General features: G+C 68.4%; 59 protein-coding genes, 2 tRNA genes and 1 pseudogene (2 of these 62 running past the window's edge). 26 read left to right on the forward strand and 36 right to left on the reverse strand.

Features of this window, described 5'->3' with window-relative positions; genetic code table 11:
* The 5 genes from ITJ43_RS08150 to ITJ43_RS08170 form a co-directional block, all read right to left on the reverse strand.
* A protein-coding gene (locus tag ITJ43_RS08150) for an ADP-dependent glucokinase/phosphofructokinase (protein WP_194583356.1) crosses the window boundary here: on the reverse strand, positions 1–35 show its start. 1,165 nt of this gene lie to the left of the window's left edge; 35 of the gene's 1,200 nt are visible here — the first part of the coding sequence; its start codon is at positions 33–35; its stop codon lies beyond the left edge, outside the window.
* 28 nt (positions 36–63) lie between these two features.
* Complete coding sequence (locus tag ITJ43_RS08155) at positions 64–930, reverse strand: ketose-bisphosphate aldolase (protein WP_194583357.1); 867 nt, start codon at positions 928–930, stop codon at positions 64–66.
* A 35-nt stretch (positions 931–965) separates the two neighbouring features.
* Entirely contained in the window at positions 966–1,805 is an 840-nt protein-coding gene (locus ITJ43_RS08160; RefSeq protein WP_228495613.1) for a carbohydrate ABC transporter permease, read from the reverse strand.
* An 8-nt stretch (positions 1,806–1,813) separates the two neighbouring features.
* Complete coding sequence (locus tag ITJ43_RS08165) at positions 1,814–2,743, reverse strand: carbohydrate ABC transporter permease (protein ID WP_194583359.1); 930 nt, start codon at positions 2,741–2,743, stop codon at positions 1,814–1,816.
* An 83-nt stretch (positions 2,744–2,826) separates the two neighbouring features.
* A complete protein-coding gene (locus ITJ43_RS08170; RefSeq protein WP_194583360.1) occupies positions 2,827–4,128 on the reverse strand; it encodes an ABC transporter substrate-binding protein in 1,302 nt (433 codons plus the stop codon).
* 178 nt (positions 4,129–4,306) lie between these two features.
* Here ITJ43_RS08170 and ITJ43_RS08175 point away from each other — a divergent pair, with 178 nt between their 5' ends.
* Positions 4,307–5,110 carry a DeoR/GlpR family DNA-binding transcription regulator gene (locus tag ITJ43_RS08175; protein WP_194583361.1) on the forward strand — a complete coding sequence of 268 codons (804 nt, stop codon included), beginning with the start codon at positions 4,307–4,309 and terminating at the stop codon, positions 5,108–5,110.
* A 52-nt stretch (positions 5,111–5,162) separates the two neighbouring features.
* A complete protein-coding gene (locus ITJ43_RS08180; RefSeq protein WP_194583362.1) occupies positions 5,163–5,516 on the forward strand; it encodes a hypothetical protein in 354 nt (117 codons plus the stop codon).
* Here the strand turns inward: ITJ43_RS08180 and ITJ43_RS08185 are convergent.
* The 3 genes from ITJ43_RS08185 to ITJ43_RS08195 all read right to left on the reverse strand — a co-directional run bounded on the left by ITJ43_RS08185 (position 5,489) and on the right by ITJ43_RS08195 (position 6,565).
* A complete protein-coding gene (locus tag ITJ43_RS08185; RefSeq protein ID WP_194583363.1) occupies positions 5,489–5,827 on the reverse strand; it encodes a hypothetical protein in 339 nt (112 codons plus the stop codon). The two genes, ITJ43_RS08180 and ITJ43_RS08185, sit on opposite strands and share 28 nt — an antisense overlap.
* A gap of 89 nt (positions 5,828–5,916) precedes the next feature.
* Positions 5,917–6,243: an ATP-dependent DNA ligase gene (locus ITJ43_RS08190; RefSeq protein ID WP_194583364.1), complete on the reverse strand. Its 327-nt coding sequence runs from the start codon at positions 6,241–6,243 to the stop codon at positions 5,917–5,919.
* A gap of 46 nt (positions 6,244–6,289) precedes the next feature.
* Positions 6,290–6,565, reverse strand: a complete 276-nt coding sequence (locus tag ITJ43_RS08195; protein WP_194583365.1) for a hypothetical protein — start codon at positions 6,563–6,565, stop codon at positions 6,290–6,292.
* A 148-nt stretch (positions 6,566–6,713) separates the two neighbouring features.
* Here ITJ43_RS08195 and ITJ43_RS08200 point away from each other — a divergent pair, with 148 nt between their 5' ends.
* On the forward strand, positions 6,714–6,869 hold the full coding sequence (locus ITJ43_RS08200) for a hypothetical protein (RefSeq protein ID WP_194583366.1): 156 nt from the start codon (positions 6,714–6,716) through the stop codon (positions 6,867–6,869).
* A gap of 35 nt (positions 6,870–6,904) precedes the next feature.
* On the opposite strand, the gene ITJ43_RS08205 is transcribed toward ITJ43_RS08200, so the two are convergent.
* Positions 6,905–8,029, reverse strand: coding sequence for a fatty acid desaturase family protein (locus tag ITJ43_RS08205; RefSeq protein WP_416361067.1), 1,125 nt, complete (start codon positions 8,027–8,029; stop codon positions 6,905–6,907).
* Between the two features lie 167 nt (positions 8,030–8,196).
* On the opposite strand from ITJ43_RS08205, the gene ITJ43_RS08210 reads away from it, so the two are divergent.
* A complete protein-coding gene (locus ITJ43_RS08210; RefSeq protein WP_194583367.1) occupies positions 8,197–9,114 on the forward strand; it encodes an ROK family protein in 918 nt (305 codons plus the stop codon).
* 67 nt (positions 9,115–9,181) lie between these two features.
* Positions 9,182–9,973: an alpha/beta fold hydrolase gene (locus ITJ43_RS08215; protein WP_194583368.1), complete on the forward strand. Its 792-nt coding sequence runs from the start codon at positions 9,182–9,184 to the stop codon at positions 9,971–9,973.
* 27 nt (positions 9,974–10,000) lie between these two features.
* On the opposite strand, the gene ITJ43_RS08220 is transcribed toward ITJ43_RS08215, so the two are convergent.
* The gene (locus ITJ43_RS08220) at positions 10,001–11,128 is read right to left on the reverse strand and encodes a Gfo/Idh/MocA family protein (RefSeq protein ID WP_194583369.1); all 1,128 of its coding nucleotides are present in this window, start codon (positions 11,126–11,128) and stop codon (positions 10,001–10,003) included.
* Entirely contained in the window at positions 11,125–11,949 is an 825-nt protein-coding gene (locus ITJ43_RS08225; RefSeq protein ID WP_194583370.1) for a sugar phosphate isomerase/epimerase family protein, read from the reverse strand. Before ITJ43_RS08225 ends, ITJ43_RS08220 begins: the two co-directional genes overlap by 4 nt.
* Before the next feature lie 134 nt (positions 11,950–12,083).
* On the opposite strand from ITJ43_RS08225, the gene ITJ43_RS08230 reads away from it, so the two are divergent.
* A complete protein-coding gene (locus ITJ43_RS08230; protein WP_194583371.1) occupies positions 12,084–12,689 on the forward strand; it encodes a TetR/AcrR family transcriptional regulator in 606 nt (201 codons plus the stop codon).
* A gap of 22 nt (positions 12,690–12,711) precedes the next feature.
* A complete protein-coding gene (locus ITJ43_RS08235) occupies positions 12,712–13,569 on the forward strand; it encodes a PhzF family phenazine biosynthesis protein (protein WP_194583372.1) in 858 nt (285 codons plus the stop codon).
* 28 nt (positions 13,570–13,597) lie between these two features.
* Here ITJ43_RS08235 and ITJ43_RS08240 read toward each other — a convergent pair whose 3' ends face one another.
* On the reverse strand, positions 13,598–13,870 hold the full coding sequence (locus ITJ43_RS08240; RefSeq protein WP_194583373.1) for a hypothetical protein: 273 nt from the start codon (positions 13,868–13,870) through the stop codon (positions 13,598–13,600).
* Positions 13,871–13,944: 74 nt separating this feature from the next.
* Positions 13,945–14,424 carry a GNAT family N-acetyltransferase gene (locus tag ITJ43_RS08245; protein WP_194583374.1) on the reverse strand — a complete coding sequence of 160 codons (480 nt, stop codon included), beginning with the start codon at positions 14,422–14,424 and terminating at the stop codon, positions 13,945–13,947.
* Between the two features lie 87 nt (positions 14,425–14,511).
* On the opposite strand from ITJ43_RS08245, the gene ITJ43_RS08250 reads away from it, so the two are divergent.
* The gene (locus tag ITJ43_RS08250) at positions 14,512–14,850 is read left to right on the forward strand and encodes a hypothetical protein (RefSeq protein ID WP_194583375.1); all 339 of its coding nucleotides are present in this window, start codon (positions 14,512–14,514) and stop codon (positions 14,848–14,850) included.
* A gap of 14 nt (positions 14,851–14,864) precedes the next feature.
* On the opposite strand, the gene ITJ43_RS08255 is transcribed toward ITJ43_RS08250, so the two are convergent.
* Both ITJ43_RS08255 and ITJ43_RS15075 read right to left on the reverse strand, forming a co-directional pair.
* Entirely contained in the window at positions 14,865–15,074 is a 210-nt protein-coding gene (locus ITJ43_RS08255; protein WP_194583376.1) for a hypothetical protein, read from the reverse strand.
* A complete protein-coding gene (locus ITJ43_RS15075; protein ID WP_228495614.1) occupies positions 15,061–15,369 on the reverse strand; it encodes a hypothetical protein in 309 nt (102 codons plus the stop codon). The genes ITJ43_RS08255 and ITJ43_RS15075 overlap by 14 nt, the downstream gene beginning before the upstream one ends.
* 91 nt (positions 15,370–15,460) lie before the next feature.
* Between ITJ43_RS15075 and ITJ43_RS08265 the strand changes: the two genes are divergently transcribed.
* The 3 genes from ITJ43_RS08265 to ITJ43_RS08275 are packed head-to-tail and all read left to right on the forward strand — an operon-like array spanning position 15,461 to position 19,465.
* Positions 15,461–16,531 carry a tyrosine-type recombinase/integrase gene (locus ITJ43_RS08265; protein ID WP_229119376.1) on the forward strand — a complete coding sequence of 357 codons (1,071 nt, stop codon included), beginning with the start codon at positions 15,461–15,463 and terminating at the stop codon, positions 16,529–16,531.
* The gene (locus tag ITJ43_RS08270) at positions 16,528–16,884 is read left to right on the forward strand and encodes a helix-turn-helix domain-containing protein (RefSeq protein WP_010155374.1); all 357 of its coding nucleotides are present in this window, start codon (positions 16,528–16,530) and stop codon (positions 16,882–16,884) included. The genes ITJ43_RS08265 and ITJ43_RS08270 overlap by 4 nt, the downstream gene beginning before the upstream one ends.
* Positions 16,877–19,465, forward strand: coding sequence for a hypothetical protein (locus tag ITJ43_RS08275; RefSeq protein ID WP_194583377.1), 2,589 nt, complete (start codon positions 16,877–16,879; stop codon positions 19,463–19,465). Before ITJ43_RS08270 ends, ITJ43_RS08275 begins: the two co-directional genes overlap by 8 nt.
* Before the next feature lie 225 nt (positions 19,466–19,690).
* Here the strand turns inward: ITJ43_RS08275 and ITJ43_RS08280 are convergent, their stop codons facing one another.
* The 5 genes from ITJ43_RS08280 to merA are packed head-to-tail and all read right to left on the reverse strand — an operon-like array spanning position 19,691 to position 23,554.
* A complete protein-coding gene (locus tag ITJ43_RS08280; RefSeq protein ID WP_006947554.1) occupies positions 19,691–20,611 on the reverse strand; it encodes a cytochrome c biogenesis CcdA family protein in 921 nt (306 codons plus the stop codon).
* A 3-nt stretch (positions 20,612–20,614) separates the two neighbouring features.
* Complete coding sequence (locus ITJ43_RS08285; RefSeq protein ID WP_006947551.1) at positions 20,615–21,133, reverse strand: TlpA family protein disulfide reductase; 519 nt, start codon at positions 21,131–21,133, stop codon at positions 20,615–20,617.
* On the reverse strand, positions 21,130–21,429 hold the full coding sequence (locus ITJ43_RS08290) for a hypothetical protein (RefSeq protein WP_006947549.1): 300 nt from the start codon (positions 21,427–21,429) through the stop codon (positions 21,130–21,132). Before ITJ43_RS08290 ends, ITJ43_RS08285 begins: the two co-directional genes overlap by 4 nt.
* A 29-nt stretch (positions 21,430–21,458) precedes the next feature.
* Positions 21,459–22,109, reverse strand: coding sequence for an organomercurial lyase MerB (gene merB, locus ITJ43_RS08295; RefSeq protein WP_010155369.1), 651 nt, complete (start codon positions 22,107–22,109; stop codon positions 21,459–21,461).
* Positions 22,110–22,129: 20 nt separating this feature from the next.
* Positions 22,130–23,554, reverse strand: a complete 1,425-nt coding sequence (merA, locus tag ITJ43_RS08300) for a mercury(II) reductase (protein WP_006947556.1) — start codon at positions 23,552–23,554, stop codon at positions 22,130–22,132.
* A 104-nt stretch (positions 23,555–23,658) separates the two neighbouring features.
* Between merA and ITJ43_RS08305 the strand changes: the two genes are divergently transcribed.
* Complete coding sequence (locus ITJ43_RS08305) at positions 23,659–24,048, forward strand: heavy metal-responsive transcriptional regulator (RefSeq protein ID WP_010155367.1); 390 nt, start codon at positions 23,659–23,661, stop codon at positions 24,046–24,048.
* Between the two features lie 100 nt (positions 24,049–24,148).
* Here the strand turns inward: ITJ43_RS08305 and ITJ43_RS08310 are convergent.
* Positions 24,149–24,313: pseudogene (locus ITJ43_RS08310) on the reverse strand (ATP-dependent DNA ligase); the annotation flags it as partial.
* A gap of 234 nt (positions 24,314–24,547) precedes the next feature.
* Between ITJ43_RS08310 and ITJ43_RS08315 the strand changes: the two are divergent.
* The gene (locus ITJ43_RS08315) at positions 24,548–24,706 is read left to right on the forward strand and encodes a hypothetical protein (RefSeq protein ID WP_194583378.1); all 159 of its coding nucleotides are present in this window, start codon (positions 24,548–24,550) and stop codon (positions 24,704–24,706) included.
* 74 nt (positions 24,707–24,780) lie between these two features.
* On the opposite strand, the gene ITJ43_RS15310 is transcribed toward ITJ43_RS08315, so the two are convergent.
* Positions 24,781–25,257 (reverse strand): hypothetical protein, encoded by a 477-nt coding sequence (locus ITJ43_RS15310; RefSeq protein ID WP_323741165.1) that lies wholly within the window; start codon positions 25,255–25,257, stop codon positions 24,781–24,783.
* On the opposite strand from ITJ43_RS15310, the gene ITJ43_RS08325 reads away from it, so the two are divergent.
* Positions 25,247–26,431, forward strand: a complete 1,185-nt coding sequence (locus ITJ43_RS08325) for an MFS transporter (RefSeq protein WP_323741166.1) — start codon at positions 25,247–25,249, stop codon at positions 26,429–26,431. The two genes, ITJ43_RS15310 and ITJ43_RS08325, sit on opposite strands and share 11 nt — an antisense overlap.
* Here the strand turns inward: ITJ43_RS08325 and ITJ43_RS15080 are convergent.
* Positions 26,379–27,590 (reverse strand): cation:proton antiporter, encoded by a 1,212-nt coding sequence (locus ITJ43_RS15080; RefSeq protein WP_228495615.1) that lies wholly within the window; start codon positions 27,588–27,590, stop codon positions 26,379–26,381. The genes ITJ43_RS08325 and ITJ43_RS15080 overlap by 53 nt on opposite strands.
* A 36-nt stretch (positions 27,591–27,626) precedes the next feature.
* Here ITJ43_RS15080 and ITJ43_RS08335 point away from each other — a divergent pair, with 36 nt between their 5' ends.
* A complete protein-coding gene (locus tag ITJ43_RS08335) occupies positions 27,627–28,157 on the forward strand; it encodes a hypothetical protein (protein ID WP_194583380.1) in 531 nt (176 codons plus the stop codon).
* On the opposite strand, the gene ITJ43_RS08340 is transcribed toward ITJ43_RS08335, so the two are convergent.
* The 6 genes from ITJ43_RS08340 to serS form a co-directional block, all read right to left on the reverse strand.
* Positions 28,144–28,980, reverse strand: coding sequence for an alpha/beta fold hydrolase (locus tag ITJ43_RS08340; RefSeq protein ID WP_194583381.1), 837 nt, complete (start codon positions 28,978–28,980; stop codon positions 28,144–28,146). The two genes, ITJ43_RS08335 and ITJ43_RS08340, sit on opposite strands and share 14 nt — an antisense overlap.
* Before the next feature lie 104 nt (positions 28,981–29,084).
* Positions 29,085–29,176: transfer RNA gene (locus ITJ43_RS08345), tRNA-Ser, on the reverse strand.
* Between the two features lie 101 nt (positions 29,177–29,277).
* A complete protein-coding gene (locus tag ITJ43_RS08350) occupies positions 29,278–30,579 on the reverse strand; it encodes an LCP family protein (protein WP_194583382.1) in 1,302 nt (433 codons plus the stop codon).
* A gap of 35 nt (positions 30,580–30,614) precedes the next feature.
* Positions 30,615–30,699 (reverse strand) — tRNA-Ser (locus ITJ43_RS08355).
* 116 nt (positions 30,700–30,815) lie between these two features.
* A complete protein-coding gene (locus ITJ43_RS08360) occupies positions 30,816–31,745 on the reverse strand; it encodes an HAD family hydrolase (RefSeq protein WP_194583383.1) in 930 nt (309 codons plus the stop codon).
* Positions 31,742–33,022 carry a serine--tRNA ligase gene (gene serS, locus ITJ43_RS08365; RefSeq protein ID WP_194583384.1) on the reverse strand — a complete coding sequence of 427 codons (1,281 nt, stop codon included), beginning with the start codon at positions 33,020–33,022 and terminating at the stop codon, positions 31,742–31,744. The genes ITJ43_RS08360 and serS overlap by 4 nt, the downstream gene beginning before the upstream one ends.
* Before the next feature lie 74 nt (positions 33,023–33,096).
* On the opposite strand from serS, the gene ITJ43_RS08370 reads away from it, so the two are divergent.
* The 4 genes from ITJ43_RS08370 to ITJ43_RS08385 all read left to right on the forward strand — a co-directional run bounded on the left by ITJ43_RS08370 (position 33,097) and on the right by ITJ43_RS08385 (position 37,208).
* Complete coding sequence (locus tag ITJ43_RS08370) at positions 33,097–34,116, forward strand: diacylglycerol/lipid kinase family protein (RefSeq protein ID WP_194583385.1); 1,020 nt, start codon at positions 33,097–33,099, stop codon at positions 34,114–34,116.
* Between the two features lie 218 nt (positions 34,117–34,334).
* Positions 34,335–34,694 (forward strand): carboxymuconolactone decarboxylase family protein, encoded by a 360-nt coding sequence (locus tag ITJ43_RS08375; RefSeq protein WP_323741167.1) that lies wholly within the window; start codon positions 34,335–34,337, stop codon positions 34,692–34,694.
* A gap of 71 nt (positions 34,695–34,765) precedes the next feature.
* On the forward strand, positions 34,766–36,112 hold the full coding sequence (locus ITJ43_RS08380; protein ID WP_194583387.1) for a cryptochrome/photolyase family protein: 1,347 nt from the start codon (positions 34,766–34,768) through the stop codon (positions 36,110–36,112).
* Positions 36,113–36,161: 49 nt separating this feature from the next.
* Positions 36,162–37,208, forward strand: a complete 1,047-nt coding sequence (locus tag ITJ43_RS08385) for an LLM class flavin-dependent oxidoreductase (protein WP_416361068.1) — start codon at positions 36,162–36,164, stop codon at positions 37,206–37,208.
* 30 nt (positions 37,209–37,238) lie between these two features.
* On the opposite strand, the gene pheA is transcribed toward ITJ43_RS08385, so the two are convergent.
* The gene (gene pheA, locus ITJ43_RS08390) at positions 37,239–38,222 is read right to left on the reverse strand and encodes a prephenate dehydratase (protein ID WP_323741168.1); all 984 of its coding nucleotides are present in this window, start codon (positions 38,220–38,222) and stop codon (positions 37,239–37,241) included.
* A gap of 23 nt (positions 38,223–38,245) precedes the next feature.
* Here pheA and ITJ43_RS08395 point away from each other — a divergent pair, with 23 nt between their 5' ends.
* The 6 genes from ITJ43_RS08395 to ITJ43_RS08420 all read left to right on the forward strand — a co-directional run bounded on the left by ITJ43_RS08395 (position 38,246) and on the right by ITJ43_RS08420 (position 43,709).
* Positions 38,246–38,878 carry a hypothetical protein gene (locus tag ITJ43_RS08395; protein ID WP_323741169.1) on the forward strand — a complete coding sequence of 211 codons (633 nt, stop codon included), beginning with the start codon at positions 38,246–38,248 and terminating at the stop codon, positions 38,876–38,878.
* A 45-nt stretch (positions 38,879–38,923) separates the two neighbouring features.
* On the forward strand, positions 38,924–40,567 hold the full coding sequence (gene pgm, locus ITJ43_RS08400; protein WP_194583390.1) for a phosphoglucomutase (alpha-D-glucose-1,6-bisphosphate-dependent): 1,644 nt from the start codon (positions 38,924–38,926) through the stop codon (positions 40,565–40,567).
* 115 nt (positions 40,568–40,682) lie between these two features.
* Positions 40,683–41,000: a hypothetical protein gene (locus ITJ43_RS08405; RefSeq protein ID WP_194583391.1), complete on the forward strand. Its 318-nt coding sequence runs from the start codon at positions 40,683–40,685 to the stop codon at positions 40,998–41,000.
* Positions 40,997–42,649, forward strand: a complete 1,653-nt coding sequence (locus tag ITJ43_RS08410) for a hypothetical protein (RefSeq protein ID WP_194583392.1) — start codon at positions 40,997–40,999, stop codon at positions 42,647–42,649. The genes ITJ43_RS08405 and ITJ43_RS08410 overlap by 4 nt, the downstream gene beginning before the upstream one ends.
* 98 nt (positions 42,650–42,747) lie before the next feature.
* Entirely contained in the window at positions 42,748–43,089 is a 342-nt protein-coding gene (locus ITJ43_RS08415) for a hypothetical protein (RefSeq protein WP_194583393.1), read from the forward strand.
* A complete protein-coding gene (locus ITJ43_RS08420) occupies positions 43,089–43,709 on the forward strand; it encodes a hypothetical protein (RefSeq protein WP_194583394.1) in 621 nt (206 codons plus the stop codon). The genes ITJ43_RS08415 and ITJ43_RS08420 overlap by 1 nt, the downstream gene beginning before the upstream one ends.
* 63 nt (positions 43,710–43,772) lie before the next feature.
* On the opposite strand, the gene ITJ43_RS08425 is transcribed toward ITJ43_RS08420, so the two are convergent.
* Positions 43,773–47,564: a glycoside hydrolase gene (locus ITJ43_RS08425; protein ID WP_194583395.1), complete on the reverse strand. Its 3,792-nt coding sequence runs from the start codon at positions 47,562–47,564 to the stop codon at positions 43,773–43,775.
* 103 nt (positions 47,565–47,667) lie between these two features.
* The gene (locus ITJ43_RS08430; protein ID WP_194583396.1) at positions 47,668–48,768 is read right to left on the reverse strand and encodes a glycerate kinase; all 1,101 of its coding nucleotides are present in this window, start codon (positions 48,766–48,768) and stop codon (positions 47,668–47,670) included.
* 41 nt (positions 48,769–48,809) lie between these two features.
* Here ITJ43_RS08430 and galE point away from each other — a divergent pair, with 41 nt between their 5' ends.
* Complete coding sequence (gene galE / locus ITJ43_RS08435) at positions 48,810–49,787, forward strand: UDP-glucose 4-epimerase GalE (protein ID WP_194583397.1); 978 nt, start codon at positions 48,810–48,812, stop codon at positions 49,785–49,787.
* 71 nt (positions 49,788–49,858) lie between these two features.
* Here galE and ITJ43_RS08440 read toward each other — a convergent pair whose 3' ends face one another.
* From ITJ43_RS08440 to ITJ43_RS08455, 4 genes are all read right to left on the reverse strand, one after another.
* Positions 49,859–51,367: an alpha-N-arabinofuranosidase gene (locus ITJ43_RS08440; protein ID WP_194583398.1), complete on the reverse strand. Its 1,509-nt coding sequence runs from the start codon at positions 51,365–51,367 to the stop codon at positions 49,859–49,861.
* 41 nt (positions 51,368–51,408) lie between these two features.
* Positions 51,409–53,190 carry a glycoside hydrolase family 35 protein gene (locus tag ITJ43_RS08445; protein WP_194583399.1) on the reverse strand — a complete coding sequence of 594 codons (1,782 nt, stop codon included), beginning with the start codon at positions 53,188–53,190 and terminating at the stop codon, positions 51,409–51,411.
* Positions 53,191–53,274: 84 nt separating this feature from the next.
* Positions 53,275–54,621, reverse strand: a complete 1,347-nt coding sequence (locus tag ITJ43_RS08450; RefSeq protein ID WP_194583400.1) for an ABC transporter substrate-binding protein — start codon at positions 54,619–54,621, stop codon at positions 53,275–53,277.
* Positions 54,622–54,691: 70 nt separating this feature from the next.
* Positions 54,692–55,408: the 3' portion of a carbohydrate ABC transporter permease gene (locus ITJ43_RS08455; RefSeq protein WP_228495689.1), read on the reverse strand. 171 nt of this gene lie beyond the right edge of the window; the window shows 717 of its 888 coding nt (coding positions 172–888); the start codon falls outside the window, past its right edge; the stop codon is at positions 54,692–54,694.

Raw genomic sequence — 55,408 nt, forward strand, 5'->3', positions numbered from 1 at the left:
GTGCCGCCGAGTCCGAGGACGAGTCGACCACTCATGATGCCGATGATCTCCTGCCGTGCGCGATCAGTACAGCGCGGCTTTGCCGGCGGCGCCGAAAAGGTCGATCTTCTCGGCGGCCGTCACTTTCAGCGCGGCGATCGGCTCCGGCTGGATCGCGTTGGGCTCGCGCAGACGCTCATCGGTGCCGAGGATCTCACGCATGCGGTTGTGGTAGCTCACCTTGATGTCGCTGGAGATGTTGATCTTGTTGATGCCCAGCGAGACGGCGCGCGCGAGCTCCGCGTCGGGGTTGCTGGATCCGCCGTGCAGCACGAGCGGGATCTGCACGGCCGCCTTGATCTGCTCGAGCAGGTCGTGGCGCAGTTCGGGGTTCTTGTCCGACGGGTACAGCCCGTGCGAGGTGCCGATCGCGATCGCGAGGCTGTCGACGCCGGTCTCGGCCACGAAGCGCACGGCGTCATCGACGTTCGTGTAGATGATCTCAGCCGCGCCGGACTCTCCGTAGCTGTCGTTGGCGCCGATCGTGCCGAGTTCTCCCTCCACCTGGATGCCGACGGCGTGGGCCGCTTCAACGACCTTGCGGGTGAGGGCGACGTTCTCCTCGAAAGGCAGCAACGACGCGTCGATCATGACGGATGTGAAGCCTGCCTGGATCGCCGTGATGATCTGGTCGTAGGTGCCGCCGTGGTCCCAGTGGATCGCGACGGGCACGCTCGATCGGTGCGCACGCTCACGGATCGCCACGATGAGGTCGGTCGTCACATGCGAGACCTCGTCGGGGTGGATCGCGATGATGACGGGCGCGTTCTTCTCCTCGCTGATATCCATCACGCCGAGGAACATCGCCCAGTCGCTGATGTTGAAGGCGGGAATGGCGAAGTTGTTCTCATTGGCGACGTCGAGGATGGACTTGCCGGTGTACAGCACCACGGTGGATTCTCCTGTTTTCGGTGGGATGGGGTCGGTCAGCTCTTCACCGAGCCGGCCGTCAGGCCGCTGATGAAGTAGCGCTGGAAGAAGAGGAAGAGGATCAGTACGGGGATCGAGCCGAGCACGCTCATCGCCATGATCTGGTTCCACTCGTACGAGTGCTGGCCCATGAGCAGCTGGATGCCGATGGGCACGGTCCGCATGTCGATCGTGCGAGTCAGGGTCAGGGCGAACAGGTACTCGTTCCACGCGATCATGAACGTGTAGATGCCCACCGACACGATGCCGGGCACCGAGATGGGCACGAGCACGCGCCACAGCGCGGTCATCGACCCGGCGCCGTCCACGCGCACGGCTTCGTCGAGCTCGCGCGGCAGGGTGTTGAAGTAGCCGGTCATCATGATGATCGCGTAGGGCAACGTGAAGACCATGTAGGTGAGGATCAGCCCCGGGTAGGTGTTGTAGAGCCCGAGGCCCACCACCAGGCCGAAGTACGGGATCAGCAGGGTGATCGGAGGAACCGCCTGCACGCTCACGATGATCACGTTGAGCACCCGCTTGCCGCGGAACTCGAACCGGCTGAAGGCGTACGCGGCCTGGATGGCCACGAAGAGGGTCAACACCGTCACCGCGCCGGCGACGACGTAGCTGTTGATGAAGAAGCGCACCGTCTCGGGGTTCGTGAAGATCGCGATGTACGCGTCCAACGAGAACGAGTCGGTGATCAGCCGGGGAGGAAGTTCGAAGATCTCGGTGTTCGACTTGAACGAGTTGGACAGCATCCACAGCACGGGTCCGCCGGCGAAGACGGCGCCGAGGAGGAGGCCGAGGTAGACGCCGGCACGAGCGGTGCGCCGACGGGTCTGCACGGACATGGCCATCTTCAGTCCCTCGCCTTCTGGTGCCGCACATAGAACACGGCGAGGACCATCGACATCAGCAGGACGAGCACGGCGGCGGTCGCCGCCAGCGAGAAGTCGTACTTCGCGAAGGCCAACTTGTAGGTGTAGGTGCTGAGCACCTCGGTCACATCGATCGGGCCGCCCCCGGTGGTCATCCAGATGAGGGCGAACTGCTGCGAGGTCCAGATCAGATCGAGCAGCAACAGGCTCACGATGATGGGGCGCAGCTGGGGCAGGGTAACGTTCCAGAACCGCTGCACGCTGCTGGCGCCATCGACCGTGGCCGCTTCGTACAGGTCGCTGGGGATGCCCTGCAGCCCCGCGAGCAGGCTCACCATGAAGAACGGATACCCGGCCCAGATGTTGATGAAGGTGACGGTGCCGAGCGCCAGCTGCGGCGACGCGAGCCACTCGATGTTGGACTGGAGCAGGAAGTTGATGACGCCGTTGGGGGCCAGCAGCATGCGCCAGAGAACGGCGATGACGGCGACGGTGAACAGCCACGGGAGCACGTAGAGACCGCGGAAGACGGCGCGAGAGAAGCCGCCGATGAGCGGGCTGTTCAGCATGAGGGCGAAGCCGAGGCCGAGCACGAGGTGCGCCGCGACGCTGACGACGGTGAACACGACGGTGTTGGAGGTCGCCTTCCAGAAGGTCGCATCACCCAGCACCGTGAGGTAGTTCTGCAGGCCGACGAACTGGCTGTTCTTACTGAGGATGACATTGCTCTGCAGCGAGTACCCGATCACCATCACGATCGGGATGATCATCAGGACCAGAAGCAGAAGCAGCGTCGGGGAGAGGAAGGCGTAGGACTCCGTCGTGCGGCGCAGCTGGCGCCGGCGGCGCGAGTGGGCGACACCGGTGACGAGCACCTCTGTATCGATCGAGACGGGTGTTTTGAGGGTCATGAGACCGCGCGGCTCCTAGGTGGTGGTGCGGGTGCCGCACCGCACGCTCGCGCGATGCGGCACCCGGGCCGGGGGACAGATGATCAGAACGCCGCTTGCCAGGACTTCTGCGCGTTCGTCAGCGCATCGTTCATGGACTGCTGCCCGTCGAGGGCCGTCTGCAGCTGCTGGCCGAGCTGGCGCATGAGGTCTTCCGCGGTGGGCAGACCCGTGAACTCGTTCGCGGGGTAGCCGGCCTTGTAGATGTCGAAGGCCTTCTTGAACAGCTCGTCGCTACCGGAGAAGTCCGGGGTCGACTGGGTGTTGCCGGGGAATGCCTTCGCCAGCGTGGACAGCGTGGAGTTCGTGTCCTTGCTCATGAGGAACGACACCAGCTTGAAGGCGGCATCCTTGTGCGCCGAGTTCTCCGCGACGCCGATACCCCACGACGCGTACGGGATACCCCGCTGGCCCGAGTACCCGTCGGCCGCCGGAATGGCCGAGATGGAGAACTTGAGGTTCGGGTTCGACTGACGGATCAGGTTGATGTGCGCGAGCGAGTCGATCATCATGCCGACGCGACCGTTGGTGAACTCTTCGACCTTGTCCTGCTCCTTCATCGTGAACGAGCCCGAGGCGATGACGCCGTCCTTCCAGAGGTCGTTGATGTAGTCCATCGCGGACGAGACGTCCTTGTTGGTGAGATCGGGCTTGCCGTCCTTCAGCATCGAGCCTCCAGAGGCCCACACCCACGACATCACGTCGTTCTGCACACCGTTGGGCGCTTCCAGCGACAGCGGAAGAACCCATCCCGAGACGTCGCCGCCGAGCGCCTTGATCTTCTTCGCCGCGTCGGCGAACTCGGTGCGCGTCGATGGCGGCGCGGTGACTCCGGCCTTGGCAAGCAGGTCGTCGTTCGTGAACATCGGGTACACGAAGTTGACCACGGGGATCATGTACGTGCTGCCGTCGACCTTGATCTGGCTGGCAAGCTGGCTGTCGTCGTAGTTGTTCTGCGTCATCAGATCGGTGAGGTTCGCGATCACGCCCTTGGAGGCGAAGTCGTTGACCCACGCGCCGTCGAGGCCGACGACGTCGGGCATCGTGCCCGACGCGGCGCCGGCGAACAGCTGCTCCTTCGTCGAGGCGTACGGGCCGCTGACCAGCTTGACCTTGATTCCGGGGTTCTCCGACTCGAACTTGTCCATGAGCGCGCGGAACTGACCGTCCGGCAGCTCCGGCTCCCACCACTGTGCGAACTCGATCGTGACGTCGCCGCCCGCGCCGCCGCTTCCGGACGGCGATGCACTGCTCGAGCAGCCGGACATCGCCAACAGTGTCGTCGCGGCGACGGCAGCGCCGACGACGGTGAGGGCCTTGCTGCGACCCCGCCCCACTCTGGACATCATTTCTCCTCTATGAGTTGTGCGCCCTCCGCAACACTGCGGATTCGTGCGTCTTTCAGCACCATTATGCCGTCTTTTGCCACTTAGTCAATCGTCAACACCGAATTCGTGCGCTCTTGTGCGTTGTTTTGCTGATTCGACAGGGCAAAACCGCATCGCCTGTGCTAGTCATGAATGCATGGACAAAGCACCCTCTCGAGGTCGTCGGCTTCCTGCCGGGCGTAAGGCCGATCTCGCGACCTACGTCGCCGAGCAGGGACAGGTGACGGTCGCGGAGCTGTCGGAGCACTTCGACGTCTCCATCGACACCGTGCGGCGCGACCTCGACCAGCTGCACCGCGAGGGCGCGCTCATCCGCACCCACGGCGGGGCCGTGAGCGCCACGGACGGAGCGCTCCGCGATCGCGGACTCGACGTCCGCCTGCGCGTACAAGTGGAGGAGAAGGAGAAGATCGCACGCTTGGCCGCCGAGATGGTCGATGACGGCGCCGTGATCATGCTGAACGCCGGCACCACCACTCTCGCCGTGGCCCGCGCGCTGCGCAGCCATCGCGATCTGACCATCGCGACCAACAACCTGCGCATCCCCGCCGAGGTCGCTCCGTCGGCATTCCGAGACCTCTATGTCTTCGGCGGCGCAGTGCGTACCATCACGCAGGCGACCACGGGGCCGGTGGCCTTCACGATGGCCGCCGGAGGACGAGAGCTCGACATCCGATGCGATCTCGCACTGGTGGCTGTCGGCGCCGTCGACGAGTCCGGGTATTCGACGAGCAACCTCGGCGACGCGACGATGATGGCGGAGATGATCGAGCGCGCCGATCGCACCGCTGTGCTCGCCGACTCGTCCAAGCTCGGACGACGGCTGTTCGCGCAGGTGGCTCCGCTGGACGGCGCCGACTACCTGATCACCGATGCAGCGCCGGCCTCCGCCTTGGCGACCGCACTGTCGCAAGCGGGGGTCAGCCTCGTCACACCGTGACTTCTCCGACGGCGGAGATGACGCCGACGCTGCGGCGACCTACAATCGCACCGTGGGCACCATCTACTACGGAGGGTCGGCGACGCCGATCCACATCGAAGACCGCGTGCTGGCGCACCTCAAGGTGGTCGTGGCAACCAAGTTGCGCCGCGGTGAGAGCTTCACGGTGTCCTGGCAGCACCTGGAGAGCGAGCCCGGGGGACGCAGCACCATCTGGCTGCACCCGTCGATCGCCCTGCGGTTCGTGTTCGACGACCCCGAACCCACCGAACTGAACCGGGCGTGGATCGAGCAGCTCGCACAATCGGCGAGCTCGTCGGGCGGCGTCCTCCTGACCGAAGAGCAGATCGAACCGGCCGACGCCGACGACCCCGCGCCTCAGACGGTCTCGGTCACCGCCGACTGAACCGTCCCCGCGACGCCCGCCCGCGGCGGCGGGAAGTGCGCAATCGAAACAGGTCTGCGCGCGCGCGACGTCTCCTCCGCGCGTACCAGCGCTTCACCGCGGCGCACGCACTCCTGAAGTGTCTTCTGATGGGACCGTCGCCGCGGACCCCGCATCCAAATCGCCTCGAATCCGGCATTGCCGCGTTCGATGTAGGCCACGACGTACTCTGCGTCGTGATCATCGACACGACGATCGCACAGTCGCCACGCATCGTCATCGATGGGCAGGAGTTCGAGGCGGTCGTCGATCTGCGCCTTGTGCGTCATCATCGTCACCACCTTCACCCCCAGTCTTCGGGGCGGGCTCCCCCGAAGCGAGGGGATTGACAGTGCGGTGACGACATGCGTCGCTCAGCGGATCAGCCGGTCAGGACCTCGCCGACGTGCGGGCCATCCGGCTCGGGGATGACCTGCAGTCCGGCCGTCGAGTTCGCGGCGTGCGTGAGCGCCTCCAGCCACGCCCGATTCAGCGCCGGCTGGCGGCTGCCGTGGTACGTGTAGACGAGCGAGGCGTGCGGATGCAGCCAGATAGCGGTGCGGCCGTCGCCGAGGCTGGTGTCGTTGCGCCAGCTGAAGGTGAAGGTCTCGCCGCGACGCAGTTTCTGACTGATGACGACCTGAAGATGCGCCAGCAACCGATCGTCGAACTCCGCCTTGACACTGCCGTCGTAACTGAACCTGCCCACCGCTCTAACCTACTGCGCCTGACGCCGGGCGGCATCCGTCGGCGGGTCAGCCCAGGGCCGCGGTACGGTGAGCGATCTCGGCGCACGCGGCATCCGCGCCCGGGACGTCGGAGGCGAGCGCTGTGGTGGCCTCGAGCGTCGCCAGCGCGATGCCGGCACCGAGCAGCATGCGACACACGGTCGGCGCCCCATCATGGATGCTGGGAAACTCCACGATCTCGGTGGAGCCGGCGTCCCGCAGTCCCTTCGCGTACATCAGCACCGCGTCCGCCAGCGCATCGGTGGTGAGGATGCGATGGCCCTCGATCAGGATGTCTTTCATGGCTCGGCCTCGCCAGCAGCTCGTCGAGATGGACGTGTGGGAGTCCACAGTCAACCTGACAGCACGCCTCCCGGCGAGGGGGTTGACAGCCCATCGGGGCGCTGTCAAGCCCTCGCTAAGGGTGGCAGGACGCGAGCAGACTCAGGACATGGCACTTGCACTCATCCTCCTGATCGTCGCTGTCGTCCTCATCCTCCTCGGCGTTTTCGTCGAGGCGGCGAAGTTCCTGCTGTGGATCGGACTGGTCATCCTGCTCATCGCGATCATCGCGTGGCTCATGCGTGTCGTGAAGCGCAACGCCTGATCTGACCGACCACCGAGCGGATTGCCGCCGCGCTCTCAGGCGCGGCGGTAGTCCGCGACCATCGGGCAGTCGAACGGGTCGCGCTCGGCCAGTCCCACCCGGTTGAGGTAGTCGATCACGATCGCGTATGAGCGCAAGACGGTGGTCTCGGTGTACGGGATCCCCGCGCCCTTGCAATAGTCACGTACGACCGCGCGGGCCTGCGACAGGTGCGGACGGGCCATGCTGGGGAAGAGATGATGCTCGACCTGGTGGTTGAGTCCGCCGAACATCCAGGTCGCCCACCAGCCACCCGTGATGTTTCGTGACGTGCGCACCTGCTTCGTGAAGAAGTCCAGGCGTGCGTTCGCGTCGATCACCGGCATCCCCTTGTGGTTGGGAGCGAACGATGCGCCCATATAGACGCCGAAGACGGCGAGCTGGATGCCGATGAAGGCGAACGCCATGCCGAGCGGAAGCAGCAGGAAGACGGGCACGATGACGACCGCGAGGCGGAGGGCGATGAGGGCGAGTTCGAGTCCGCGCTTCTTCACCGGCTGCTTCGACAGCAGGTGACGGATGCCCTGCGCGTGGAGGTTGAGTCCCTCGAGGGTGAGCAGCGGGAAGAAGAACCAGCCCTGACGGCGTGTGATGAACCGTCGGACTCCGCGGGCTTCGGCGGCATCCTCGACGAGGAACGAGATGGTGTCGACCTCGATGTCGGGGTCTTTACCGACACGGTTCGGGTTGGCGTGGTGGCGGGAGTGCTTCGAGTCCCACCACGAGTAGCTGATGCCCACGACACCGGCGGCGAGGAAGCGCGCGAGGCGATCGTTGGCGGGTCCAGAGCTGAGGATCTGGCGGTGGGCCGCTTCGTGTGCGAGGAACGCGACCTGGGTGAAGACGATACCGAGGGCGGCGGCGATCAGCAGCTGGAACCAGCTCTGACCGAGCAGAATGAATCCGGCGACGCAGCCGGCGAGGCAGAGCGCGAGCGCGGCACCGACCACCGAATAGAACACGGGCGCTCCGCGGAGCAGGCCGAGCTCTTTGACCACTTGCGACACCTGCGTATAGGCCTTCGCCACAGGCGGGAACGTGTCGGCCGTGGCGTAGGTCTGCCGGATCGGGCCCATCTGCGATGGGCGGACCTCGGTGCGAGCGGGTGCGGTAGTGGTCAAGAGACAGCTCCGGACGATCGGGGGCGATCGCGAGAACGCGATTTCCGTTGAGCGAAGCCAAAGGCGGATGCCGATCGCTGTCACCGACACTACGCTTGCGTCTATACGTCGCCCGGAATACTCCGCGGCACTGCCCGACGTGTTCGAATCCCTCAAGGACGCGGTTTATGACTCTCGCACTCGCGATCGACCTCGGTGGCACGAAGATCGAAGCGGCCCTGATCGATGCCACCGGCGTGATCGTCGACGGGTCTCGTCACCGCACACCGACCGGCGAGGCCGCCGCTGCCGAGGTGACCGTGCTCGAGCGGGCTCTTGCCGAGGTGATTGAGCAATGCCGTGCCCACCCCCGCTGGCCCGAGGTCACGGCGGCCGGTATCGGCGCTGCGGGGCCGATCGATGTCGCCGCCGGCACGATCGCGCCGATCAATCTGCCCGCCGCTCGGGGGTTCGACATCGTCGCCGCGGTCCGCTCCGCCAGTGGGCTGAGCGATGTGACGTTGCGCCTGGACGGCACCTGTATCGCCCTGGCGGAGTCGTGGCTCGGTGCGGCGCGCGGCGTCCGCAACGCCATCGTCTTCGTCGTCTCGACGGGCGTCGGCGGTGGCATCGTGTCGGACGGCCGCCTCGTGACGGGCGGATCGGGAAACGCCGGGCACCTCGGGCAGATGCTGGTCGCCGACATCGACGGGGATGCCGCGGCATCCACCCTCGAGCAGCGCGCCTCGGGTCCGCACACGGTGAGGTGGGCGCAGGCACAGGGGTGGCCGGGAGCGACGGGCGAGGAGCTCGCCGCGGCCTACCGCGACGGGGACGCTCTGGCGGCCGCGGCCGTCGCGCGCTCGGCACACGCCGTCGGCGTGGGGCTGGCCAGTGCCGCGACGCTGCTCGACCTCGAGCTGGCGGTGGTCGGCGGTGGTTTCTCCTTCGTCGCCGACGACTATCCGGAGCGGATCGAGGAGGTCGTTCGCGCGGTGGCTATCAACGGCTACGCGGCCCGCCTGCGCGTGGTGCGGGCCGGTCTCGGCGGTGACGCTCCGCTGATCGGCGCGGCCGCCCTGGTGCACCGCTCCGAGGTGCTCTGAACGCACCGCCGACCGGGCGATCGCGGCGGCCCTTGACGGTGTCGGTGGTCGGTGCTTGCATCGGGCCATGCGCCACGTGAACTCCGCCGACGGCACGGCGATAGCCCTCGACGAGAAGGGCACGGGCACGGCGGTCATCGTCGTCAATGGCGCCCTGTCGACCGCGAGGGACGGCGCCGCCTTCGCCGACGATCTGGCCGCGGCCGGCTTCCGCGCGGTGACCTACGACAGACGAGCCCGCGGCGACAGCGGCGACACTCCTCCGTCCTCCCCGGCGCGCGAGGTGGACGATCTGGTGGCGGTGATCGAGGCCGCGGGTGGCGACGCGGTCGTGGTCGGCCATTCGTCGGGCGCCGTGTTGGCGCTGCATACCGCGGCATCCGATCTCGCTGCGCGGGGCGTGCAGATCCGACACCTGTTCCTTTCCGAGCCGCCGTTCCACTTCGGCACCGACGACGTTCCGGTCGACCTGGCCGATCGCCTGCAGGCGCTGATCGATGCTGGCCATGGAGAGGATGCCGTCGTGCTCTTTCAGCGCGAGGCGATCGGCTTGCCGGAGGAGATGATCGCGCAGTTCCGCACGACACCGGCGTTCGCGCAGATCGTCCCGCTGGCACAGTCGACCGTCTACGACACCACGCTGACGAGCGCGCTCTCCACACCGACCGACGCCATGCTGAGCGTCCAGATTCCTGTCACGATCCTCTGCGGCGCGCAGACGTTTGCGTTCCTGAGCGCGGCCGCCGAGCGACTGGCAGCGGCGATGCCGCAGGCGGAGCTCATCGTGATGCCCGAATCGGTGGGCCACCGCCTCGACGGCGCAGCGGCCACCCGCATCGTGACAGAGCGATGCGGGTGACCGCTGACCCGTACCCCGGGGGCGGAGTCAGACGAGGGTCTGTGCGAACGGATCGAACCCGTCGGGCAGCAGCGGTACCTCGGCGACGGTGCTCTCGAGCGTGAGGGTCTCGCCGGTGCCGGCCGACTCCTGCGCCGACAGCATGATGTCGAGCACGTGGTAGCCCAGCTCGCCCGTCGCGACGTGGGGACGACCGTCCGCGATCGCCCGTGCCATGTCGAGCACGCCGAGACCACGGCCGACGACCGTGCCCTGCTCGGGCACCTCGACCCACTCCTGCTCGAACCGCATCCCGTCACGGATCACACCCAGCGGCTTGACGTACGCGATGCGCCCGGTGAAAGCGTTCGGATCGGGGAGGACGATCGTGCCCTCGGAGCCGTGGATCTCGACCACACCGTGCCGCTCGAGTGCGGAGTCGAAGCTCAGCAAGTGAGTACCGTGCTGGCCGCCCGCGAACGAGGTGAGCACCTGCACCGTGGAAGGCACCTCGACGGGGAACGACTCCCCCGCCCGGGGACCGGTGTGAATCTGGCGCGTCGTCTGCCACCGCGATCCGCGCGCCGTGACTCCCGCGACGGGACCCAGCAGGCTCACCAGCGCGGAGAAGTAGTACGGCCCCATGTCCAGCAGCGGACCGGCACCCTGCGCGAACAGGAACGCGGGCTCGGGATGCCAGAGGTCGGGCCCCTGCGTCTGGAACGAGGTCTGTACGAACAGCGGCGTGCCGATGACGCCGTCGCGGATGGCCCGCTTGGCGCTCTGGAAGCCCGGTCCGAGGATGGTGTCGGGGGCAGAGCCGATGCGCACGCCCGCGGCGTCGGCCTGCGCGAGAAGTTCGCGTGTGCTCTCACGGTCGAGACCCAGCGGCTTCTCGGTCCACACGTGCTTGCCGGCCGCGACGGCGGCCTTCGACACCTCTACGTGGACCGCGGGGATCGTCAGATTGACGACGAGATCGACGTCAGGATCGGCGAGAACATCCTCGCCGGTGCCCCAGTGCGCCACTCCGTGCTCTTCGGCCTTCGCCTTGGCGCGCTCGGGCAGCAGGTCACCGACCGCGACGACCTCGATGTCGGGGAACGAGGTGAGGTTCTCGAGGTAGGTCTGGCTGATGACTCCGGTGCCGATGACACCGACGCGCAGCGCGCTCATGCGACGAACCCGCCGTCGCGGAGGAACGCGTAGCTGGCGGCGACGTCTTCGAACACATCACCCGGCGCCTTGTCGTACTCGATGACGGCGTAGCGCAGCGCCGTGGCGGCCCGCAGTGCCTCGGCCAGCGGTACATCCGCGGTGCCGGCGTGGCGCTGATCGAGGCTGTCCGAGCCGAAGGCGTCTGCCCCGGGCGCCCAGGGGTTGGATGCCGGTACCACGCCGTCCTTGACGTGGACGGCGACGAGGCGGTCACCGAGCGACGAGACGAGAGCAGGGACATCCTGGCCGCCGGTGAGCGCCCAGAAGAGGTCGAGTTCAAGCTGCACGCGCTCGTCGGTCAGCGCGACGAAACGCTCGTAGGCGCTCGCCCCGTCGAAATCGGCCACGAACTCCTGCGCGTGGTTGTGGTAGCCGACGCTGAGCCCGAACTCCGCGGCCTTCTCGGCCGCACGGTTGAGACGCTCGGCGATGTCGGCGACGCCGTCGGCGGTGCGCCAACGCTCGGGCGCCACGAACGGGTCGATGACGGTGGTCATGCCGATCTCGGCGGCGGCCGCGAAGACGACCTCGGGCGCGGGCGTCGGGATCTCGCCGTCGGGTGTCCACAGCGTGTCGGACAGGAGCGGCGCGTGGCCGGTGGGTGATGCCAGGCCGCTCGCGTCGAGCGCGGCACGGATCTGAGCGGGGCGCGACACGAAGTCGAACGCCTCCACGTTGCGCAGGCCGATCGCGGCGAGCTTGTCGAGCGATCCACCCATATCGGCGGAGAACTCCTTGGCCAGCGTGTACAGCTGGACGGATGCGTCAGGCAGTGTCATGAAGAGCGTCCTTCGAACGTCGTTGTCTCGTGCGAATCAGCGTCGCCAGCGGGTGCCCGCGCGGCGCTGAGCCGACGGTACCACAAAACCTCCACATGGAGGTTTCAATTCCGACCATCGGCTAGGTTGGTGCCGTGAGTACCCACGACGACCCCGTCATCGGGCGACGCGGCCTGCAGCCGAAAGGTGTCGCGCGTCGCCAGGAGATCCTCGATCGCGCCATCGAAGTCTTCCGCGAGCGCGGCGCGGACGGCACCTCGCTGCGTCGGATCGCCGAGGCGATCGGCGTCTCGCACGCAGCGCTGCTGCACTACTTCGATTCGCGCGAGCAGTTGCTCGTGGCGGTGTACGCGCACGCCGAGGAGCGACGAAACGCGACCGCGGACCCGTCGAGACCGCACGGTGTGGAGACCATGATCGACTCGGCGATCGCCAACGTCGATGTCCCTGGACTCGTGCAGCTCTACACGACGTTGCTCGCCGCATCGCTGGAGGCGGGCAACGACGTGGGACGGGAGTTCTTCTCGACGCGCTTCGAGCGGGTGCGCGAGCAGTTGACGACGTCCTTCCGAAACCAGCAGCAGGCGGGAGATATCCGTCGAGACGTGCCGGCGGAAGATCTCGCTGCGCTGCTGATCGCGGCATCCGACGGCCTCCAGATCCAGTGGCTGCTCGAGCCTTCCCTCAGCCTCAGTGACACGCTGCGCACCTTCGGGCGGTTGCTCACGCCGCCGGGCTGACGCCGAGGCCTAGCCTGGGACGATGACCGGTTCCGAGATCCTTCGCTACGCCGCCTTCACCTCCGACCCCGCGGGCGGCAACCCGGCGGGCGTGGTGCTCGACGCACGCGCACTCGATGAGACCGCCATGCAGCGTATCGCCGCCGAGATCGACTTCGCCGAAACCGCCTTCGTCACGGGGCGAAGGAGCGACGGCGCCCGGCTGATCCGATACTTCTCCCCCATCGCCGAGGTGCCCTTCTGCGGCCACGCGACGATCGCCACCGCCGTCGCTCTCGCCGCGCGCGAGGATGGCGATGGCGATGGCGACGCGATCGTCTTCGCCACGCCCGTCGGCGACATCCGCATCGAGGTGGAGTCCGGTGCCGACGGCATCCGCGCCGCCTTCACGAGCGTCGCACCGTCGGTGAGCACGATGACGCCGGCAGACCGCGACGCCGTCCTCGACCTGCTGTCACTGACGAGGGCCGACCTCGATCCCGAGCTCCCCCCGCGCATCGCCGACGCCGGCAACCCCCACCCCGTGATCGTTCTCGCCGACCGCGGCACTTTTGACAGGTTCACCTTCGACGCCGATCGGGTGCGCGCGCTGATGGACGATCGTGGATGGCCCGCGACGATCACGATCGTGCACCGCATCGCCGCCGACCGCTTCGTCGCCCGCAACCTCTTTCCCGTGGGCCGCATCACCGAGGACCCGGCGACAGGGTCGGCCGCGGCCGCTCTGGGTGCGTACCTGCGGGAGCGAGGTGCAGTCGCGACACCGAACCGGATCACCATCGAACAGGGCGCCGCCGTGGGCAGGCCCGGGCTTCTCACCGTCGACATACCTGCCGAGGGCGGCATCCGCGTGTCGGGCGGTGCCGCGGAGATGCTCTGAGCGTGGAGAGTTTCGACCCGCCGCTCGCTCAATGACCCGACCAGACCTCGCGATCGGCGTTGACGACGGCGTGGGCGGCGTCCTCGAGCACGAGGCTCTGGCGCACTTCGATGGCGAGCGCATAGTGGGGGCCGACCAGCGCCACGAACACGCTCCCGACCACGTCGATGTAGCCGATGGTGCGCCCGTCGGCGAGAACGCGATAGCGCTCGATGTCATCGATGACGAGGTGATAGGAGGCACCGGAGGAGTGGTACTCGGGCCTTCCGCCGCGATGGGACGGTGTCATCTCCAACGTCATGGTGCGCCTCCTCACCCCAGCATGCATCCTCGGCACCGGATGACCGGGGGGCTTGACGGGCGGGGGCCACCGTCCTAAGCGCGCTCGAGGAGGTTCTTCTGCAAGAACACCTGTGCGGTGCCGTCACCGTGCGGGATCGTCTCACTCCGGCGGTACCCCCGCCGCTCGTACAACGAGATGTTCTGCGTGCTGAGCGAGCCCGTGAACAGTTCGGCACGGCGGCATCCGACGTCCGTCCCGCGGTGCTCGACGGCCCGGAGGAGCGCCGATCCGATGCCCTCGCCCTGCTGATCGGGGGCGATCGCGAGGCGGCCGATCAGCAGCAGATCACCGTCGGCGACGGCGCGAACGGCGCCCACCACGCGGCAACCGTCGATCGCGACGCAGCCCAGGTTGTCACGGAGCTCGAATGCGATCTCCTCGAGCGTCTGGGTGAGCGGTGCCATATCCGGATCGCCGTAGATGAGGGCCTCGGTGACGAACGCCGCCCGTTGCACCGTCAGCACTTCGCCGGCATCCGCGGCGCGGATCGGGCGGATGATGATGTCGGTCATGATGTCCTTCCTGGACGAGGATGAGGGGTGCTGCGGCCAGAGTCAATCCCCCTGGCGTCCGCCGGATTCCCGGCTACGTTCGCGAATATGAAACGCGTGATCTTCGCTGACCGGGTGCTCCTCATGGGAGACGCCGCCGCCGACTCCCTGCTCGAGTACGCGCGAGTGCTGACCCACGCGCACGGGGTGGACGCCGTGACCCTGCGCTGCCTCGGCGCCGACGGTGACACAGTCGAAGCGTCGTTCCTCCTCAACGGACATACGTCACTGCTGGTCGAGTCGACGAACTCGAACATCCAGCCCCCCGACAACGCCGAGGCCGTGGCAGAGATCCGCGACCGCATCCACGCCCTTCTGCGGCCGGTCAGCGCAGGCGAAGAGATCTCGCCGTGGTCGTCAGGCTCGGACGAACCCGACGACCTCTGAGCGCCGCGGGCGCCTCACTCGTCGTCGGCGGGAATAGGCACGAGGGCGATGGGCACTCCCCCGCAGACCCACAGGTAGGCGTCGCGGCGCGCGCCCTCCCCGTCGTTCACGCGTACCCAGCCTCCGGATGCCGCGGCACGCTCGATCTCGCGCTGAATCTCCTCGAGCGACCGACCGCCCACGCTGTAGAGGTTCCCGCCGTAGTGCAGGTCAATCCGCTTCATGATCGCCTCGCAGTGCCTCGACGAGCGTCGAGTCTTCGGGCGGCTCGGCGACGGGATACAACCCCGACGGCGAATTCGCCGTGTAGATGAGCGCCTCGACCCAGGCCCGGTTGATGGCCGGACGGCGGCTGCCGTAGAACTTGTAGACCAGCGAGACCCGCGGATGCAGCCTTCCCCGCGGTATTGCATCAGATGCGAGATCCGAACGGGCGTCTGCGTCAGAAAGGCTATCGGTCGTTTCGATAGCCCCGCGATTTTCCGCGCGACGAGGTCTGACGGGCTGATAGATTCGCATCTAATGCACGATTAGCGCGTTATGTGGATGGATTGGGTGGTTGATGGGACGAGTTCCACACGGTGCGTCGTCACTGTATCTTGCGGGCGGGGTGTCGTTCCTCAACGCTCATGAGGCCGTGTTTGAGGCGATGATCGAGGGCTGGCGGATGCAGCAGATCGGTGGCCGACATCTCAAGGAGGATTCGGTGTCGCGCGCTTTGGGCGTGGTCCGGAGGTTCGAGTCGTACGCGGGCAAGAAGCCGTGGGAGTGGTCCGCGGGCGACTTTGACGAGTGGATGGCGCTGCTGGTGTCGCAACGGAAGGTCGAAGCGTCGACGATCCGGTCGTACCAGGGGGCGGTGCGCGCGTTCTGCGATTACATCTGCTCGCCGCACTACGGCTGGGTTGACGAGTGCATGGAGCGTTTCGGGACGCACCCGGTTCAGGTCTGCCATGAATGGAACACGCTCGCGCACCTGCAGGATTACGAGGGCAAGCCGGGGCGACGCCCGTTGACGCGGTCGGAGCTGCAGCGCTTGCTGGATCATGCTGACGCCGAGGTGACGCGGTTGCTGGACGAGCGCCGCAAGGGTGCTCTGCCTGCGTTCCGGGACGCGACGCTGTTCAAGGTCGTCTACGCATGGGGGATGCGGGCGAGCGAGGCGGTTGGGCTTGATGTGACCGACTTCTACAGGAATTCGAAGGCTCCACAGTTCGGGGAGTTCGGTGTGATGCAGATCCGGCACGGGAAGTCGTCGCGGGGCGGGCCGCCGAAACGGCGGGCGGTCGTGTCGTTGTTCGGCTGGGCGGTTGAGGCTCTTCAGGAGTATGTCGAGCAGGTGCGTCCGTTGATGGTCCGGGACGGGTCGCCGGCGCTCTGGGTCTCGGAACGCGGGACGAGGCTGCGCACGCGGGAGCTGGCGTCGAGGTTCGCCGTCTACCGGACGGCGCTGGGGCTGGATGAGGTGTTGACGCCGCACGCGCTGCGTCATTCCTACGTGACCCACCTGATCGAGTCCGGGGTCGATCCCGCGTTCGTGCAACGTCAGGTCGGGCACCTGCACCAGTCGACGACGGCGATCTATACGGGCGTGAGCGCGGACTACATGAACACGATGATGAGTCAGGCGATCGAGAAGACGCGGCACAGGCCGCGCGATGAGGAAGAGAGCGGGCGATGAGACTGATCGGGTTTGAGTGGCGGCTTCGGGAGGTGATGGCGGCGGCGGGAATGTTCTCCACGACGAAGCTGGTCCCGCTGCTGGAAGAGCGGGGCGTCTACTTGTCGACGAGCCAGGTATATCGGCTCGCCGCGGAGAAGCCGGAGCGGATGAACATGCAGGCGCTGGTCGCGCTGCTGGACATCTTCGATTGCACGTTCGAGGAGCTCGCGCCGCGGGTGGTCCTCGGCAGCGCGGTCGCAGCGACCGGGACGACCGATCCTGGGCCGGAGCGGGGCGATTCGGCGACGAACCGACTCCGGGAGTCGGGCCTGAAGCCGCGTAGGGCGCAGATTCTCCCGCCGGATGCTTGACCCGGTCTTCGCCGCGCTGACCACGCAGATCGCCGCCGTCGAGCAGGCTCTTCCGCGTGAGCGGATCGCCGAGATCGTGAACGGCTCGTTCCGGCAGCTGCCGGTTGCCCGCCGGACGCTCGACCTGGTCACGCAGGCACCCGGGCTGCTCACCGCGGCGGATCCGCAGACCACGCCGGCTCTGGCAAGTCTGTTGCTTCGCCTCCACGAGGCTGGAGCGCGGACTGTCCGACCGCCGCGTTGCGCACACTGCGGCGGGCTGCGGAAGCTGCTGCAGCGCACGCCGACCGGGCGGATCTGCGCTCCATGCGGTCGCCGTCTCGCTTCCAGGAGCGGACTCTGTGATCGTTGCGGGCACACCCGCCGCGTGCAGACAGGGCCCGGTGAGAGCGCGTACTGCAAACGATGCTGGGTCGACATGAAACCCGAAGCGGCCGAGCGCATCGTCGAGCAAGTCCGCCGCCATCGCCGTGTCGCGACCGCGACCATCCTTCGAGCGGTGGAGCAGATGGCGGCGGACGGGAGGGACCGCCGAGTGCGGCTGATGCTCGAGCTGCAGGCCCACGGCGCGGAGTGGTTCTCCGACCCGGCCGCGGGCTCTGTGCTGTTCGGCACGTTCTACGACCTTCTCCACGCGGACGGCGCGCGTCTGCCCGAACGACGCTGCGGAGGCTGCGGCACCACGCGCACGCTCACCGAACGCGTCGAGGGACGAGTGAGCTGCCGACGCTGCTACCGGATCGCGCACCATGCCCCCTGCGATGGCTGCGACGACGTCACCAACCTGGAGCGGGTGCTCTCCGACGGGCGGCGACTCTGCCAACGCTGCACGAACAAGCTCCCCGACGAGAACGCCGTCTGCGTGAGCTGCGGCAACCATCGACTGATCGCCTACCGCAGCCCGGAGGGCCCGCTGTGTTCAACGTGTCGGAGCTCCTCCCGGCTGGACACCTGCACGGACTGCGGGGAGCTTGCGCCCTGTTTGTTCCACGGCAGCGAGAAAGCGATCTGCAAACCCTGCTCCGACAAGGCCAGCGTCGACACCTGCACGATCTGCGGGAACGAGCGGCAATGCCGCTGGCCGGGAACCGCGCGCGCCGCCTGCGAGCAGTGCTCCAACCCTCGCCAGCCCTGCGTGAGCTGCGGGGAGGTCCGGCTGCGCCACAAGCGCACCGAAGACGGCTCCGGCTATCTCTGCTGGGCCTGCGTTCCGCCGATCATCGAGACCTGCACAAGCTGCGGAGACGCTCGGATAGTGAACGGCCGGATCGAGGGCCGGCCGTTCTGCCCGCTCTGCTATCCCCGCCAACCGGAGTCGTTCCGCCCCTGCACCAGCTGCGGGACCATCACACGGCTGATCGCGAAGCTCTGCCCCCGTTGCCGAGCCGATCAGATGATCCGGGAGATGGTGCCCGACGAGCTCGCCGCCTCCGATGCACGCATCGCGCATCTGCGAGAGCGGTGGTTCCAGGGTGCTCCGTCGAAGATCGTCTACGCCTTCGAACGCGGCACCGTCGCCTGCACGCTGATCACCCGAGTGCTCACCGCCCCATCCCTGCGCACTCACGCCTACCTCGACCAGGCCGGCTCGGAGTATCAGACCCGAGCGGTTCGGTCCGTGCTCATCGACCACGGGCTGCTCCCACCGCGGGACGAGCTGCTCGCCCGGTTCGAGCTCTGGCTCGACAGCGCACTTGCCGAGATCCCCGACCCGGGTGAACAGCGCACCGTCACCCAATACGCGCGATGGCGACACCTGCGCGCACTGCGCCGCAACACGATGCCGTCCCGATCAGGCCAGCTGTCCTGGCGGCGGCTCGAGATCGCGGGGATCATCGAACTGCTGGAATGGATCCATACCCGCGGAGGTTCTCTCGTGTCCCTCACCCAGGCGGATGTCGATGAATGGCTCACCGGCGGCCGACGCCCGTTCCTGCACCACTTCCTGACCTGGACCGCATGGGCCGGCGCATCCCGACCGCTCACCGCTCCACGCCCGCCATCAGGAGCCTTGAGCCCGCAAGCCATGAGCGACGAGGAACGCTGGCGGCTGCTCGCCGATGTCACCTCCGACCCGTCCATCAACCCGCACACGAAGCTCGCCGCGGGGCTGATGCTCATGTTCGGCGTCCGGGCGGCGAAGATCGTCCAGTTGCGCGCGGAAGACGTCACCGTCACGGACCAGGCCGTGGTCGTCCGCCTCGGCCAGGAACCTCTCGTGCTCCCCGCCGAGCTCGCGCCGGCGGCCGCGGGAGCCGCCAGCAACCGCACCGCGCCTCGCATGTTCGTGGAGAGCATCGAACAGGAGTGGGTCTATCCCGGAACCCGGGCCGGGCATCACATGGCCCCCGACACGCTGAATACCCGGCTCCGCGCTGCCGGCATCCCGCCGCGACTTGCCCGCACCGGCGCGCTGATAGCGCTCGCGCAGGAACTCCCACCCGTCGTTCTCAGCCGGCTGACTGGCCTGGACATCTCCTCCGCGATCGCCTGGTCCAACGCGATCGGCGCGAACAGCACCGCCTACGCCGCCGCGGTCGTCGAGCGCGTCGGCATGCCCCTCCCAGTCGTCCTGCACTGAAATCTGACGATGACGTTTCCAGGGATGTCACGTCGTGAGAATCGGGCGGCACCGATTCTGCTCGGCGGTCAACTCGTCCTGATCGTGGCCGCGCTCTCCTTCGACATAGGCCACGAACAACACCCACGCCGTGTCCGATGATCGGCGTCGGGTGGGAGGGCGTCTGGTGTCCGAGTTCGTCGTTCCGGTCAACCACGTCGTATGACCTTGACGTGCAGGAGCCGCTCAATGCCGCTCGGTCGGCACGCTCGGCCGGTCCCCGGGAGAGTGCGTCGACTGAGGGTCGCAGCAGTCCTCCTCGGTCCTCCGTCCGGAGTTCCGACGGCGTTGATGAAGGAATCCGCTTAGTAGCACGATGAGCACCACGGTGGTAGACAGGCCGGCGATGACGCCGGTGTTGCTTTGGAGCCAGTTCGATATCGTCGCCGAGACAGCGGCGACGTCGGTGCGCCCTGCGGAAGGGGCATCGCCGACGACAACTGGAAACCAGTACCAAGCCAGGTAGACGCCGGTGAGGATCAGGACGGCGGCGGTGACCTTGGGAACGAATCGTGTCAGTGCGGCGATCCGCCTGGACAGCACAGAACCGGCTACGGCGGCGACCACGGCGACAAGCAGCAGGACGGTGGCGGAGCCGGCGGCATAGATGGCGAAGACGAGGAGCAGCCCGACGAAACTGGCTGTCGCCTGGGCCTGGGCGATGACCGCGAGGAGTACGCCGAAGGTGCACGACAGCGAGGCCGCGGCGTAGCCGACGCCGAAGACGACCATGCGCACGGCGCTGGGCAGCCGCTCGATTGCGCGGCCGGGTATGCCGGGAAGCCGGAGGGACATAGAGCGTCCGGCTAGCATCGCCCCGCCGAGCAGCACCAACAGGATCCCGACGGCGAGGCCGAGGGCTGGGGCGGCCTGGATCAGGCCCCGTGCGCCGGCGCTTACCGCGACGCCAGCCAAGGCGAGCGTGCCCGCAAACCCGATCGTCAGCGCGAGGCCAGCCCGTAGGGCGCGCAGCAGGCGCACCGGGGCTGAGGAAGAGGCGGCGTCGCCCAGCGCATGGGTGATCCAGGCCGGGAGCAGCGCGAAGCCGCAGGGATTGACGGGGGCGATCATCCCGGCGGCGAAGGCAAGGGCGAGGAGTCCGCCCATCGCTCAGGCCCCGGCCTTGTGGAGCGCGGAGACGATCGTATCGGCGTCGGGGTCGGTGGCGCGGAAGGTCACCTGTCCGTCACTGTCGACGATGATCAGTGTAGACAGCGCGGCGACCCCGAAGCGCTGGGACAGCGCCGCGCCCTCGTCGATGGCGGCGGGGACATGCACGGCGTCGACGTACTCCATGAACCTCTGAATGGTCTCGGTAGGTTCGCGCGGATCCATGTCGACGGCGAGGAACTGGGCATCGATGCCGGCCTCCTCGGCCGCGGCTGCCGCCTGACCGAGGGATCGGACTCCGCCGACGCATTCGCCGCAGCCGACGGAGAAGAAGAACACCGCGGTGGGCTTCCCGGCGGCGGGCAGGCTGATCCGCTGAGCGTCGATGCTGGTCACCGTCGCGGCGGTGGCAGTCTCGGCAGAGACGGGATCCTTATCAACGGTGCCGCAGGCGGTCAGGATGAGCGAGCCTGCGAGCAGGAGGGTGGCGAGCGAACGACGGGCGCGGGAGCTGATCATTGGTTCTGTTCGCCCTTCGGGTCGGTGCGGTGAGCGGATTCGGTGGGCGGGCAGCAGTCAGGTTCGACACGGCCGCGGCGGGTTCGGCGGCGGACGACGACGAGCAGCACGATCGCGAGGAGCGCAATGCCCACGCCGATCACCCACGGGTTGCCGAGAAGGAGCCCGCCGATGCCAGTAAGCATTCCGCCGGCGATGAGCACGGGCAGCGCGCAGCAGATCGTCATGAGGAGCACGGCACCGGCTCCCAGGAGTAGGCCACCGCCTCGCGTTCGGTCGTCGTGTTTGGAGGTCATAGCGTTCTCGAATCCTTCTGTGTCGCGGGTCAACAGCAGCGGGGACAGTCGTCGGCCACCGGGGTGTCGTCCTGAAGCAGGTCGAGCAGGCTCGTTGTGAGCTCGTTGCCGATCCGGTAGGCCTCGGCCACCGACACCACCTCGGCACCGGGATGCTCAGAGAGCCACCCGGTGGCGTCGTCGACGGAGGCGAAATAGTGCACCTGGTTGCAGAAGGCCGAGCGGATCGAGGTGATCTGCTCCAGGTTCACCAGCGACACCACGGCGCTCGGGGGTGTGACGCCGGTGACACCGGCAACCGGATCGATGGTGACGCGGATCGTCTCTCCGCTGGCCGGGGAGACGGACTCCACGCGCGCTGGGCGATCGAGGAGGGCCGGGAAGATGAGGGTGTCCAGGGCGCACCAGGTGTAGAGCTCCTCACCGTCGACGGTGAACCGGTGCGGTGTAGGGCGCAGCGTGAGGCCCTGGCCGACGATTCGGCCCTGGTCGTCGTACTCGGTGTCCTGCATCGCGGCCAGTCCGAGCCGTACCTCGTCGATCGTGCGGCCCGCAGCCACGGACAGCTGTTGGACGGTGACGGGGTCACCGTCGGCGAGCAGCCGCAGCAGCGGGATGAGCAGGCCGGTCTCTCCCAGTCGGCTGAGCCGCTCGGGCAGTTGCATGCTGAGGTCAGACATCGTGGGTTCCTCCAGTTCGTTCACGCGCAGCACGACAGGAGCGACGGGTCGGTGGTGAAGGCCTTGGCGGCGATCCGGATGCCCTCGGCCATGGTCAGGTAGGGGGCCCAGGCGTCGGCGACCTCGGCGACCGTCTTGCCGAGCACGTGGACCCCGGCGGCGGCGAGCTCGCCGGCGTCCTTGGCGACGGCGGTGATGCCGAGGATCTTCCCGGTGTCGGCGTCCACGACGATCTTGACGAAGCCGCGGGTGTCGCGGTTGACCAGTGCGCGGGGCACGTGGTGCAGGGGCAGGACGCGGCAGTCGCAGCGGATCCCGGCGGCGACGACGTCCTTCTCGGTCATCCCGACCGCGCCGATCGCCGGGCCGGTGAACGTCACCCTCGGCAGTCGGGCGTAGTCCACGGCCCGATCGGCGTCGGCGAACGCGTTCTCGGCGACGAGGGTGCCGTGGTGGGCGGCGACGTAGACGAACTCGGGGTGGCCGGTCACGTCGCCCGCGGCCCAGATCCGCGGGTGGGAGGACTGCATCCGGTCGGAGACGACCACCTCGCCGAGGTCCCCGGTCTTGACCCCGACCCTGTCGAGGCCGAGCCCATCGGTGGCCGGTCGTCGTCCGAGGGCGACGAGCACCTGGTCGGCGCGGAACTCCTCCCGGCCGCCGGCGACGTCCGCGGTGACGACGGCCTGCCCGGTCGCGGCGTCGCGGGACACCCGCGTCGGCAGCGCGCGGCGGACCACCCGGATGCCCTCGTCGGCGAACACCTCCTGCAGCGTCCTGGACACCTCCGGCTCCTCCTTCGACGCGAGCCGGGACCGGACCAGCACGGTGACCTGGGAGCCGAGCCGGGCGAACAGCTGCGCCTGCTCCAGGGCGACGTAGCCGCCGCCGAGCACGAGCAGGGACTCAGGGAGTTCGGTCAGCTCCATCGCCGTGGTCGAGGTCAGGTACCCGGTCTGGTCCAGGCCGTCGATCGGCGGGGCCCACGGCCGAGAGCCGGTCGCGACCAGGTAGTGCCCGGCCTCGATCGTCTCGGTGCTCCCGTCGTCCCCGGCGACCTGGAGGACCGGTGCGTCGGGGGTGCCGGCGAACGCGGCGTCGCCGCGGCGGACGGCCCAACCGTAGGAGTCGGCGACGTCGGCGTACTTCTCGCCCCGCAGCGACTCGACCAGCGCCTGCTTCCCGGCGATCAGGGCGGGCATGTCCACTGGCCCCGCCGTCGTCGCGATCCCCGGGAACCGGTCGGCGGTGTCGGCCGCGGAGTGCCGTGCGTCGGCCGCGGCGATCAGGGCCTTCGACGGCACGCAGCCGGTGTTCACGCAGGTGCCACCGAGCGTCCCGCGCTCGATCATCACCACCGACTTGCCGAGCGTGGTCGCGCGGATCGCGGCGGCGAACGCACCACCGCCCGATCCGATGATGGCGAGGTCGTACTTCGTGGGCATCGCAGCTCCCGTCACTTGGGTTTCTCTTCTTTCTCGGCCATACTGGACCTTCCAGTGCAGGGGAAGGTCAAGAAGGCTTCTGCCGAAAGAAAAGGGGGCCTGCGATGCGCATCGGGGAACTCGCCGAGCGGGCGGGAACGACGGCGAAGACGCTGCGGTTCTACGAGGAGCAGGGCCTGCTGCCCCCGGCCGAGCGCACGCCGTCCGGATACCGCGACTACGCGCCCGAGACGGCCGCCCGGATCGACTTCGTCCACCGCGGCCAGGCCGCGGGCCTCACCCTCGCCCAGATCCGCCAGATCCTCGACATCCGCGACGGCGGCGCTGCTCCCTGCGAGCACGTGCGCGATCTCCTCGACGCGCGCCTCGCCGAGATCGAGCAGCAGATCGCCCAGCTCACAGCGCTCCGAGACACCATCGCCGAGCTCAGGCACGACGCCGCGCAGCCCGACCCCGACTCGTGCAGCGCGGACCAGGTCTGCCGGTACCTGTAGCTCACGGAAAATCCTCTCGGCTCTCCCAAGCGACGAGAACGGAAAGTCGTGCAGAATCCCCCGTCCGCCAAATAGCGCCAAATCAAATAACGCGCACTACCAATAACACCATCGTGCGGCCGTCGCCGATGCTCGAGTCATCGCGCCAGGTGAAGTGGAACGCCTCCCCGCGGCGGAGTTTCGCACCGATGACCACTTGCAGATGTGCCAGCAACCGGTCGTCGAAGTCGACTTTGATCGTCGAGTCGTAGATGAACTTTCCCATGCGGTCCTCTCGGCGTCGGAGCTCACGTGCGCTGCCCGAGTGCAGGCACACGCGCCCAGCCGGACCACGCTGGCACATCACCGCTCATCTGGCTCGGGGGTTGACAACGCGGGCAGCAGGCTTCGCTCCGTCGGCGAGAGTGGTCGAGGGAGAGTACGCCGCGATGTCGCCCGTGTCGACCCCCGCAGCATCGCGCGCCGACGGTGCCAGCGTGGGGTGCGAAAGGAGACCAACATGAGCAAGAACGAAGACACGCACAACACGCAGGGCACACCCGACGAGGACATGGACGCCGACACGGCTTCGGGCGGGGCGCCCGACAAGCCGGACAGGATCGCCCTTCCCGAGACCACCGACGAGAACGACCGGCCGGTCGACAACCCGTCGGGGTGACGGTGTCGGGGTGGCGGTAGCCTGCGATCGGTGCGAACCCCTCGACAACACCGTCACCCCGCCAGCCGGCGGAGCTAGCTTCGAAGAATCGAATCCAGCAGACCCGGGAACAGCGCATCCAGATCATCGCGCCGGAGCGTCAGCATGCGCCGTCTGCCATGAGGCTCATTGCGGATGACGCCCGACTCGCGCAGCACCTTCATGAAATGCGACTTGGTCGACTTGGGGAGATTCGGGTCGGTCGCGTGGCACGCCGCCATTTCGAGCGGACCGTCGGCGAGCTGGCGCGCGATGCCCAGACGCTCAGGGTCGCTGAGAGCGAAGAGCACGTCCGTGAGGCGAATCTCGGAGCGTTCCGGATGAACAAGGTCGCCAGGCATGGTTCGAGAATAGTTGAACAATTGCAAGATGGCGAGTACGCTCCGATAGTTCGATGAATCTCGAACTAACGAGTTCCGGACCCGATTCGGGCCCCGACCCGCGGGAGCACAGATGTCCACCACCTCACCTGCCACCACCACGTCGCCGACAACCACCGCCGTGGCACGCACTCGCTCGATCCGCGCACGGTTCGGCTTCGCACTGGCGGTCGTCGCGCAGGTCGCGATGATGATGGGCGCGAGCGCACCGTCGCCGTTCTATCCGGTGCTCGCCGCGCAGATCGGATTCGACGCGATCGTCATCAGTGCCGTGTTCGCGGTGTACGCGATCGCGCTCCTCCTCGCACTCCTCACCGCCGGCTCGCTCTCCGATCACGTCGGACGCCGGCCCGTCGTGATCGGGGGGCTCCTGCTGCTGGCGGCCAGCATGCTGCTGTTCTGGCATGCCGACACCGTCGCGACGCTCATGCTCGCGCGCATCCTGCAGGGCGCAGCGAGTGGCCTGTTGATCTCCGCCCTGTCGGCCGCCGCACTGGACCTCGCCCCGGGCGGACGGGCACGCGTCGCGGCGCTGTGGAACGCCCTCAGCCCCGGCATCGGCCTCGCGCTGGGCGCGATGGTCTCGGGTATCGCCCTCGACGTCACCGGTCAGCCGCTGCTCGATGTCTTCGCACCGCTCGCCCTCGTCTACATCGGGCTCGCCGGGCTGTTTTTCTTGGCCCCCGAGACCGCGCCGCTGCGACGGGGAGCATTGACATCGCTGAACTTCCGCCTGTCGGTGCCCGTCGGCATCCGCTCGGACTTCTGGCGCGGCGCGCCGGCGGTCATCGCCGGCTGGGCGACGGGAGGGCTCTTCCTCTCTCTCGGTGCGAACATCGTGCACACGGAGCTCGGCGGGCAGGCGCACGTGTGGCAGGGGCTCGCGGTCGCGATGCTCGCGGGAGTCGGCGCGATCACCGCGTTTGCGTTGCGGGGCCGCAGCCCGCGCACGTCGGTCGTCTTCGGCACCGCTGCGCTCGCCGCGGGAACGACGCTGTCGCTCGGGGCACTCGCGCTCGCTTCGCTCCCCTTCTACCTGGCGGCGACCGCCATCACCGGTATGGGCTTCGGCACCGCGTTCTCGGGTGTCGTCGCCTCTCTCGCGCCGCGAATTCCCGCGAGTGATCGGGCCGACACGTTCGCCGTCATCTACCTGCTCGCCTACCTGGCCTTCGGCGTGCCCGCGGTCGTCGCGGGAGCGCTCGTGGGCGTCTTCGGACTCGGCACGGTGTGCGTGGGATACGGGGTCGTCGTCATCGCGTTGGCACTCGTGGCGCTGGGTCTTCGCGTGCGCCGGGCCGAGTAGTCTGCGCGGCCGCACCGTCGAGTGTGCCGGCCGATTCGCCCCACAGTCGCCGGATGAGAAGCGGTCCGCCGACCCCGTGGATCGCAACACTGCCTAGCACCACCATGCAGGTCGCCGCGAGCACCAGGAATCCTTCTTCGCCGGGCAGCGCATTGGCGGCGATCAGACCGAAGACGATGGATGCCGCGCCGCGCGGGCCCATCACCGCGACGAAGATCCGCTCGGAACGGGTCGCTTCACTGCCGATGAGCGCGAGACCGACGGGGACGATGCGCCCGATCGTCAAGGCGACCAGCGCCAGGACGATCGCCGGCCACCAGTTGTAGGTCTCGCTCAGGAGCACCACCGCCGCGAAGCCGAACGCCAGCCAGAGCAGCAGGTTCGTCACCCAGGAGACGTCCTCCAGGAGCGACAGCTCCGCGCGGTCGATCCCTTTGTCGCCGCGGGTGAGTCGGATCGCGACGCCCGCGACGAACACGGCGACGAAGCCGTTGCCGTGCAGCAGGACGGCCGCGGCGAAAACGATGAGCGGTGTCGCGATGAACGCGATCCGCATGCTCTGCGGCTCGGTCCACCCACGATCGTCGGCGAACCGGGTCAGGGCGCCGATGATCGCGCCGAGCGCGCCGCCGACGAGCAGCGCGATCAGCCCCGCGGGCGCCGCCACCGCGAAGGCACGCCCGGCATCGCCCGTCGTTCCCGCCGAGGCGAACGCGAGTGCCCCCAACAGCAGGGGGGACACGAGATAGGTGTACTCGCCCGTTCCGCGGTTGTCGACGATGTTGTTCGTGAACCACCACTGCCCCGGTGTCGACGGGGCACACGCCCCGGCATCCCCGTCGCAGTAGATCGGCTTGGCGGGCGAGCCCGACGGGATCACGATCGTGTTGTTGTAGATGCGCACCGGTGCCGGCACTCCCCACGAGAAGGTGATCACGCCCTTCTGTCCTCCCCACGCGTCGTTGACCGACAGGTTGTCGCGAACGACGACGTCACTGGAGTAGCCGCCCATGAGCAGCAGAAAGCCGCCCTCGTTGTCGTGGGAGTAGTTGTACTGCACGCGCGTGTTGGTGCTGCCCATGTCGACGTCGAAGCCCTGACCGTCGGTGCCGTGCAACTGCGTGCCCGAGACTTCGTTGAACTGCACGAGAGTGTTCATGCCGCGTGTGGGCCAGATCCCCGCCGATGCCCGTTCGTGGCCCGCACCATCCGCGATCAGCCGGCCGACGCGCTGAGCGTCGAGATCGGCATCAACGTCATCAACGGCGATCTCATGCGGAGGCGAATGTTCGAGCCGGTGCTGCACGGCGTCATCGACACGATCCGCGAGGGTCACCCCGGTACGCCGCTGCTGCTGATCGGTCCGATCCCGTGCCCGGCCCACGAGCACCTGCCGGGCCCGACCGTCCTCGACGAGTCGGGGAGGGCGCAGAGCGCCGGCGAGCCGAACGAGCTCGCGCGCGGGGCGCTGAACCTGGCCGGTGTCCGCGAGACGATCGCGCGGGTCTGCGCGTCACGTACCGACGATGCCGCTCTCTTCTTCCTGGACGGAAGAGTCCTGCTCCCCGACGCAGAGGCGGGCGACCTCGACGACGGTCTGCATCCCAACGCGGCTGCCTACGAGCGTATGGGTACGCGATTCGCGACCTACGCATTCGGGGAGGGGGGACCGCTGGCCGCCGCCGACACTCGGGCGACGGCGGCCGGCGGGATCACTTCTGGATGAAGGCGAGGATGTCCGGGTTGATGACGTCGGCGTGCGTGGTGAGCATGCCGTGCGGGTACCCCTCGTAGATCTTGAGCGTCGCGTTGGGCAGCAGCTCGGCCTGCTTCACCGAAGCATCCTTGTAGGGCACGACCTGGTCGTCGTCGCCTTGGATGACGAACACCGGAACCGTGATCGCCTTCAGGTCGTCGGTCTGATCGGTCTCGGAGAACGCCTTGATGCCCTCGTAGTGGGCGAGGGCGCTGCCGGTCATCCCCTGGCGCCACCAGTTGTCGATCACCGGCTGAGACGGCGTGACGCCCTCTCGGTTGAAGCCGTAGAAAGGCCCCGATGCTACGGCCTCGAAGAACTCGGCACGGTTCGCCGCCAGCGCCGCACGGAAGCCGTCGAACACCGAGATCGGAGTGCCCTCGGGGTTGGCGTCGGTCTGCACCATCAGCGGCGGCACCGACGAGACGAGCACAGCCTTGGCGACGCGGCCCTGGGGTTCGCCGTACTTTGCGACGTAGCGAGCGACCTGTCCGCCGCCGGTGGAATGGCCGATGTGGACGGCGCCCCGCAGGTCGAGGTGCTCGACCACGGCATTCACGTCGCTGGCGTAGTGGTCCATGTCGTGACCGGTGCCGATCTGCGACGAGCGTCCGTGGCCTCGGCGGTCCGTCGCGATCACGCGGTAGCCCTTGCTGAGGAAGTACAGCATCTGCGCGTCCCAGTCATCCGAAGACAGGGGCCAGCCGTGGTGGAACACGATGGGCTGAGCGTCGGGGCTCCCCCAGTCCTTGTAGTAGATCTCGGCGCCGTCATCGGTGGTCACGTAAGCCATGTCGCTCCTCCAGGTTTGTCGGTCTCAGCGCCTTCACGCTAACCGCCGCACCCGCGGGGATGGCTCCTACAACTGTTCAGACAATCGCCGACGAGGAGGAAAAATGGCGGAGACGGAGGGATTTGAACCCTCGGTCCCCGTAAGGGGACTCCACCTTAGCAGGGTGGTGCACTAGGCCTGACTATGCGACGTCTCCAGGCGTTGCGGGTCGAAACCGCGCGAACGCACCCGGCAATCATAACCGGTTGAACGCGTGCCGCCGAACCGAATGCCGCGGCATCCCTCAGCGGGAGGCGCTCAGCGTTGAGCGACCGTGCAGGTGACCTGCGCGGCCGTCTGGCCGGTGATCGAGCTCGGCAGTTGCACCGCTTCCTGCGTCGGCGTGGGCGCCGCAGGCGTAGCCCCGGCATCGGCCGCCGCGGTCGGCGTGGGGGTCGCCGTGGGATCGGTCGGCGTCGGGGTGGCCTCGCCGACGACCTCGGTGCCGTAGCCGTCACTGGTCGATCCGGTCAGCTGGATCGGCTGATTGTTGGCGAGGGCGTCGAAGAGCACCTTGGCCGCGCTGGTCACGGGATCCACGCGCGAGCCGCCGGTCGCGTACACCGTCGGATACTGCACGAAGACGATGTCCTGGTAGGGGACGGCGCGCACCGCCATCGCGATCTGCACCATGTTCTGCGGGTTGGTCAGCGACGAGCTGAGCACCACCTGCGGCGGGTTGGCCGTGACCTGCGAGATGGCCGTGTTGGCGAGGTTGAACAGCGTCGCCGGGTTGCTCAACACACCACCGGACTGCAGCTTGCGCACCATCGAGCTGAGGAACTGCTGCTGATTCGAGATGCGCCCGAGATCCGACCCGTCGCCGATGCCGTGGCGGATGCGCAGGAACTGCAGCGCCTGGGCCCCCTGAAGCGTGTGGTTTCCCTTGGAAAGCTCGAGGCCCGTGTTGCCGTCGCTGATGTCGTCTGCGACGCAGACGTCGACGCCCCCGATCGCGTCGGACATGGCGATGACGCCCGTCCAGCGGGTCGCGGCGGCGAACTGGATGTCGATGCCGGTCAGCTTCTCGATGGTGGCGACCGTGCACGAGAGTCCGCCGTACATGTACGACGCGTTCAGCATCTGGCCGCTCATCGCGGAGTACTGCGTGCCGTCTGGGCCCGTGCACGACGGAATCGGGACGATCATGTCGCGCGGGAACGAGACCACCGTCACCCGGCGCGGTTCGTCCGAGATATGCACGAGCATCGTGACGTCGTTGCGCTCGCCCTCGGTGTCGCCGTTCTGACAGGCCCCCGACAGGGCGGCATTCGGTCCCTCGCACGAATCGGTGCCGACGACGAGCATGTTGACGCCGCCCTCGATCTCACCGAGCGTCGGCGGCAGCTGGGCGTCATCATCGCCGATCGAGACACCGGCGGCCTGCACCGCGTTCGCGGCATCCCACACGTAGAAAGCTCCCACGGCGGTCGTGCTGACGACGGCCACCGCGACGATGGCCGCGAGCACTGCGAGCACCTGCGACAGCGGGTGCGGCGACTTCAGGATGCCGTGGCGGGCGACGGGCTGCCGACGAGGGCGCTCGGGGCGTGAACTCACGGGGGACCTTTCGACAGCGGGCACGTCCGCTTCTGCGGAGGGTGTGGGATTCGAACCCACGGGACATTGCTGCCCACCGGTTTTCAAGACCGGGTCCATCGGCCGCTCGGACAACCCTCCCTGACGGATGCCGCGGCATCCCTCAGACTGGCGTCGAGTCTAGTAGACGGACGATGCCCATCATCGCGCCCGTGGCTGGGCGGGCGCTGAAAGCGACCCGCGGCTCTCCGATGCAGCTAGAGCCGGCGCAGGATGTCGGCGACACCGCCGGCATGGACGGATGCCGTCACCTCACCGGCCTCGCGGCGCACCTCGTCGGGGCCCTGTCCCATCGCGATGGCGCGGCCTCCGTGATCGAGCGCCCAGCGGAACATGCCGAGGTCGTTGCGTCCGTCGCCCATCACGAGCACGCGCTCGGGTTCGACGCCCAACCAGGTGCGCACTCGTTCGAGAGCGGTCGACTTGTCGACGCCCTGCGGCGCGATATCGAGCCATGCCGACCACCCGACCGCGTACGACACCTTGTTCAGACCGATCCGTTCGACCAGCGAGAGGAAATCGCCGTTGGTCTCGTCGGGCGAGACGACCACGACGCGGCACACCGGCTGCGCCACCAGTTCGGCGAAGTCGACACGGCGGGCGTGCGCCAGGTTCCAGTCGTCGAGCTGCTCGGTGTACAGCCGTCCACCGTCGGCGAGCTCGACCATGTACCGCGCGTGCGGCAGGTGCTCGCGCAGCAGGGTGACCACCTCGGTGGGATCGAACGTCTCGACGTGGAAGCGCTCGTAGCGGCTCTCCTCGCCGAAGTCGCCGCCCACGCGTCTCATGATGACCGCGCCGTTGGAGCACACCGCGTACTCGGGGGCGAGTTCGAGCACGTGCTGGATGCCGCGGGTGCTCTCCCAGCTGCGCCCGGTGGCCAGCATCACCTCATTGCCGGCGCGGTGCGCGTGTGCGATGGCATCCACCACCCCGGGACTGAGCGTCTCGTCCTCCAGGAGCACGGTGCCGTCGACATCGAGCGCGATGAGCAGGCGCTCCGTCACGACTGCGGGGTTCTCGGCATCCGTGGCGAGGTCATCGACCAGATGTGCCGCCTCCGGCGCACCCACGACCTCGACCGCCCCCGTGGGCGGCAGGCGGTCTTCGGCGCGCGAAGGGCTCACGCGATCGGCTCCGCCACCTCGAGGCCGCCGAGGTAGGGCCGCAGCACCTCCGGGATGACGACCGAGCCGTCGGCGCGCTGGTGGGTCTCGAGCAGTGCGACGATCCAGCGTGTGGTCGCCAGCGTGCCGTTGAGGGTGGCGACGGGCGCGGTCTTGCCGATCCCTCCGCCCTCCACCGGCGGGCGGTAGCGCACGTCCAGGCGGCGCGCCTGGTACGTGGTGCAGTTGCTGGTCGAGGTGAGCTCGCGGTACGAGCCTTGGGTGGGGACCCAGGCCTCGACGTCGTACTTGCGGGCGGCGCTGGAGCCGAGGTCACCGGCCGCGACATCGATGACGCGGTAGCTCAGCCCCAGGTCCTGCAGCATCTGCTCCTGCACGGCGACCAGCCGCAGGTGCTCCGCCTCGGCATCCTCAGGAGTCGTGTAGACGAACATCTCCAGCTTGTTGAACTGGTGCACGCGGATGATGCCGCGGGTGTCCTTGCCGTACGAGCCGGCCTCGCGGCGATAGCACGTCGACCACCCTGCGTAGCGCTTGGCGCCCGCGGTCAGATCGAGGATCTCGCCCATGTGATAGCCGGCCAGCGGTACCTCGCTCGTTCCGACGAGGTACAGGTCGTCGGCTTCGAGCTTGTAGACCTCGTCGGCGTGCTGACCGAGAAAGCCCGTGCCGCGCATGATCTCGGGGCGCACGAGCGTCGGCGGGATCATCGGGATGAATCCGGCGTCGATCGCGCGCTGCAGACCCAGTGACATGAGCGCGTACTCGAGGCGCGCGCCGATGCCGGTGAGGAAGTAGAAACGGCTGCCCGAGACTTTGGTGCCGCGCTCCATGTCGATGGCGCCGAGCTTCTCGCCGAGGGCGAGGTGGTCGAGCGGCTCGAAGTCGAAGGATGCCGGGGCTCCGTGCGTGCGCAGCGTCACGAAGTCCTCTTCACCACCGGCCGGGACGCCGTCGATGACGATGTTCTCGATGCGCGCGAGGGCCGCCTCGGCGGCTTCTTCGGCGGCGGTCACCGCCTGCTGCGCGAGCTTCACCCGGTCGCTGAGTTCCTTGGCCTGCGCGACGAGCGCGGGTTTGTCCTCCTTGGCAGCGGCGGCGACCGTCTTGCCGTGCGCGTTCTGGGCGGCCCGCAGCTCCTCGAACGCGGTGATCGCGGCGCGGCGCGAGCGGTCGGCCTCGAGCGCGTCGTCGACCGTGTCGGCCGACTGCCCGCGCGCCTGCTGAGAGCGCTTGACGAGGTCCGGGTTGTCGCGGAGAAGAGCGAGATCGATCACCTCACAGAGTCTAGTTGTCAAGCCCGCACCCCCTCCGCGGCCCCGGTCCGACGCCGCCGGGTATGTTTAGCGGCATGTCTCCCGCCGACGCCGCCCCCTCCGCCGGGGACACGGCGCCTCGCCGCGCCGCGCTCATCTACAACCCGATCAAAGTGGAGGCCGAGCAGCTGCGCGCGAGCGTGACCCGCCAGGCCGCCGATGCGGGCTGGGGCGAGCCCCTCTTCTACGAGACGACGGTCGACGAGCTGGGTGACGGGCTGACCCGGGAGGCGATCGGCGCCGGCGCCGCGGCATTGCTCGTCGCCGGCGGAGACGGCACGGTTCGCGCCGTGAGCGAGGCGGCGGCCGGGTCGGGAATCGCCCTGACGATCGTGCCCAGCGGCACCGGCAACCTGCTCGCGCGCAACATCCAGCTACCACTGACCGACCCCGACGCGATGATCGCCGCGACCTTCGCCGGCGACGTCCGTGCGATCGATGTGGGCTTCGCCGAGATGCTGCGCCCCGACGGCGAGCGCGAAGAGCGCGCGTTCGTCGTGATGGGCGGCATGGGTCTGGATGCCGCGATGATCGCCAACACCAGCGGCGACCTGAAGAAGAAGGTCGGCTGGGTGGCATACGTCGACGGCGCGGCCCGGTCGCTCGTCAAGGCGAAGCCGTTTGCGGTGATGTACCAGGTGGAAGGCCACCGCATGCATCGCGCGAGTGTGCAGAGCGTGCTTTTCGCCAACTGCGGTTCGCTTCCGGCCGGGCTCGAGCTCATCCCCGAGGCCTCGGTCGCCGACGGCCAGCTCGACATCGCGATCTTCCAGCCCAAGACCGCTTTCGGCTGGCTCGCGGTGTGGCGCCGGGTGGCGTGGGACAACAGCGTGCTGCGCAAGTTCCGGGCAGGCCGGCGCATCCTGCGTCTGCGCACCCGCGACAACTCCATCCGGTACGCGCGCGGCACCGGCATCCAGATCGCCGCCGGCGCCCCCACGCCCGTGCAGCTCGACGGCGACGAGTTCGGCGAGGCCACGTCGGTCGACGTCCGCATCCACGCCGGCGCGCTGCAGCTGGCCGTGCCCGCCGGGCACACCGCTCCCGCCCTCTGACCCCCGCGCCACCGCCGAGAAACGACCTGGCGCCCGAAACGCCTGGTCGTCCGGGGCGCCGGCCGGTGTTTCGGCGACGGGGTGAGCTCGTCCGGATCGATAAGCGACGCACAGGTGCGGGCAGTAGCGTGCGAACGCATCGCACCGGGTCGAGCAAGACGGAAGGGGTCGAGGTGGACAGCGCCGAACGACAACGACGGTTCGAGCAGGGATTGGGTGTGCTCGAGAAACTCCATGGCCACAGCGGACTCGACGTCATCGAAGCCCTCGCGGAGGTGTCCCCCGAGCTCGCCCACCAGACGGTCGCGTGGGGGTATGGCGAGATCTACTCCCGCCCGCAGTTGGCGGCTCGCGACCGACAGCTCGTGACGCTCGGCATCCTGACCGCTCTCGGCGGCTGTGAGCCGCAGCTGGAGGTACACATCAACGCGGCGCTCAACGCGGGGCTCACGCAGGGAGAGGTCATCGAGACTCTGCTGCACACCGCCGTCTACTGCGGCTTTCCGCGCGCGCTCAACGCCACCCTCGTCGCGGGCAGGGTCTTCTCCGCACGGGCGGCGGACGCGCGGTCCGCCTGAAGCACCTACCTGCACGCGCCCGAGCCGCGCAAGGTCTCGCGCCAGCTCTCGGCGCACGTCACGATAGAGACATGCCGGCGTCCCCCAGTCTCGTGTGGCTGCGCGACGACCTGCGTCTCGCCGACAACCCTGCGTTGCGCGCCGCGGTCGACCGCGGCGGCCCGGTGATCGCGGTCTACGTGCTCGACGAGGTGTCGCCCGGCTTCCGCCCCCTCGGCGGCGCGGCCCGCTGGTGGCTGCACCATTCGCTGGCGGAGTTGGGTGAGCGCCTTCGAGAAAAGGGATCCGTGCTCGTCCTGCGACAGGGGGCGGCATCCGAGGTGATGCCTGCCATCGTCGCGGAGACGGACGCCGGCGCGGTCTTCTGGAACCGGCGCTACAGCGCCCCCGAGCGCGAGGTCGATGCCGGTCTCAAAGAGTCGCTGCGCGCCAACGGGATCGAGGTGCGCTCGTTCGCGGCGTCGCTGCTGTTCGAGCCCTGGACGGTCCGCACCGGCGCCGGCACCCCCTACGGCGTCTTCACCCCGTTCTGGCGTGCGTGCCAGCAGCTTGCCCCGCCCCGGCAGCCGATGCCCGAGCCGCGCGAGATCGCGGGACCGGCGAGCGTCCCGGCATCCGATCGGCTCGGCGACTGGCAGCTGCTGCCGACGTCGCCGGACTGGGCGGGCGGACTCCGCGAGCGCTGGATGCCCGGCGAGCTCGCCGCCCGCCAACGACTGCACGATTTCCTCGCCGAGGACGTCGCCGACTACGACAGGGCCCGCGACGAGCCCGCGGGCGGTGCCACCTCGATGCTCTCGCCGCGGCTGCGGTGGGGCGAGCTCAGCCCGTTCCAGGTGTGGCACGCCGCGGTGTCGTCCGGCGCCCGCGTCGGGGGGTTCCTGTCGGAAGTCGGCTGGCGCGAATTCGCCTGGCACACCCTCTTCCACGCGCCCGAGCTCGCGACGAAGAACCTCAAGCCCGCCTTCGACGCCTTCCCCTGGCCGCGACTGAACCCCGGCATGCTCACCGCGTGGCAGCGCGGCGAGACCGGCATCGCCCTGGTCGATGCGGGCATGCGCGAGCTCTGGGTGTCGGGCTTCATGCACAACCGGGTGCGGATGGTCGTGGCGTCGTTTCTCATCAAGAACCTGCTGATCGACTGGCGCCTGGGGGAACAGTGGTTCTGGGACACGCTCGTCGACGCGGATGCCGCGAGCAACCCCTTCAACTGGCAGTGGGTAGCCGGGTCGGGAGCCGACGCGGCACCGTACTTCCGCATCTTCAACCCCGAGCTGCAGGCGAAGAAGTTCGATGCCGACGGCCGCTATGTGCGGCAGTGGGCCCCGGATGCCGAGGAGCGCGAGCCCATCGTCGACCTCAAAGTCACCCGCGATGCGGCCCTCGCTGCCTACGAGGCGGTCAAGGGCGCCGGCTAAGACGAGCCGACCCGGAATGCCGCGGCGCCTCCGGGGGTTGCAGGAGACGATGTCTGCTGCACTCTCCGTCCTCGATCTCGTTCCCGTCCGCGCCGGTCAGACCAGCGCCCAGGCCGTCGCCGCCTCGCTCGCCCTCGCGCAGCGCGCCGACGAGCTCGGCTACCGCCGCTACTGGTTCGCGGAGCACCACAACATGCCGGCTGTCGCCTCGACGACTCCGCCGGTGCTGATCGCGGCCGCAGCTACGCGCACCTCTCGCATCCGCGTCGGGTCGGGAGGCGTCATGCTCCCCAACCACGCCCCGCTCGTGGTCGCCGAACAGTTCGCCGCGCTCGAGGCCATCGCCCCGGGGCGCATCGATCTGGGTCTCGGACGCGCACCGGGCAGCGATCCCGTCATCACGCAGCTGCTGCGGATGAGCGGCACCTCGAGCGACGTCGATCGCTTTCCCGACCACGTCCGCGATATCGCGGCGATCATGTCGGCCGACGGCGCGAGCGTGCGACTCACCGGTCGCGGCGACTCCGAGGATCGCTACAGCATCCACGCGACGCCGGCGGCGACGGGCGCCCCCGAGGTGTGGCTGCTCGGATCGAGCGACTACTCGGCGCAGTTGGCCGCGGCCTTCGGCCTGCCCTACGTCTTCGCGAACCACTTCTCCGGTGAGGGGCTCGAGCGCGCACTGGAGCTCTACCGCACACAGTTCCAGCCGTCGGAGCATCTCGACGCCCCTCGCACCTTCCTCACCGCCAACGCGGTCGTCGCTCCGACGTCCACGGAGGCCGAAGAGCGGATGCTGCCGCAAGCGCGCATGATGGCGCGCTTGCGGGGCGGACGCCCCCTCACCGCGCTCGAGACCGTGGAGCAGTCCGCGGCCGCAGAGGCCGAGGACCGGCTCGCCGCGCCGCTGATCGATGCCCTCCGCCGCCGCTGGTTCGTCGGCACCGGCGACGAGGCGCGAGCGGCGCTCGCATCGTTCGCGGACCGCTACGGCGTGGACGAGGTCATGGTCTCGCCCGTGGCGGGCGCTTACGACGCCGAGCCGATGGATGCCGCGGACGGCCGCGTGCAGACGCTGGAACTGCTCGCCGCCTGACGTCGCGGCGGGCTCACGCCTCGGGCGGGCTCACGCCTCGGGCGCGCCCGAGATGAGCCCGCGCAGCCAGTCACGCGCCTCGACGAACACCTCGTCGGAGTAGCGGTCGGGGTAGTGCACGATCGCGCGGTCGGCGCGCGGATACGACCCGAGGTAGATGACCTTCGGACTGAACCGCCGAAGGCCCAGCAACGCGTCGGCCATGCGCTCGTCTTCGATGTGCCCGTCGGCGTCGATCACGAACCGATAGCGTCCGAGCTCGTCGCCGATCGGGCGCGAGGCCAACAGCGACAGGTTTATGCCGCGCGTGGCGAACTGCTCCAGAAGCTCGAGCAGGGCGCCGGGATACTCCTCCGGTAGCTCCACGATCAGCGACGTCTTGTCGGCGCCGGTCGGCGACGGCGGCGCCACGGTGCGGCTGACGAGCACGAAGCGGGTGACGGCGTTCGCGTTGTCGCCGATCTCCTCGGCCAGCAGCTGCAGGTCGTGGTGCTCCAGGATGCCGGGCGGTGCCACCGCCGCGTCGGCGGCACTGACGCCCTCGATCATGTCGACGGCGGAGGCGACATTGCTCGACGCCGGGAGGTGCGCGTGGTCGGGCAGGTTCGTCGACAGCCACCGGAGGCACTGTCCGTACGCGACCGGGTGCGCGGCGACGAGCTTCACGTCTTCGATGCGCACACCGGGGCGCGCGACGAGCACGAAATTGACCCGAACGAGATACTCACCGACGATTCTCAGACCCGGCATGGTGGCCAGCGCGTCCTGCGCCGTCGACACCCCGCCATCGACGGAATTCTCGATCGCGATCATCGCGGCATCCGACCGGCCCTCGACGACATCGGCAAGAGCCTCGCCGACATTGCGCACCGGACGCCAGATCTGATCGCGCGCTTCGGGCACCTGCGCGAGCGCGGCCTCGGTGAACGTTCCGGCCGGTCCGAGGTAGCTGTAGGTGCGGCGCGTGGGCACGGGCGCCGCGGATGCCGCGGTCGGCGAAGGCGCGGAAGTCACGGGTGACAGCCTACGCTGAAGGGGTGATCCGCCGACTTTCCCCCCTCGCCGTCGTCACCGCCGTCGCGCTCGCCATCGGCCTGAGCGCGTGTGCTCCGGAAGAGAAGCCGGCGACCAAACCGACGCCCACGGACTCCGCCAGCGCCACGCCCACGCCGACGCCGACGCCGAGTGCAACGCCGTCGCCGTCGCCCACCGCCGACCTCGCCTGTCTCGTCGGCGACTGGCACATGGGCCAGGACCAGGTGACCGCCTTCTACAACGACGTCAACTCGCTCATGGCCGGCTCCGGCGCCGTTTTCACCCCCACAGGCACCGCGGATCTCGAGCTGCGCAAGGACGGCAGCTACACCTGGACGCCGGCCCAGCACGTCACCGCGATGATCTCCGGCGCGACGATGCTGATCCAGTTCAAGGGTTCGATCACCGGCACGTATACGGTCACCGGCAATGGCATCGGCGGCCAGACGCAGGACACTTCGGGTATGGAGATCATCGCGACGATCGACGGCAAACCGACCGATGCCGGCTCCATCAGCCAGCAGATCGCGCTCGCTCCGATCACCGACGCGAAGTACGGCTGCAAGACCGACACGCTGACGCTGATCAACAAGCTGTCGGACAGCACCGCGACCTCGGTGCTGCACCGCAAGTAGTCGGGCCGCGATGCGGGGGCACGGCGGCAGTGACAGACTGTGGACATGAGCCGCGCAGGACAGCCAGCCGAAGCCTCCGACCTCATCGACATCGATGAGCTCATCGCCGCCTACTACGACCTCAAGCCCGACCCCACGGTCCCCGAACAGCGTGTCGCCTTCGGCACCAGCGGCCACCGCGGGTCGTCACTGAGCACGAGCTTCAACGAGGACCACATCCTCGCAACCACCCAGGCGATCGTCGATTACCGCACCGCCCAGGGCATCGCCGGTCCGCTCTTCCTCGGTCGCGACACCCACGGTCTGTCGCTGCCGGCCGAGCGCACCGCGGTCGAGGTGCTCGTCGCCAACCGCGTGGACGTGCGCGTCGACTCCCGTGACTCGTGGGTACCGACGCCGGCGCTCAGCCACGCGATCCTGACCTACAACCACGAACTCCGTGCGGATGACCCCGCGCGGGCGGACGGCATCGTCGTCACTCCGTCGCACAACCCGCCGCGCGACGGCGGCTTCAAGTACAACCCGCCCCACGGCGGGCCGGCCGACACCGACGCCACCGGATGGATCGCCGACCGCGCCAACGCGCTGATCGCCGCCGGTCTCGACGGCGTACGGCGCACCCCGTTCAAGGACATCGATGCCGACACCCTCGGCACCCACGACTTCCGCGAGGGCTATGTCGCCGACCTCGCCACGATCATCGACGTCGAGGCGATCGCGCGCGCCGGCGTGCGGATCGGCGCCGACCCGCTCGGCGGCGCTTCGGTGGAGTACTGGGCACTGATCGGCGAGCGCTACGGGCTCGATCTCACCGTCGTGAACCCCGAGGTCGACCCGACCTGGCGCTTCATGACGCTCGACTGGGACGAGAAGATCCGGATGGACCCGTCGTCGCCGTCGGCGATGGCCGCACTCGTCGCCCGACGCCACGAGTACGACATCCTCACGGGCAACGACGCCGACGCCGACCGCCACGGCATCGTCACCCCCGATGCCGGGCTCATGAACCCGAATCACTACCTGGCCGTGGCCATCGACTACCTGTGCGCGCACCGCCCGCAGTGGCCGACGGATGCCGCGGTGGGCAAGACGCTCGTGTCGTCGATGATCATCGACCGTGTCGTCGCCTCCCTCGGCCGCCGCCTGCTGGAGGTTCCCGTCGGCTTCAAGTGGTTCGTCCCGGGCCTCCTCGACGGCTCGGTCGTGTTCGGTGGCGAGGAGTCCGCCGGGGCATCCTTCCTCCGTTTCGACGGCTCGGTGTGGACGACCGACAAGGACGGCATCCTGCTGTGCCTGCTCGCCGCCGAGATCCTCGCCGTCACCGGCAAGACCCCGTCGCAGCGCTACGCGGAGCTCGAGGCCGAGTTCGGGGCGTCCGCCTATCAGCGAGTGGATGCCCCGGCATCCCCGGCGCAGAAGTCGGCGCTGTCGAAGCTCTCCCCCGATGCGGTCGCGGCGACGGAGCTGGCCGGTGAGCCCATCACCGCGAAGCTGTCGCACGCTCCGGGAAACGGTGCGGCGATCGGCGGCCTCAAGGTGCAGACCGAGAACGCGTGGTTCGCCGCGCGTCCCTCCGGCACGGAGGACGTCTACAAGCTGTATGCCGAGTCGCTGCGCGGCGAGGACCACCTGCGCGAGGTTCAGGCCGAAGCTCGCGCCGTCGTCGCGGCCGCTCTCGGCGGCGCCTGACCCCAGCGGGTGAGAGGTGGCGCCACGCTCTCACCTCCGAGCATGGGCAGAACTGCCCATGGGAACAGTCGCGTTCGGACAATAGGGTTCTCGGGAGCCCACGAAGGAGGCGACCGTGAGTGATATCAAGCTGGACTTCGAAACGCTGCACTCCAGCCGTACCCGCGTCAACACTGCGATCTCACTGTTCCAGGGGGCGGGCAAGGTGGGCGATGACATCGCCGACCTCACCGGCGAGCCCCGCCTTGCCGGCAAGGTCCGTGACTTCGCCGGCAACTGGGATGCCCAACGCGCAGCGCTGGAAGAGCAACTGACTTTCGTCCGAGACTCGCTCGATGCGATCGTCGACGTCATGACCGACCTCGACGTCAGCCTCGCCGACTCGCTGTCGCAGGGCATGGTGGATGCCGTCATTCCGGAGAGCCCGCAGTGAGCGCCCTCGAAGCCGACTTCGCCGACGTGTTCGCCGGCCAGCCCGACGCGCTCGGCACGCGCGCCGATGAGCTGCGTACGTCGGCCAACGCGATCGTGCAGGCCACCGAGGCCCTGAACGCTCTCGTCGAAGGGCAGGCGAGCAAGGCGATCGATGCGGTCACCACGGTCGCCGCGAAGACGAAGGCCACGCTCGAGAAGGCCGAGACGCGGTATACGGGGACAGCAAGTGCGCTGCACACGTTCGCCGTCGAGCTTGCTCCCATCCAGGCGACGGCGCGCACCGCCCTCCAGAACGCCGACTACTACGAGACCCGCTCGTACCGCACCGAATCCGACATCAACGACAACCAGATCGCGATCACCCGCGCCGAGGCCGAGGGTCTTCCCACCGACGATCTCTGGGACGAGTACCGGCGGTTGAACAACTCGCTCGGCTCCGCTCGCCAGAGCGTGCAGGATGCCCAGCAGACGCTGCAGCGTGCCCGCGACGACATCCGAACTGCCGCCGATCGCGCGATTTCAGCGATCGAGACGGCAACCGCCGAAGGCGCCGATTCATTCGCGGACGACTGGAATCAGTTCTGGGGCGGCGTCGGCGACCTCTTCGCGTCGATTGCGCAGTGGGCACAGGAGGTGTTCACGAGCCTCGCCTCTGCGCTCATCGACATCATCGCGACGATAGTGACGGCGCTACTCGTCACACTGCTGCTGGTGGTGGCACTCGTGGCCGCGATCGCACTGCTCGCCGTCCTCGTCCTCGCGCCGGAGTTGCTGATACCCCTGCTCCTCGCCATCGCTGGCGTGGTGGTGCTCATCGTCGCGTCGATCATCGCGGTGCGTGTGGCGAGCGATGTCGGCAAGGAAACACCCACGGTAAAGCCGTACGAACCGCGCCACGACGCCGGCTCGACAGAGGGCGTGAAAGATGTGTTCGGCGAGGCGGCCTTCGTCGACAACGAGGGTGGCGCCGACAACACGGTCGTGAAGATCGAGAAGATCGTCGCCGCCGACGGGTCGGTGTCATGGCGGATCGTCTTGCCCAGCACGCAGGACTGGCAGGCGCTGGCATCGACGATGTCCGGCGAGGACTTCGAGCTCTTCAAGGCGATGAAGGACTCGGGCGCCGTGAACGACGTCGACAGCAACATGGCGCTCGTGCTCTTTCCGAGCCTGCGCACCCAGTACGAACGGGCTGTCATCGACGCGATGCAACAGGCCGGAATCAAGGGCGGCCCCGACGGCGACCCCGTCATGCTGGTGGGCTTCAGCCAGGGCGGCATCCTTGCGGGTCATCTGGCGGCGTATCGATCCGACAGCTACAACTTCGCCGCCATCGTCGTCTGCGGCGCTCCGATCGACAACATGCCGATCCCGGATTCCACCCGGGTCATCTCGGTGCAGCACGAGGGCGACCCGGTGCCGTCGCTCGATTTCTTGACCGCTCCGCCCGACCGCGAAAATTGGACGACGATCACCGATACGGCGCCCGGCGACCCGTCCGACGTCAGCCAGATCCACAACGCACGCCAGTACGGCATCACACTGGACGATCACCTCGGGGAGGTGAAGGATGTCGATGATCTCGATCGCTTCTTCGACGGACCGGGAAGCTACACCGAAACGGAGTACTACACGTGGCACGAATGACGCGAAGCCGACGCACGGGTCTGACGACGATCGCCGTGACGATGGCGCTGCTCTGCGTCGCCTGCGCACCGTCGACGAAAGGTTCAGAGGAGGAACACGTGGCTGACGTCGTCGCCGCCGTCAAGGCGGCAGATCCTCGGGTGGTCACCGCCTCCGCGGAGAAGAGCACCAGCGGAATGGCGTCGGGATGGGTCGTCGACGTGGTTCTGTCGGGCACCGGTGGGGTGAGCGCAGACGAACTGGGCCAGCTGCTTCTTGCCGCCCGCCACGCCGGGGACCGCGACCCCGCGCACGTCGATCTGTTCGCGAAGGACGAGAAGGGGTCTTCTCTCGATCTCGCTGCGGCCGCCGACGAGCTCGGTGTGCGGTACACCAGCGTCGGCGCCGGCATCGGTGTGATGCGAAGCGCCATCGACGAGACGCTCGGCGCCCGAGAGTGATGCAGGTTCACATCCCGGCGCCGCCGCTGCGCTTCCGGCTGGTCGGTTCGTGGCGCCCCGTGCTGCTGAACGAGCTCGACAGCGCCACGCTGATCTCCGAGTTCGTGGCATCCGTGGTCGGAAAGCGCGACATCGATGCGACCGTGCGGGCGCGGATGCGTCACGACCTGACCGACGCGATCGCCGCGGCGCGATCGCGTGATGCCCAGGCGATGTTCATCGCCACCGAGATCATGCCCGGCCTTCCGATGCCGGTCACCCTCACTGTCTACTCACCGCCCGACATGCGCATGAGCCCCGCCGTGGGAACCTCGCCCGCAGCGGTGATGACCGCGCTGCGAGCCTCGTTCGAACACATCGACATGGCTCACCTCGATACCGCACGCCCGTCCGCGATCGCGGGGTCGGAGATCGTGCGTCTTCACCACGTGGACGACCACGACCTGCCCGAGCAGGAGGGGCTGCATACGCGCACTCTGACCGCCGACTACTGGTACACGGTGCCGCAGTCCAAACAGCTCGTCATCGCGACGTTCTCCACTCCCCTGGGCGACATCCCGAACGTGATGTTGGACTACTTCGACGCACTCGTCGCCGCATCGTACTGGGATCATCTCTGACACCACCCGCGCGCACCACGGCGGCCCCGTCCCCCACACGAGGGTCCGGGGCCGCTTCGTGCTCTAGCGCCGTGCGGGGCGCCGGCGAGCAACCAGCGCGCCACCCGCAACGAGCAGCAGCGTCGCGATCGCGAGCGCGATACCGAACGGCATCGTCGCGCCCGTCGAGGCGAGAGCGTTGGGCGCAGCCGCCACGGTCACGGCATACCACCCGATGACCGCACCGGAGGCGTCGGTCACCGCGAGACGGTGCGCTCCCGCCGGGGCGTCGAGCGGCACGGTCACCGGGATCGTGCCCGCGGCGCTGACCGTCCCCGTTCCCAGCGCCCGCGGGGTGGAGAACAGCCACGCACCAACCTGCTGTCCAGCGCGGCTGGTACCGACCTGAACCGAGACCGTGCTGCCCGCGGCGATCGACGCGGGCCCCGAGATGCGTCCTTCCAGCTCTGCGGTGAGCGCTGCCTCGGTCGGCGCCGAGGGCGCGCCTCCGGTGGAAGGAAGTGATGCCGACGGCGACGGCGACGGGGTGGACGAGCCGGCATTGAGCGTCACGGCGACCGTGTAGACCTTCTGCGCACCCGACGGTGCGGTGACGGTCACGGTGGCGGTGCCCGCGGCATCCGCGGGCTGGACGATCGTCACGGTCGCGTTCTCGTCGACCGCCACGGCGCTCACGACGGGCCAGGACGCACCCGGAACCGAGACGACGTACGAGGTGGCGTCTGCGGAGAAACCCGGCACCGAGGTCGAGCCGACGCTGAGGCGCGCGAGGTCGGCCACCGCCGACGGCGAGGCCGACGGTGCGTAGATCTCGACCTCCGAAACGATGAGGTGCGTGTTCGGGTAGGCGTTCATCACGACGCGGATCTGGTCGACCGCGCCGCCGCCCACGGGGACGTCCACCACCGGGTCGCCCGTTGCCGGCGTGCCAGGGGTGATCGTGTCGCCGATGATCCACTGACCGTTGCCGAGACGTCGGTCCACATGCATCGTCTGGGCCCACGACGTGCCGCCGTCGCGCTGGAAGTACACCTTCACGTGAGAGACCGCCGAGGGCGCAGCGAGGGTGTAGGTGAGCGTGTCGGACGCGTTGAGGGTGCCGCCGCGCCAGTTCGACCAGCCCTTGTCGGTGGTGACCCCGTTGATCGTCCGGGTAGCCGGATACCCGCTCTCGGTATAGGTCGCCGACGGCGTGCTGGCGGGCGCGATGTTCGACTCGCTCACCGGTGTGACGATGACCGTCAGCACCGCGGGCAGCGTGCCGCCACCGGGAACGGCCGCCGTCCCGGCGACCTGGATCATGCCCGGCGACGCGAGCGCGCCATCGGTGACACCGTCCCACGACCAGGTGACGGGGGCGGATGCCGTGGCTCCCCCGACCCGCACCTCGAGCGGCACCGTCTGAGGAGCCGACGACGACAGCGTGGCCACGGACACACCCGTATAAGTGGTCATCGACACGGGCACCGCGGACGTGTACGTCCCCACCTCGACGTGGGCGGTGACGGTGACGGCATTGCCGAACGGGTCGGTGCCGCTGCCGTGCACATCGGTGGTGCCGGGCGTCCAGTCCTGGCCACTCAGGTCCCACGTGACCGCCGCAGAGCGGGTGATGCCGCCCGCGTACTGCACCTGAACGGTGTCGGGGAGCGCGGGCGCGACACCGACGGCGGTGGTCAGCGCGATGTCGGCGACGCTCTGCAGCTGGGTGGAGGCGAGCGTCCAGCTCTGGTTGCCACCGTTGTTGGAGCTCCAGAGGCCGACCGACGTTCCGTCGGAGGTTCCGGAGCCGTTGACGTCGAGCACGCGGGTGGTCGCGACGTTGAGGAACGAGAACGTGCGCCCGTCCATCGTGTTCGGCGTCCACTGCGCGGCGGGGTCTGCCGCCAGCTCTTCCGCGTCCAGGGCGGACACCGTAAGCGACGTGCCCGACGACGTCAGGTAGCGACCGTCACCCGAGCGGAGAAGCACGCGCTGCCGGTCCGTGCCCTCACCCGAAAGCGAGGTGGCCGTCCAGACCTGGGCGGACGCGGCATCCGTCGTGGTGGCTGCGCTGCGGATCGAGAGCGCCGAGCCCTGAAGCGTGAGCGCCTTTCCGCTCTGGGCGCCCATCAGCTGGAACGTCGCACCGTCCGCAACGTGCGGGGCGGCGCTGGCGACGCCGGAGACGCCCGACACGACGAAGGTGGTCACCGACTTCGCGGGCACCGTCAGGGTGGCGGTGCGCGTGACCGGGTCGACGGCGACGGCGGTGCCGGGCACGAGGGCGTTCTTCTCGACGGCGTCGGCGGGAGATTGGGTCGTGACGATCGGGGTGACGCTCGCGCCGGCCGCGATCTCACCGAAGTTCGAGAGGTCGAGGCGCACCGTGCGCGCCGTCGTGTCGGTGTTGACGTGCACGAGGTTCATCCCCTCGCCGGATGCCGTGACGGCGGCCGTGGTCTGCTCGTTGTTCGTCGGCACCAGGTGATCGCCCGGACGGATGTAGTGCGTGAAGTTGCGGACCGTGTTGTACTTCGCGTTGGTCAGCGCCTTGCACGAGGGGTCGGCGTCGCCATCGGCGAGGCGGCGCACCGAGTTGCCGTCGGCGTTGCAGTCGAAGTCGATGAGGACGCTTCCCCAGTTGAGCTTCTCGACCTTCTGCATGTTGTAGAGGTCTTCGACCGGCTGCCAGAACACCCAGGCGCGCGGCTCGAGCTCACGGAGGTCGTCGATCATGTGGCCGGCCATTCCGAGGCCGTTGTCGATGTTGGTCTGGTTGAAACCGGAGTTCGAGGTGTCCCAGTCGCCTTCGACCTCGCTCATCCACAGCGGCTTGTCGGCGGTCTTCGCGATGTCGCGCACCATCGTGCGGTTCGAGGTGCCGTATGTGTGCACGTTGAGCTGGGCGACGGCATCCTTCGACGGCTGCGACCACCCGTTCCAGTCGGTCACGAAGGTCGACGGGTTGGTCTCGTCCATCGCGGAGATCGGGACCTTCGTCGTGGTACCGGGGGCGGCGAGGCGGGCGGCGAGCGCCTGGATCATCTGGTCCTGACGCTGCGGTCCGATGTGCGCACCCTCCTGACGGCTGGCCGAGGTGGGCCACGTCGCACCCTGCGGGATCGTCGTCCCCCAGTAGTTCGTGTTCGGCTCGTTGAACGGGTCGAGCGAGTCGAAAGTGATGCCGTAGGTCTGCTCGAGGTGCTCGACGACCTTCACGAGGTAGCCGGCGAACTTGTCCATGTCGGCGGGGGCGAGCTGCTCCGCCGTGGCGTTGTTGACGCCTCCGGAGACGTAACCGCTCTGCGTGAGGAAGTACGGCGGGGAGTTGCTGAACGCTTCCCACTTCGTGATCTTGTCCTTGAGCGCCTCGATCCACCAGCGCTGGGTCGCATCGGCGTTCCAGTCGAAAGCGTTCGGGTCATCGGGGTTCCACGCGGCGGCGTAGCGCGCACGGTCGGCGTAGGTCGAGGTGATCGGACCCGAGCCGTCGCTCTTGCCGAGGTCGGGATTCCACCACCCCTCCACGGCGCCGCCGGGGCGCAGGTACGACGGCACGTCGGTCGCATTGCCGCCGCCGATGTTGTACCGCGCGATGTTGAGGTTGAGGCCGTCCTCGCCGAAGACCTTGTCGAGGAGGTCTTTGCGAACGTTCTCGGGGTAGCCGCCGGTCGCGTTGGCGAACCAGACGAGACTCGTGCCCCACCCCTCGAAGGGTGCGGACGCGTACGCGGGGTTGGGGGTGATCGTCACCGCTGCGGAGGGCGTGGGCGCTGCGGCGGCGGCAGGCTCCGACGTGGCAAGTGGCGCGACGACACCGGTCACACCGAGGGCGGCAACGGCGGCGAGCGCGATCAGACCGAGGGACTTCATCGTGGGGGTATTCCTCTCTGTATCGCGTCATCGCGATCCGGGGAGCGTGCCATGTTGACGTTAACATGGTGATACCAAGCCTAGGGGAACCGAGATGTTGACGTCAACACTCGCGCCGACGACGACGGCTCGCGAGTTCAGCGCCCGCGTGCTCCAGCCACCGCGCGGGATCGGCGAGAGCCGCCGCCGCAGAGCCCGCCAGCGCGGTGAGCGAGACCACGGCGTCGAAAAGGCCGAGGTCGACATCGGCGGCGATCTGCCCCGCGACCAGCGCGACCGGCACACCCGCCTGCGCCGCCGTGGCCGCCACGGCAGCGGGCGCTTTCCCTTCCGCGGACTGAGCGTCGAACGTGCCCTCCCCTGTCACGACCAGATCGGCCGCTGCCACGGCGTCGTCGAGGTGGACGAGTCTGGCGACCTCGGCGGCCCCGGCAACGAGCATCGCTCCCCACGCCCGTAGCGCGAAGCCGGTTCCTCCCGCCGCCCCCGCCCCCGGTGTCATCGGATCGAGGGAGACGAACGAGGCGAGGTGAGCAAGCCCGGCCTCCGCGCGGGCGACGTCGTCGACCCCCTTCTGCGCTCCGAAAGCCGCCGCCGCGCCGCGCGGACCGAGCAGCGGGTTCGTCACATCGGAGAGAACCGTCACGCCCGCCGGCGGGGGAAGGCGCAACGATCCGGCTTCGGTCCGGGCGATCGCCAGGAGTACACGCGCCCCGTCCGACACCGCCGCGCCGCGCACGTCCAGAAACCGTGCGCCCAGTGCGGAGAGCATCCCGACACCGCCGTCGGTCGACGCGCTCGAACCGATGCCGAGCACGAGATGCTCGACCCCGTGATCGAGCGCCGCGGCGATCGCCTCACCGAACCCGCGGGTCGATGCGTCCCACGGTCGCAGGCGGCCGGCGAGCAGCTCGATGCCGCTGGTCGCCGCCAGCTCGACGACACCGGTTCCGTCCGGAAGGAGTAGCCACGCGGTCTCGACCGGCGCACCGGCGGGACCGGTGACGGCCACCGGCATCCGCCGGGCATCTGCGACGGATGCCGCGAAGGCGTCCAGGGTGCCCTCTCCCCCGTCGGCCATCGGGCACAGCACCACGTCATCGCGCGGATGCACCGACAGCCACCCGCGGCGCAGGGCCGCCGACGCCGCGGCGGCACCGATCGAGCCCTTGAAACTGTCGGGGGCGACGACGACGCGACTCATGGCGGCGATGCTACGCGTCGGCGATCGGGCAGGATGGAGACATGACGTGGCTTGTGACTGGCGGAGCGGGATACATCGGAGCGCACGTGGTGCGCGCACTGCAGGCGGCGGGCATCGCCCCGATCGTCGTCGACGACCTCTCCAGCGGTCACGCCTCGTTCGTGCCCGGCTCCGTGCCGTTCATCGAGGGCACGATCCTGCACCGCGGCCTGCTCGCCGACACGATGCGCGCCCACGCGGTCACCGGCGTCATCCACGTCGCCGGCTTCAAATACGCCGGCGTCTCCGTGCAGCGTCCGCTACACACCTACGAGCAGAACGTCGAAGGCACGCGCGTCGTGCTGGAGGCGATGGCGGATGCCGACGTCCACAACATCGTGTTCTCGTCGTCGGCCGCGGTCTACGGAACGCCCGACGTCCCGCTCGTGACCGAAGACCTGCCCAAGCGCCCGGCGTCGCCCTACGGCGAGTCGAAGCTCATCGGCGAGTGGCTGCTGCGCGATCAGGCGATCGCGACGGCATCCGCTGCGCAGCCCCTGCGCCACACGTCGCTGCGCTACTTCAACGTCGTGGGCTCCGCCGATCCGTCGGTGTACGACACCAGCCCGCACAACCTGTTCCCGATCGTGTTCGAGAAGCTGATCGCCGGCGAGACGCCCCAGATCAACGGCGACGACTACGACACCCCCGACGGCACGAACGTCCGCGACTACGTGCACGTGGGCGACATCGCCGCCGCGCACGTCGTCGCCGCACAGCGGCTGGAATCGGGTGAGAGCGTCGAGGCCGCCTACAACCTCGGGTCGCAGAACGGCCTGAGCGTGCGCGAGATCATGGATGCCATGGCGCGGGTGACCGGCATCGATTTCACACCCAAGATCGGGCCGCGACGCCCCGGAGACCCCGACCGCATCGTCGCCACAGGAGAGCTGGCCGCCCGCGACCTCGACTGGGCCAACCGCTACACCGTCGACGAGATGGTGCGTACGGGCTGGGAGGCCCGCCGCGCCGCGCACTGACGCCCTGACCGCGCGCGGCGTTTCTCTTCGCTGCGCTCGCGAAGCGCCGAGTCGAGACGCGGCTTCGGGTGTCAGTCGGCGAGGCGGATGACCGCCCACGCCACCGGCGGCAGCGACAGGTGCAGCACGTCGCCCTCCCGCGTGACCGACAGCGCCTGCGGCGCCACCCGCTCCGGCTCGGCGAGGGTGTTCGCTGCCCGGTAGTCGGCGTCGGTCACGATCCACGCCTCGGCAACGGCGACGGATGCCGCACCCAGCGCCGACAGGTCGATCTGCACCTCTGCCGTCTCGGCCACCGAACGGTTCGCGAGGAACACGCTCGTGCCGGTCTCGTCCGTCGTGGCGACCGCGTTGACCGCGGACACGTCGCCGAACCGGGCGCTCTGTACCCGCGGAGCACCCTCGATCTCGAGCGTGCGCGCCGTACCGCGGCCCAGCCGGGAGGTGAGCGAGAAGGGGAAGAAGGTGGTCTGACGCCACGCCGGACCGCCCGGCTCGGTCATGATCGGTGCGATCACGTTGACGAGCTGCGCGAGCGAAGCCGACCGCACGCGGTCGGAGTGCTGCAGCAGGGTGATGAGCAGATCGCCGACCACGACGGCATCCATGACGTTGTACTGGTCCTCCAGCAGGCGCGGGGCCACCGGCCAGCCGTCGTCGACGAGATCGCCCGCCTTCGTGCCGTCGTCGGCGAACTGGTACCAGACGTTCCACTCGTCGAAGGAGAGCATGATGCGCTTGTCGGAGCCGCGCTCGGCGGCGACCTCATCGACCGCCGCGACGACCTCGCGGACGAACAGGTCGGTGTCGACCGCCGAGACGAGGAACTCCTGCGCCTCGCCGCCCCGCTCCTGGTAGTAGGCGTGGCACGAGATGAAGTCGACATCGTCGAAGGTGTGCCGGAGCACTTCGCGCTCCCATGAGCCGAAGGTCGGCATGTCGCGTCCCGACGAGCCGCACGCGACGAGCTCGATGGTCGGATCGAGCATGCGCATCGCCTTGGCGGCACGCGAGGCGAGCTTGCCGTAGTCCTCGGCGTTTCGGTGCCCGAGCTGCCACGGGCCGTCCATCTCGTTGCCGAGGCACCACATGCGCACACCGAAGGGCGTCGGGCGGCCGTTGGCAGCACGCTCGCGGGTCCACGCCGTGTCGGCGTCGACGTTGGCGTACTCCAGCAGATCGAGAGCCTCGGCGACATCCCGCGTCCCCAGGTTCACCGCGAGCATCAGGTCGCTGCCGACTTTCTCGAGCCAGTGCGAGAACTCGTGGAGGCCGACCTGGTTGGTCTCCGTCGACCGCCAGGCCAGGTCGAGCCGGCGCGGCCGGCTCTCGCGCGGGCCAATGCCGTCTTCCCACCGGTACCCGGAGACGAAATTGCCACCGGGGTAGCGGATGGTGGTCACGCCGAGCTCCTGCACGAGCGCGATCACGTCGGTACGGAAGCCCTCTTCGTCGGCGCTCGGGTGCGCCGACTCATGGATGCCGTCATAGATGTGGCGTCCGAGATGCTCGACGAAGCCGCCGTACACCCGCGGATCGATCTCGCCGACGACACCGGACACACGCACTCGTGCGGTCATGATTTCTCTCTCTTCCTTCGACGCGCGCTCGTCGGCGTCACTCACCACTCGACGGGGCCGAGCAACAGGCGGTCGCTGAACTCCAGCTGCTCCGCGCCTGTCGGTTCCAGATCGAGCACGGTGATCACGTTATGGCCGGCGCGCGTGAGCGGTGCCGGCACGAACAGGGAGTGCTGCGGTCCCGTCTGCCAGAACCGTCCGAGGCACACGTCGTCGATCCACACGAGCCCGGTACCGAGCGCGGTGAGATCGAGCACCAGATCGCGCGGGGCGTCGAGGACGACCTCGGCGCGCAGCACGGCGGCTCCGGTCACCGTTTCCCCGACCGGCGTCACGGCGGCGGCACGGGCGGGCAGGTGCTCCCAGGGCACGACGACAACGTGCCAGGACGCCGGCTCGCGGCCGGCCACGGTCACCGGGCCGATGAGCCCCTTGTGCTCTCCGATGCGCGGCCCATAGTTCACGCGGCCCTGGTCTTCGACGAGGATGCGCAGCACGCCGGTGCCGCGCGGCAGCACCAGCGTGCGCTCACGACGGTCGCGCGACAGCGTGCCGACGGGCACACCGTCCAGGCTCACCCAGGCGCGGTCGCGCACCTCGCCGATGGCCAGCACGACGGGGGTGTCGCCCACATCGAGACGGGTCTCGTAACGCAGGAATCCGCGGGAGACGCTCAGTTCATCCATCGTCGGCGCGTGGTCGACGCGGTGCTCCGGTGCGTCCTCGAGCAGCGCATCGAGTGCGCTGACCAGCTGCAGCGGTACCGGGGCGGGCGCCGCCGCCAGGGGGGGCAAGAGATCGGCATCCGTGATGTCGGGCACCGGGGCGAAGCGCGAGATGACCTCGCGGAACGCCCAGAACTTGTCGGTGGGCCGGCCCGCTTCGTCCAGCGGTGCGTCGTAGTCGTAGCTGGTGATGGTCGGCTCGAACACACCCTTGTCGTTGGCGCCGTTGGTCAGGCCGAAGTTGGTGCCACCGTGGAACATGTAGATGTTCACCGAGGCGCCTGCGGCGAGCAGGGCCTCGAGCGAGGCGACGGATGCCGCGGTCGACGAGGTCCGGTGGAACGAGCCCCAGTAGTCGAACCAGCCGCACCAGAACTCGGAGCACATGAGCGGCCCGGTCGGTTGGTGGGTGCGCAGCACGCGGAGACGCTCGTCGACGTTGCCGCCGAACGATCCGGTGCGGTGAAGCTCGGGCAGGCTGCCGCGCGAGAGCATCTCGTCGGTGGGCTGGTCGACGCTGGTCAACGGGACCGTGACGCCGGCGGCGAGATACGTGTCGCGCAGAGCGCGCAGATAGTCCTCACGCTCGCCGGCCGTGAACTCGCCGTACGCGCCGTACTCGTTCTCGACCTGCATCAGGATGACCGGGCCGCCGCGGTCGATCTGACGGGGAACGACGATCTCGAGAACGCGATCGAGAAAGCCGGTGACCGGGGCGAGGAAGCGGGGATCGGCCGAACGCACGCCGATGTCGCCGTGACGGAACAGCCACGCGGGCAGGCCGCCACCGTCCCATTCGGCGCAGATGTACGGCCCCGGACGCACGATCGCATACAGTCCTTCGGCGGCGACGAGGTCGAGGAAGCGGGCGAGGTCGAGGGGACCGTCTGCGAGGAAGACTCCTGGCTCGGGCTCGTGCTCGTTCCACGGCACGTACGTCTCGATGGTGTTCAGGCCCATGAGGCGGGCCGCGCGGATGCGGTCGACCCACTGGTCGGGGTGCACCCGGAAGTAGTGCAGGGCGCCGCTGATCACGCGGAACGGCTCGTCGTCGAGCAGGAAGTCGCTCTCACCGATGCGGAAGGTTCCGGTAGCCATGGGTGCCTCTCAATCGCTGTCTTTCACAGCCGCGGCGGTGGGGTGATGTGAACCACCCCACCGCCGCGGGTCGTGCAAATGGGCTTACTTGTTGACGCTGAAGCCCTGGTCGGTGCCGTAGGACACGTTCTTGTCCTGCCAGGCCTTCAGACCGTCGGCGATAGGCGTCTTGTTCAGGTACGCCTTGCCCACGGTGTCGGCGTAGATGCTGTTGGCAAACGACTGCCACGGCAGGTACTGCCATCCGGTGCCCACCGACTTCGTGGCGTCGACGAGAACCTCGTTGATCTTCTGTCCGCCGAAGTAGTCGGAGGTCTTGTTCAGGAAGTCCGGGGACTCGAGGTCCTTGGTCGTCGCGGGGAAGCCGCCCGACTTCAGGAACACGTCGATCGAGTCCTGCGAGTTGTTGAGCCACTTGAGGAAGCCGGCCGCGAGCGCCTGGTTCTTCGAGCCCTTCATGACCACCTCGGACGACCCGCCGTTCTCGGCCGTGGCCGGGGTGCCGTCGTAGGTCGGCATGGGGGCAACGGCCCACTTGCCCTTGCCCGCGGGCACGTTGGCCTCGAGCACGCCCGGCATCCAGGCACCGATGGGCAGCGAGGCGATCGTGCCGTCACCGAGAGCCTGGAACCACTCGTCGCTCCAGCCGGCGATGTTGCCGACGGCGCCCGTGGCGAGCAGCTTGTCCCAGACGCCGGTCCACTTCTTCGCACCCGCGTCGTTCAGGTCGATCGTGACGTTCTCACCATCGGTCTTGAACGGGCGGCCACCGGCCTGCCAGATCATCGAGGTGCCGAAGCCGGCGTCGGTGCCCTGGTCGTTGGTGATGTACTTCGTCGGGTCGGCGGCGTGCAGCTTCTGACCCGCGGCGACGTACTCGTCCCACGTCTTGGGAACGGCGATGCCGAACTGATCGAAGACCTCCTTGTTGTAGAACAGGGCCATGGGGCCCGAGTCCTGCGGGAGACCCCAGACGCCGCCGCTCTGCGACACGGCGCCCCAGGTGGAGGCGGTGTAGTCGCCCTTGAGGTCGCCGAAACCGTAGGCGGTCAGGTCCAAGAGCGACCCGGCCAGCTGGAACTGCGGAAGCGACTGGTACTCGATCTGCACGACATCAGGGATGCCGGAGCCGGCCGAAATGGCGTTCTGCAGCTTCGTGTTGTTGTCGTTGGCCCCACCCGTGTTGACGAGGTTGACCTTGACGTTCGGGTACGCCTTCTCGAACGCGGCGACCTGGTCCTTGGCCGAGGGGGTCCACGACCAGTACGTGATCTCGCCGCCGGCCTTGAGGGCGTCGTCGATGGAGGAGGCGCTGCCGCCGGCGTTGGTGCCGCCGCCGTTGCCGCCGGCGCAGGCGGCGAGGCCGCTGCCGATCAGGAGCGCCGTAGCTCCGATGGCGACCACGCGCGCGATCTTCTTGGTGCTTGTCATGCTGTGTCCTTCCGCTTCTTCGTCGGATATCGGGTGGGGTGTGGTGCTTCGTCGGGCAGTGACACCCCTGTCACTGCTTGACGCTTCCTGCGCTCAGACCTGACTGCCAGTAACGCTGGAGCAGGAGGAAGGCGATGACGATCGGGACGATCGTGAGGAGAGACCCGGTGATCACCAGGTTGAAGATGGGCTGCGAGCTCACACCGACCGCCTGCAGGTTCCACTGCTGCAGACCGATGGTCAGCGGGAACAGGTTGGGATCGTTGAGCATGATCAGCGGCAGGAAGTAGTTGTTCCACGTCGCCACGATCGCGAACAGCGCCACCGTGACCACCCCGGGCGCGAGCAGCCGGAGCGAGATCGTGAAGAACGTACGCAGCTCGCCCGATCCGTCCACACGGGCTGCTTCGAGCAGCTCGGTGGGCACGGAGTCGACCGCGTAGACCCACACCAGATACAGGCCGAAGGGCGAGATGAGCGACGGGATGATGATCGCCCACATCGTGTTGGTCAGCCCGATCTGGCTGAACATGAGGAAGGTCGGCACCGCGAGGGCCGTGCCGGGGACGGCGATCGCGCCGAGGATCACGGCGAACACGGCGCGCTTGCCGGGGAAGTTGTACTTCGCCAGCCCGTAACCGGCGAGGGTGGCCAGCAGGGTGGCGCCACCGGCGCCGACGACGACGTAGAGGAGGGTGTTGAAGAACCAACGAACGAAGATGCCGTCGTTGTAGGTCAGCACCTGGCCGATGTTGTCGAACAGCGCGAAGGGACCCGAGAACCAGAG

Source organism: Microbacterium sp. VKM Ac-2870, assembly GCF_015350795.1.
Classification (GTDB): Bacteria; Actinomycetota; Actinomycetes; order Actinomycetales; family Microbacteriaceae; genus Microbacterium.

Bases quoted from the DNA above. Each gene is read 5' to 3' on its own strand.
- ITJ43_RS08200 (WP_194583366.1), top strand. From the start codon at position 6,714: ATGGCACTTGCACTCATCCTCCTGATCGTCGCTGTCGTCCTCATCCTC.
- ITJ43_RS08235 (WP_194583372.1), top strand. From the start codon at position 12,712: ATGACCGGTTCCGAGATCCTTCGCTACGCCGCCTTCACCTCCGACCCC.
- ITJ43_RS08185 (WP_194583363.1), bottom strand. From the start codon at position 5,827: ATGATGACGCACAAGGCGCAGATCGACGACCGCCTCGAACTCCTGCCC.
- ITJ43_RS08420 (WP_194583394.1), top strand. From the start codon at position 43,089: ATGCAGGTTCACATCCCGGCGCCGCCGCTGCGCTTCCGGCTGGTCGGT.
- ITJ43_RS08380 (WP_194583387.1), top strand. From the start codon at position 34,766: ATGCCGGCGTCCCCCAGTCTCGTGTGGCTGCGCGACGACCTGCGTCTC.
- ITJ43_RS08450 (WP_194583400.1), bottom strand. From the start codon at position 54,621: ATGACAAGCACCAAGAAGATCGCGCGCGTGGTCGCCATCGGAGCTACG.
- ITJ43_RS08220 (WP_194583369.1), bottom strand. From the start codon at position 11,128: ATGAGCGCGCTGCGCGTCGGTGTCATCGGCACCGGAGTCATCAGCCAG.
- ITJ43_RS08165 (WP_194583359.1), bottom strand. From the start codon at position 2,743: ATGACCCTCAAAACACCCGTCTCGATCGATACAGAGGTGCTCGTCACC.
- ITJ43_RS15080 (WP_228495615.1), bottom strand. From the start codon at position 27,590: ATGAACACTCTCGTGCAGTTCAACGAAGTCTCGGGCACGCAGTTGCAC.
- ITJ43_RS08160 (WP_228495613.1), bottom strand. From the start codon at position 1,805: ATGTCCGTGCAGACCCGTCGGCGCACCGCTCGTGCCGGCGTCTACCTC.
- ITJ43_RS08170 (WP_194583360.1), bottom strand. From the start codon at position 4,128: ATGTCCAGAGTGGGGCGGGGTCGCAGCAAGGCCCTCACCGTCGTCGGC.
- ITJ43_RS08305 (WP_010155367.1), top strand. From the start codon at position 23,659: ATGCGCATCGGGGAACTCGCCGAGCGGGCGGGAACGACGGCGAAGACG.
- ITJ43_RS08255 (WP_194583376.1), bottom strand. From the start codon at position 15,074: ATGAAGCGGATTGACCTGCACTACGGCGGGAACCTCTACAGCGTGGGC.
- ITJ43_RS08440 (WP_194583398.1), bottom strand. From the start codon at position 51,367: ATGACCGCACGAGTGCGTGTGTCCGGTGTCGTCGGCGAGATCGATCCG.
- ITJ43_RS08285 (WP_006947551.1), bottom strand. From the start codon at position 21,133: ATGATCAGCTCCCGCGCCCGTCGTTCGCTCGCCACCCTCCTGCTCGCA.
- ITJ43_RS08340 (WP_194583381.1), bottom strand. From the start codon at position 28,980: ATGGCTTACGTGACCACCGATGACGGCGCCGAGATCTACTACAAGGAC.
- ITJ43_RS08225 (WP_194583370.1), bottom strand. From the start codon at position 11,949: ATGACACTGCCTGACGCATCCGTCCAGCTGTACACGCTGGCCAAGGAG.
- galE (WP_194583397.1), top strand. From the start codon at position 48,810: ATGACGTGGCTTGTGACTGGCGGAGCGGGATACATCGGAGCGCACGTG.
- pgm (WP_194583390.1), top strand. From the start codon at position 38,924: ATGAGCCGCGCAGGACAGCCAGCCGAAGCCTCCGACCTCATCGACATC.
- ITJ43_RS08250 (WP_194583375.1), top strand. From the start codon at position 14,512: ATGAAACGCGTGATCTTCGCTGACCGGGTGCTCCTCATGGGAGACGCC.
- merB (WP_010155369.1), bottom strand. From the start codon at position 22,109: ATGTCTGACCTCAGCATGCAACTGCCCGAGCGGCTCAGCCGACTGGGA.
- ITJ43_RS08385 (WP_416361068.1), top strand. From the start codon at position 36,162: ATGTCTGCTGCACTCTCCGTCCTCGATCTCGTTCCCGTCCGCGCCGGT.
- ITJ43_RS15075 (WP_228495614.1), bottom strand. From the start codon at position 15,369: ATGCGAATCTATCAGCCCGTCAGACCTCGTCGCGCGGAAAATCGCGGG.
- ITJ43_RS08240 (WP_194583373.1), bottom strand. From the start codon at position 13,870: ATGACGTTGGAGATGACACCGTCCCATCGCGGCGGAAGGCCCGAGTAC.
- ITJ43_RS08195 (WP_194583365.1), bottom strand. From the start codon at position 6,565: ATGAAAGACATCCTGATCGAGGGCCATCGCATCCTCACCACCGATGCG.
- merA (WP_006947556.1), bottom strand. From the start codon at position 23,554: ATGCCCACGAAGTACGACCTCGCCATCATCGGATCGGGCGGTGGTGCG.
- ITJ43_RS08215 (WP_194583368.1), top strand. From the start codon at position 9,182: ATGCGCCACGTGAACTCCGCCGACGGCACGGCGATAGCCCTCGACGAG.
- ITJ43_RS08175 (WP_194583361.1), top strand. From the start codon at position 4,307: ATGGACAAAGCACCCTCTCGAGGTCGTCGGCTTCCTGCCGGGCGTAAG.
- ITJ43_RS08370 (WP_194583385.1), top strand. From the start codon at position 33,097: ATGTCTCCCGCCGACGCCGCCCCCTCCGCCGGGGACACGGCGCCTCGC.
- ITJ43_RS08210 (WP_194583367.1), top strand. From the start codon at position 8,197: ATGACTCTCGCACTCGCGATCGACCTCGGTGGCACGAAGATCGAAGCG.
- ITJ43_RS08445 (WP_194583399.1), bottom strand. From the start codon at position 53,190: ATGGCTACCGGAACCTTCCGCATCGGTGAGAGCGACTTCCTGCTCGAC.
- ITJ43_RS08425 (WP_194583395.1), bottom strand. From the start codon at position 47,564: ATGAAGTCCCTCGGTCTGATCGCGCTCGCCGCCGTTGCCGCCCTCGGT.
- ITJ43_RS08270 (WP_010155374.1), top strand. From the start codon at position 16,528: ATGAGACTGATCGGGTTTGAGTGGCGGCTTCGGGAGGTGATGGCGGCG.
- ITJ43_RS08430 (WP_194583396.1), bottom strand. From the start codon at position 48,768: ATGAGTCGCGTCGTCGTCGCCCCCGACAGTTTCAAGGGCTCGATCGGT.
- ITJ43_RS08245 (WP_194583374.1), bottom strand. From the start codon at position 14,424: ATGACCGACATCATCATCCGCCCGATCCGCGCCGCGGATGCCGGCGAA.
- ITJ43_RS08315 (WP_194583378.1), top strand. From the start codon at position 24,548: ATGAGCAAGAACGAAGACACGCACAACACGCAGGGCACACCCGACGAG.
- ITJ43_RS08280 (WP_006947554.1), bottom strand. From the start codon at position 20,611: ATGGGCGGACTCCTCGCCCTTGCCTTCGCCGCCGGGATGATCGCCCCC.
- ITJ43_RS08275 (WP_194583377.1), top strand. From the start codon at position 16,877: ATGCTTGACCCGGTCTTCGCCGCGCTGACCACGCAGATCGCCGCCGTC.
- ITJ43_RS08290 (WP_006947549.1), bottom strand. From the start codon at position 21,429: ATGACCTCCAAACACGACGACCGAACGCGAGGCGGTGGCCTACTCCTG.